The organism is Gordonia sp. C13 (assembly GCF_023218005.1).
Classification (GTDB): Bacteria; Actinomycetota; Actinomycetes; order Mycobacteriales; family Mycobacteriaceae; genus Gordonia; species Gordonia namibiensis.
Genome location: NZ_JALPSY010000004.1, coordinates 173015 through 230685 on the forward strand (window position 1 = coordinate 173015; position 57671 = coordinate 230685).

General features: G+C 66.6%; 47 protein-coding genes, 1 tRNA gene, 2 pseudogenes and 1 riboswitch (2 of these 51 running past the window's edge). Of the genes and pseudogenes, 34 read left to right on the plus strand and 16 right to left on the minus strand.

The features are described from left to right. Positions 1–890 carry the 3' portion of a fused (3R)-hydroxyacyl-ACP dehydratase subunits HadA/HadB gene (locus M1L58_RS05765; RefSeq protein ID WP_248658162.1) on the plus strand. The gene continues 208 nt to the left of window position 1, outside the view, so the window shows 890 of its 1098 coding nt (coding positions 209–1098); its start codon lies beyond the left edge, outside the window; the stop codon is at positions 888–890. A gap of 66 nt (positions 891–956) precedes the next feature. Here M1L58_RS05765 and M1L58_RS05770 read toward each other — a convergent pair whose 3' ends face one another. From M1L58_RS05770 to M1L58_RS05780, 3 genes are all read right to left on the minus strand, one after another. Beyond that, positions 957–2177, minus strand: coding sequence for a cupin domain-containing protein (locus M1L58_RS05770; RefSeq protein WP_248658163.1), 1221 nt, complete (start codon positions 2175–2177; stop codon positions 957–959). Between the two features lie 30 nt (positions 2178–2207). Beyond that, a complete protein-coding gene (locus M1L58_RS05775; protein WP_006865225.1) occupies positions 2208–3029 on the minus strand; it encodes an alpha/beta fold hydrolase in 822 nt (273 codons plus the stop codon). Positions 3030–3147: 118 nt separating this feature from the next. Then, positions 3148–5022 (minus strand): GAF domain-containing sensor histidine kinase, encoded by a 1875-nt coding sequence (locus M1L58_RS05780; RefSeq protein WP_374112663.1) that lies wholly within the window; start codon positions 5020–5022, stop codon positions 3148–3150. Between the two features lie 10 nt (positions 5023–5032). Here M1L58_RS05780 and M1L58_RS05785 point away from each other — a divergent pair, with 10 nt between their 5' ends. Further along, positions 5033–5413, plus strand: a complete 381-nt coding sequence (locus M1L58_RS05785; RefSeq protein WP_248658164.1) for a response regulator transcription factor — start codon at positions 5033–5035, stop codon at positions 5411–5413. An 8-nt stretch (positions 5414–5421) separates the two neighbouring features. Here the strand turns inward: M1L58_RS05785 and M1L58_RS05790 are convergent, their stop codons facing one another. Continuing rightward, positions 5422–6075 (minus strand): response regulator, encoded by a 654-nt coding sequence (locus M1L58_RS05790; RefSeq protein ID WP_248658165.1) that lies wholly within the window; start codon positions 6073–6075, stop codon positions 5422–5424. Positions 6076–6465: 390 nt separating this feature from the next. Between M1L58_RS05790 and M1L58_RS05795 the strand changes: the two genes are divergently transcribed. The 9 genes from M1L58_RS05795 to M1L58_RS05835 all read left to right on the plus strand — a co-directional run bounded on the left by M1L58_RS05795 (position 6466) and on the right by M1L58_RS05835 (position 13509). After that, a tRNA-Trp gene (locus M1L58_RS05795) sits at positions 6466–6538 on the plus strand. A 39-nt stretch (positions 6539–6577) separates the two neighbouring features. After that, complete coding sequence (gene secE, locus M1L58_RS05800; protein WP_006865221.1) at positions 6578–7057, plus strand: preprotein translocase subunit SecE; 480 nt, start codon at positions 6578–6580, stop codon at positions 7055–7057. Positions 7058–7124: 67 nt separating this feature from the next. After that, the gene (gene nusG / locus M1L58_RS05805) at positions 7125–7970 is read left to right on the plus strand and encodes a transcription termination/antitermination protein NusG (RefSeq protein ID WP_248658166.1); all 846 of its coding nucleotides are present in this window, start codon (positions 7125–7127) and stop codon (positions 7968–7970) included. Between the two features lie 159 nt (positions 7971–8129). Further along, positions 8130–8564 (plus strand): 50S ribosomal protein L11, encoded by a 435-nt coding sequence (rplK, locus tag M1L58_RS05810; protein ID WP_154884209.1) that lies wholly within the window; start codon positions 8130–8132, stop codon positions 8562–8564. Between the two features lie 82 nt (positions 8565–8646). After that, entirely contained in the window at positions 8647–9363 is a 717-nt protein-coding gene (gene rplA, locus M1L58_RS05815) for a 50S ribosomal protein L1 (protein WP_248658167.1), read from the plus strand. Between the two features lie 106 nt (positions 9364–9469). After that, a complete protein-coding gene (locus tag M1L58_RS05820; RefSeq protein WP_006865219.1) occupies positions 9470–10369 on the plus strand; it encodes an ABC transporter substrate-binding protein in 900 nt (299 codons plus the stop codon). A gap of 1 nt (position 10370) precedes the next feature. Then, positions 10371–11393, plus strand: a complete 1023-nt coding sequence (locus tag M1L58_RS05825) for a FecCD family ABC transporter permease (RefSeq protein WP_248658168.1) — start codon at positions 10371–10373, stop codon at positions 11391–11393. Then, entirely contained in the window at positions 11390–12181 is a 792-nt protein-coding gene (locus tag M1L58_RS05830) for an ABC transporter ATP-binding protein (RefSeq protein ID WP_006865217.1), read from the plus strand. The genes M1L58_RS05825 and M1L58_RS05830 overlap by 4 nt, the downstream gene beginning before the upstream one ends. Beyond that, on the plus strand, positions 12178–13509 hold the full coding sequence (locus M1L58_RS05835) for a bifunctional adenosylcobinamide kinase/adenosylcobinamide-phosphate guanylyltransferase (RefSeq protein WP_248658169.1): 1332 nt from the start codon (positions 12178–12180) through the stop codon (positions 13507–13509). Before M1L58_RS05830 ends, M1L58_RS05835 begins: the two co-directional genes overlap by 4 nt. A gap of 18 nt (positions 13510–13527) precedes the next feature. Here M1L58_RS05835 and M1L58_RS05840 read toward each other — a convergent pair whose 3' ends face one another. The 4 genes from M1L58_RS05840 to M1L58_RS05855 all read right to left on the minus strand — a co-directional run bounded on the left by M1L58_RS05840 (position 13528) and on the right by M1L58_RS05855 (position 17089). Further along, positions 13528–13980, minus strand: a complete 453-nt coding sequence (locus M1L58_RS05840; RefSeq protein ID WP_248658170.1) for a hypothetical protein — start codon at positions 13978–13980, stop codon at positions 13528–13530. Positions 13981–14151: 171 nt separating this feature from the next. Further along, on the minus strand, positions 14152–15213 hold the full coding sequence (locus M1L58_RS05845) for an ABC transporter substrate-binding protein (RefSeq protein ID WP_248658171.1): 1062 nt from the start codon (positions 15211–15213) through the stop codon (positions 14152–14154). Further along, a complete protein-coding gene (locus M1L58_RS05850) occupies positions 15213–16037 on the minus strand; it encodes an ABC transporter ATP-binding protein (protein WP_248658172.1) in 825 nt (274 codons plus the stop codon). The genes M1L58_RS05845 and M1L58_RS05850 overlap by 1 nt, the downstream gene beginning before the upstream one ends. Next, a complete protein-coding gene (locus M1L58_RS05855; RefSeq protein WP_248658199.1) occupies positions 16037–17089 on the minus strand; it encodes a FecCD family ABC transporter permease in 1053 nt (350 codons plus the stop codon). The genes M1L58_RS05850 and M1L58_RS05855 overlap by 1 nt, the downstream gene beginning before the upstream one ends. Positions 17090–17161: 72 nt before the next feature. Next, a riboswitch (cobalamin riboswitch) is annotated at positions 17162–17344 on the minus strand. Between the two features lie 130 nt (positions 17345–17474). Here M1L58_RS05855 and M1L58_RS05860 point away from each other — a divergent pair. The 5 genes from M1L58_RS05860 to M1L58_RS05880 all read left to right on the plus strand — a co-directional run bounded on the left by M1L58_RS05860 (position 17475) and on the right by M1L58_RS05880 (position 20734). Beyond that, complete coding sequence (locus M1L58_RS05860; protein WP_248658173.1) at positions 17475–18428, plus strand: L-lactate dehydrogenase; 954 nt, start codon at positions 17475–17477, stop codon at positions 18426–18428. 179 nt (positions 18429–18607) lie between these two features. Beyond that, on the plus strand, positions 18608–18880 hold the full coding sequence (locus M1L58_RS05865) for an excalibur calcium-binding domain-containing protein (RefSeq protein ID WP_248658174.1): 273 nt from the start codon (positions 18608–18610) through the stop codon (positions 18878–18880). Positions 18881–18901: 21 nt separating this feature from the next. Further along, on the plus strand, positions 18902–19357 hold the full coding sequence (locus M1L58_RS05870; protein ID WP_248658175.1) for a helix-turn-helix domain-containing protein: 456 nt from the start codon (positions 18902–18904) through the stop codon (positions 19355–19357). After that, positions 19354–19812: a VOC family protein gene (locus tag M1L58_RS05875; RefSeq protein WP_006865208.1), complete on the plus strand. Its 459-nt coding sequence runs from the start codon at positions 19354–19356 to the stop codon at positions 19810–19812. Before M1L58_RS05870 ends, M1L58_RS05875 begins: the two co-directional genes overlap by 4 nt. Before the next feature lie 91 nt (positions 19813–19903). Further along, positions 19904–20734 carry a DUF2786 domain-containing protein gene (locus tag M1L58_RS05880; RefSeq protein ID WP_248658176.1) on the plus strand — a complete coding sequence of 277 codons (831 nt, stop codon included), beginning with the start codon at positions 19904–19906 and terminating at the stop codon, positions 20732–20734. A 20-nt stretch (positions 20735–20754) separates the two neighbouring features. On the opposite strand, the gene M1L58_RS05885 is transcribed toward M1L58_RS05880, so the two are convergent. Beyond that, positions 20755–21657 carry a YhjD/YihY/BrkB family envelope integrity protein gene (locus M1L58_RS05885; RefSeq protein WP_248658177.1) on the minus strand — a complete coding sequence of 301 codons (903 nt, stop codon included), beginning with the start codon at positions 21655–21657 and terminating at the stop codon, positions 20755–20757. 48 nt (positions 21658–21705) lie between these two features. Here M1L58_RS05885 and M1L58_RS05890 point away from each other — a divergent pair, with 48 nt between their 5' ends. After that, positions 21706–22224 (plus strand): TIGR04338 family metallohydrolase, encoded by a 519-nt coding sequence (locus tag M1L58_RS05890; protein ID WP_232715806.1) that lies wholly within the window; start codon positions 21706–21708, stop codon positions 22222–22224. A gap of 21 nt (positions 22225–22245) precedes the next feature. Here the strand turns inward: M1L58_RS05890 and M1L58_RS05895 are convergent. The 4 genes and pseudogenes from M1L58_RS05895 to M1L58_RS05910 form a co-directional block, all read right to left on the minus strand. Beyond that, positions 22246–23519, minus strand: a pseudogene (locus tag M1L58_RS05895) (oxygenase MpaB family protein). 198 nt (positions 23520–23717) lie between these two features. Beyond that, positions 23718–25340, minus strand: coding sequence for a purine-cytosine permease family protein (locus tag M1L58_RS05900; RefSeq protein WP_248658178.1), 1623 nt, complete (start codon positions 25338–25340; stop codon positions 23718–23720). Between the two features lie 127 nt (positions 25341–25467). Further along, positions 25468–27480 carry a hydantoinase B/oxoprolinase family protein gene (locus M1L58_RS05905; protein ID WP_248658179.1) on the minus strand — a complete coding sequence of 671 codons (2013 nt, stop codon included), beginning with the start codon at positions 27478–27480 and terminating at the stop codon, positions 25468–25470. Between the two features lie 34 nt (positions 27481–27514). Beyond that, positions 27515–29563: a hydantoinase/oxoprolinase family protein gene (locus tag M1L58_RS05910; protein WP_248658180.1), complete on the minus strand. Its 2049-nt coding sequence runs from the start codon at positions 29561–29563 to the stop codon at positions 27515–27517. 306 nt (positions 29564–29869) lie between these two features. On the opposite strand from M1L58_RS05910, the gene M1L58_RS05915 reads away from it, so the two are divergent. Further along, complete coding sequence (locus tag M1L58_RS05915) at positions 29870–31384, plus strand: helix-turn-helix domain-containing protein (RefSeq protein ID WP_248658181.1); 1515 nt, start codon at positions 29870–29872, stop codon at positions 31382–31384. Here M1L58_RS05915 and M1L58_RS05920 read toward each other — a convergent pair. From M1L58_RS05920 to M1L58_RS05930, 3 genes are all read right to left on the minus strand, one after another. Next, positions 31349–32455 (minus strand): transporter substrate-binding protein, encoded by a 1107-nt coding sequence (locus M1L58_RS05920; RefSeq protein WP_282578394.1) that lies wholly within the window; start codon positions 32453–32455, stop codon positions 31349–31351. The genes M1L58_RS05915 and M1L58_RS05920 overlap by 36 nt on opposite strands. Before the next feature lie 88 nt (positions 32456–32543). Further along, a complete protein-coding gene (locus M1L58_RS05925) occupies positions 32544–34568 on the minus strand; it encodes a CocE/NonD family hydrolase (RefSeq protein WP_248658183.1) in 2025 nt (674 codons plus the stop codon). Between the two features lie 224 nt (positions 34569–34792). Then, the gene (locus M1L58_RS05930; protein WP_248658184.1) at positions 34793–35980 is read right to left on the minus strand and encodes a glycoside hydrolase family 76 protein; all 1188 of its coding nucleotides are present in this window, start codon (positions 35978–35980) and stop codon (positions 34793–34795) included. Positions 35981–36253: 273 nt separating this feature from the next. Between M1L58_RS05930 and rplJ the strand changes: the two genes are divergently transcribed. From rplJ to M1L58_RS06010, 16 genes and pseudogenes are all read left to right on the plus strand, one after another. Beyond that, the gene (gene rplJ, locus M1L58_RS05935; protein WP_006865201.1) at positions 36254–36778 is read left to right on the plus strand and encodes a 50S ribosomal protein L10; all 525 of its coding nucleotides are present in this window, start codon (positions 36254–36256) and stop codon (positions 36776–36778) included. A gap of 81 nt (positions 36779–36859) precedes the next feature. Beyond that, complete coding sequence (gene rplL / locus M1L58_RS05940; protein WP_006865200.1) at positions 36860–37249, plus strand: 50S ribosomal protein L7/L12; 390 nt, start codon at positions 36860–36862, stop codon at positions 37247–37249. 102 nt (positions 37250–37351) lie between these two features. Further along, positions 37352–37734 (plus strand): annotated as a pseudogene (locus M1L58_RS05945) (hypothetical protein); the annotation flags it as partial. Positions 37735–38118: 384 nt separating this feature from the next. Continuing rightward, complete coding sequence (locus M1L58_RS05950; protein WP_006865198.1) at positions 38119–39357, plus strand: ABC transporter ATP-binding protein; 1239 nt, start codon at positions 38119–38121, stop codon at positions 39355–39357. 2 nt (positions 39358–39359) lie between these two features. Further along, the gene (locus M1L58_RS05955) at positions 39360–40166 is read left to right on the plus strand and encodes an MlaE family ABC transporter permease (RefSeq protein WP_006358237.1); all 807 of its coding nucleotides are present in this window, start codon (positions 39360–39362) and stop codon (positions 40164–40166) included. 2 nt (positions 40167–40168) lie between these two features. Further along, positions 40169–41050 (plus strand): MlaE family ABC transporter permease, encoded by an 882-nt coding sequence (locus M1L58_RS05960; protein WP_006865197.1) that lies wholly within the window; start codon positions 40169–40171, stop codon positions 41048–41050. Between the two features lie 2 nt (positions 41051–41052). Then, complete coding sequence (locus M1L58_RS05965; protein WP_248658185.1) at positions 41053–42384, plus strand: MCE family protein; 1332 nt, start codon at positions 41053–41055, stop codon at positions 42382–42384. Further along, positions 42381–43463, plus strand: coding sequence for an MCE family protein (locus M1L58_RS05970; protein ID WP_248658186.1), 1083 nt, complete (start codon positions 42381–42383; stop codon positions 43461–43463). The genes M1L58_RS05965 and M1L58_RS05970 overlap by 4 nt, the downstream gene beginning before the upstream one ends. A gap of 5 nt (positions 43464–43468) precedes the next feature. Beyond that, positions 43469–44551, plus strand: coding sequence for an MCE family protein (locus tag M1L58_RS05975; protein WP_248658187.1), 1083 nt, complete (start codon positions 43469–43471; stop codon positions 44549–44551). Then, positions 44551–45918: an MCE family protein gene (locus tag M1L58_RS05980; protein WP_248658188.1), complete on the plus strand. Its 1368-nt coding sequence runs from the start codon at positions 44551–44553 to the stop codon at positions 45916–45918. Before M1L58_RS05975 ends, M1L58_RS05980 begins: the two co-directional genes overlap by 1 nt. Beyond that, positions 45918–47246 carry an MCE family protein gene (locus tag M1L58_RS05985; protein ID WP_127963665.1) on the plus strand — a complete coding sequence of 443 codons (1329 nt, stop codon included), beginning with the start codon at positions 45918–45920 and terminating at the stop codon, positions 47244–47246. The genes M1L58_RS05980 and M1L58_RS05985 overlap by 1 nt, the downstream gene beginning before the upstream one ends. Beyond that, positions 47243–48484, plus strand: a complete 1242-nt coding sequence (locus M1L58_RS05990) for an MCE family protein (protein ID WP_248658189.1) — start codon at positions 47243–47245, stop codon at positions 48482–48484. The genes M1L58_RS05985 and M1L58_RS05990 overlap by 4 nt, the downstream gene beginning before the upstream one ends. A 94-nt stretch (positions 48485–48578) precedes the next feature. Continuing rightward, positions 48579–49241: a hypothetical protein gene (locus M1L58_RS05995; protein ID WP_248658190.1), complete on the plus strand. Its 663-nt coding sequence runs from the start codon at positions 48579–48581 to the stop codon at positions 49239–49241. Continuing rightward, complete coding sequence (locus tag M1L58_RS06000; protein WP_248658191.1) at positions 49241–50113, plus strand: ARC6/PARC6 family protein; 873 nt, start codon at positions 49241–49243, stop codon at positions 50111–50113. The genes M1L58_RS05995 and M1L58_RS06000 overlap by 1 nt, the downstream gene beginning before the upstream one ends. Positions 50114–50429: 316 nt before the next feature. Further along, positions 50430–53936: a DNA-directed RNA polymerase subunit beta gene (gene rpoB / locus M1L58_RS06005; protein ID WP_157159129.1), complete on the plus strand. Its 3507-nt coding sequence runs from the start codon at positions 50430–50432 to the stop codon at positions 53934–53936. Positions 53937–53974: 38 nt separating this feature from the next. Further along, positions 53975–57671 carry the 5' portion of a DNA-directed RNA polymerase subunit beta' gene (locus M1L58_RS06010; RefSeq protein WP_248658192.1) on the plus strand. 260 nt of this gene lie beyond the right edge of the window, so the window shows 3697 of its 3957 coding nt (coding positions 1–3697); the start codon lies at positions 53975–53977; its stop codon lies beyond the right edge, outside the window.

Below are 57671 nucleotides of genomic sequence, written 5' to 3' on the forward strand. Positions count from 1 at the left end.
AGAAGGGCGCCCGCGAGTACGGCCACGAGACCCTGATCGCCGCACCCACCTACGTCTCCGTGCTCGGCATCATCGCCCAGCGCAAGCTCTTCGAAGACGTCGTCACCGGCTACGACATGTGGCAGATCATGCAGACCGACCAGCGGCTCGTCTACCACCAGCCGATGAAGGTCGGGGACCGCCTGATCTGCGACGTCTCGCTCGAATCGTTCCGCCACGTCAGCAGCCCCGAGATGATCGACCTCATGGTCACCAAGAACGTCATCTGGAACCAGCACGACGAGCCCGTCATGACCACCTGGACCTCGCTGGCCGCACGCCCCGGCATGGACGTCGACCCCGAGCTCGAGGCCTCCCTCGATCACGTGATGATCAAGATCGACGCCATCGGCGATCCCGGGCACACCGTCGAGGCCAAGGCCGGTCGCTACGACCTGCCCGATCCGACCCAGAGTCCCGGCGCGTACGCCGCGGTGAACTTCGACACCCTGTCCGTCGGGCAGGAACTGTCGCCGAAGCGGTATTTCCTCACGCGCGGCAACCTGTCGAACTATGCCGGCGTCGCCGGCGACCCGAACCCGATCCACTTCTCCGACCACGTGATCAACGCGGCCGGGATGGACAACGTGGTCGCCCACGGCATGCAGACGATGGGCCTCGGCGCGAGCTTCGTGTCGGAGTTCATCGGCGACCCGGCCGCTTTCTGCGAGTACAGCGTCCGCTTCACCAGCCCCGTGTACGTCCCGGCCGACGACAGCGCCGCCGTCGACTTCACCGGCAAGGTCAAGTCGCTCGACCCGGAGACCCGCCGCGGCACCATCGCGATCACCGCGAAGCAGGGCGACCGCCGGATCTTCGGCCGCGCCACCGTGGTCGTCCAGTTCAACTGACGCACCGAACAGACAACGACGGCGACGACCATTGTGGTCGTCGCCGTCGTCGTTCCACCTGTTCCCTCATCGCAGGGAAGTGATCCCCTGCGCACCCCTCGGGAACGTGGCCAGGGTGGCCTCGTCGATGTTGAGGTGCTGCGCCAGCAGCTTCGGCGGGACATGGCTCAGCCACTGGGCCAGTGACACCTCCTCGTACTTGTCGGCGCGGAACACCTCGAGGAACTGCAGCACCTCGTCTCCGGTGTTCTCGACGTAGTGGCCGTAGTTGCGTCGGACGACCCCGACGTCGCCGGCCCGGAAGTCGGTGGTGTTGGCGTGCGGCCCGGTGTTGAACACCGTCATCCGGCCCTGGTCCCGCAGGTAGTACTGCCACTCGTCGGCGTTCGGATGCCAGTGCAGTTCGCGCATGGACCCTGGTTCGATGCTCACCAGTGCGGCCGCGACCGTGTTCGACACCGGGAAGTTGGTGCTGTCGGCGATCTGGATGCTGCCGCCGCTGTTCTCGACGACCGGCTCGGTCCGCGACAACCGGAAGATGACCGGTTCGCTCGCGCCCCACTCGACTCCGGCGGCGTCCTGGTCGGCCGCGAGATCGCCGGGTTCGTCGCCGGGGAAGATCCACAGGTTGTGCAGCGGGATGTCGTCGAAGACTTCTTGCGCGACACCGAAGTTCTTGGCCAGCACCTCCGGTGGGGTGTGTGCGAACCAGTCGGTGAGCAGCAGCGTGTTGCTCTCCGACTGCTCGCCGTCGTCGAAGGCCAGGACGAACTCGCCGCCGTCGGGCCCGAGGCCCTGCAGTGAATGCGGCGTGCCGGCGGGGAAGAACCAGAGGTCGCCTTCCTCGACGTCCTCGACGCTGGGCTTGCCGGACCTGCCGAGGGTCGTGACACGGACCTTGCCGCGGGTCATGACCGCCCACTCGGAGGTCTGGTGCCAGTGCAGTTCGCGGATGCCGCCCGGCTCGAGATACATGTTGACCCCGGCGATCTCGTCGGAGATCGCGAAGTCCTGCTGGGTGAGTTCGCGAGCCCAGCCGCCGGCCTGGATGCGCCGCGACGAGATGTTGAACGACGACCAGAAGAACGGCTGCGTGCTGACATCCGTCGCGGGCGGGTCCATCTGGTCGGGGAACTGGCTGTCGATCGCCGGATTCCGGGGACCGCGCATCTCGGTGCTGCGCGGGTGGTCGACGGTGTTGATGCTGCCCTCCGGTGGCAGGTCCGGATTGCCGACGGTGGGGGTCTCGTGGCCGATGGTCGCGGTGGTGTTGTTCGGCGAGTTCATTGATCTGCTCCCGGGGTGGATGCGGCGGGCTCAGCCGGCGATGAACTTGAGGATGTCGGAGTCGAGCTCGTGCTGATAGTCGCCGTAGATGCCGTGCGGCGCACCGGGGTACACCTTCAGGGTGCCGTCGGCGACCAGCTTGATCGCCTTTTCCGCAGCGGCCGCGATCGGCACGATCTGATCGTCGTCGCCCTGGGCGATGAAGATCGGCACGTCGAGCGCCTTCAGGTCCTCGGTCTGATCGGTCTCGGAGAACGCCTTGACGCAGTCGTAGACGGCGGAGAGGTTGGCCATCATGCCCTGCCGCCAGAAGTCGTCCTTCGCGCCCTGGGACACGTTGGCGCCCTCGCGGTTCGCGCCGTAGAACGGCTCGGCGAGTTCCTTCCAGAACTGGGACCGGTCGGCCAGCACACCGGCGCGGATCTCGTCGAAGGCCTCGATGGGAGTTCCCTCCGGGTTGTCCGGGGTCTGGAGCATCAGCGGCGGGATGGCGCCTGCGGTGATGACCTTGACGACGCGACCCCTGCCGTACTTCGCCGCGTACCGCACCACTTCGCCTCCGCCGGTGGAGTGGCCGACCACCACGAGGTCACGGAGATCGAGCGCCTCGACGAGTTCGGAGAGGTCGCGGGCGTAGGTGTCGATGTCGTGGCCGACAGCGGTCTTCGTCGACCGGCCGTGTCCGCGACGGTCGTGGGCGATCGCCCGGTACCCCGCGTCGGAGAGCAGCTTGAGCTCGACCTGCCAGGCGTCGGACGACAGCGGCCAGCCATGGCTGAGCAGCACGGGCTGCCCGCTGCCCTGCTCCGTGTAGTAGATCTCGGTTCCGTCGGTGGTGGTGATGTACGGCATCGGATTCTCCTGGGTGAGTGCTTGTTTCGGTGATCCCAAGACTCGTCCGATGCGACGCCGATGTCGTCGATGCTGGCGGCCAACCCGGCCGGAGGCTGGCGGGAGGCCCCTCTACCGGCTAGCCGGTAGTCGAGGTCTCGGTGAGCGGGATGCGCGCCCGCACCGTGGTGCCCTCACGCGGCGGGCTGTCGATGACGAGTTCGCCTTCGACCGCCTCCACACGGTCGCGGAGGCCGAGGAGCCCGGAACCCTTGTCCGGTAGGGCGCCGCCGATGCCGTCGTCGGTCACCGACAGTGTCAGGGTGTCATCGGCGACGTGTGCCGAGACGACCACCTCGGACGCCTGGGCATACTTCGCGGTGTTCGTGAGCGATTCGGCCACAACGTAATAAGCGGTCACCTCGACCGTCTTCGACATCCGGCCGAGGTCGGTTGCCTGCAGTGCCACCGGCACCGACGACCGCCTGGCCAAGGTCCTCAATGCCGGCCCGAGTCCGCCGCGGGAGAGGATCGCGGGATGGATTCCCCGGGACAACTCCTGGAGGTCCCGGTGGATGTGTGCAAGGGAGTCGACGACGGTGTCGAGACGCTCCCGCACCTCGGTCTGGTCGTCGGGAACCGTCGCCTGCAGGGCCCGGATGTCGAGTCCGAGGGACACGATGCGTTGTTGCGCACCGTCGTGCAGGTCGCGCTCGATCGTGCGTCGGGCCTGATCGGCGGCGGCGATCACGCGAGCACGGGAGCGGGTCAGCGCGGCACGCGCCTCGCTGTTGTAGATCGCCGTCGCCACCAGGTCCGCGAAATCGCCGAGCCGTAACCGCAACTCGGCAGGCGCGGATCGATGGGTGGTGCCGACGATGACTGCGCCCCAGGGCTGTTCGTCGACGGTGATCGGGGCTCCTATTCCGGTACGGAGACCGCGGGGCTCGAGCCGATCGGCGATCGGACCGGTCGCCGTCGAATAGTCGAGGACCGACATCTCCCCGGTCTCGGCGACCAGGGTCGAGACGTTGGTGCCGCCGAGGGCCAGACGCTCGCCGACGGACAGACCGGAGTCCGTCGAATCATCGCGTGTGGCAAGGACTTCGCAGTCTGCGTCGTCGGTGAATCGCACCACCGTGACGTGTTCGACGCCCAGTTCGTCGGCCAGTTCGGCGGCGACGATCCGGCAGACCTCGCCCGGTTCGGAACGCGAGGCCACCGCCGTCGCGACCCGTCGGAGAGCCACCTGCTGACGCGCGAGTGCGACGGTCCGGTCGTTGAGCGCCTGGCGGTCGAGAGCGGCGGCGAGGAGGGCCTCGAGGCTCGGCACCATGCGTGAGACGCGGCGTCGGTCGGCGGGGTCGAGGTCGGCCGGCACCAGCAGGGAACCGACCGATCGTCCTCGGTCCAGCAGTGCGATGTGCTGCTGGACCGGGCCCGGCGTCGTGCCGGGGTCGGCGAGAACTGCTCCCGGAGCCGGCAGGTCGAGCACCTCGGTGAGACGAATGCTCGCCGCGGTCAACGCCTCCGGCAGGTCCGCGGCTCTCAGCACGGTGCGGGCGAGGTCTGCGGACAGATCCGCCTCGCGACGACGCTGGTCGGATTCGAGTGCGTGCAGGCGTGCCTGGCCGACCAGGGCGTTGGTGAGCAATGCGAGCACGAGGAAGACGACGACCGCGGGGGCGGCACTGTCGGTGCTCTGCCTGGCGTGGAACCACGCATAGGCCGCGGCACTGGCCGCCGAGGTGGCCACCGCGAGGGGGAAGCCCCAGCGGGCGGACACCACCAGGACGCCGAACAGGAAGACGGCACCGAAGGCGTTCTCCGGGAAGATCTCCCTGAGTAGCTGCACCACGACGACCTCGACGGCGATCAGCACGAGCGCGGTCGCCACGCCCCAGTGCCAGCGCGGCGACGTCGGCCGGAGCACCACCGCGACAACCCGGTCCCGGAGTGGGCCGCGGTCGTTCTTCCAGCTAGCGGGAATGCCTCGACCTGCTGCCTCTGACACGCTAGTCAGTATGGAACCCACCCGCCTGCGCTGCCTGATAGTCGACGACAGTGCCGACTTCCGGGCTTCGCTGCGCGGAACGCTTGAAGCCGGCGGGATCACGGTGGTCGGGACGGCCTCGTCGCTCGACGACGCCGTCCGCGAATCGCGAGCGACCCGGCCTGACGTCGCCCTCGTCGACATCGACCTGGGGGAGGAGAACGGCTTCGCCCTCGTCGAGGCACTTCACGATTCGGGGCTCGATCCGGCGCCCGCGGTGGTGCTGGTGTCCACCCACGACGAGGAGGAGTTCGCCGACCTGATCGACCTCAGCGCTGCCGTCGGCTTCGTCCCGAAGTTCGGGTTGTCCGCGGACCGGGTGCGTGAGGTGCTGGGCGCAACTGCTCCCTGAACAGTCAGTCAGGTTGTGGCGTCGAGGAACAGGATCACCGCGCGGACCCGGCGGTGATCGTCGGCGGTCTCGGCGAGGTCGAGTTTGGTCAGGATCGATCGGACGTGTTTCTCGACCGTGCCCTCGGTGATCCACAACCGACGTCCGATGCCCGCGTTGGACAGCCCCTCGGCCATCAGCGTCAGCACCTCGCGTTCGCGTGCGCTGAGCTGTTCGAGCGGGTCGTTGCGACGCCGTGCGGCGACGAGTTCCTGCACCAGCGCGGGGTCCATCACCGACGCGCCGGCGGCGATCCGCTGCGCGGTCTCGACGAACTCGGCGACGTCGGTGACGCGGCTTTTCAGCAGGTAGCCCACGCCGCGGCCGCCATCGAGCAGTTCGAGCGCATGGTCGACGTCGACGTGCGCGGAGAGCAGCAGGATCGCGACGTCGGGGTACTCGCGGCGTATGCGCAGGGCGGCGTCGAGGCCCTCGGCGGTGTGGGTCGGGGGCATCCGGATGTCGACGACCGCGATGTCGGGGCGGTGCTCGGCCACCAGCGCGAGCAACCCGTCGGCGTCGCCCGCCTGCCCGACCACGTCGATGCCTGCGGACGTGAGCAGACTCGCGAGGCCTTCACGGAGCAGGACGTCGTCGTCGGCGATCGTCAGGCGCAGGGGCATGTCGGCACCATGCTTCCGTCTGTGGGGTCGGACGTGAGCCACTCGTGTCGTGCCGATCCGGACACGACAAGGGAACTCTACCGTGACATCCGCGATGTTTTCGCAGGTCGGAGCATGAAGTTGTCCGCTCGATCGGTGAGTGCCGACCGCGGTGAACGCCATCGCGGGCTGTCGTCGGACGCGCAGCGTGTACGGTCGTCGAGGGAGCACGTGGAGCGCGTTTTGGGTCCACAGCCCCGGTGATCTACACTGAAGTGTCTGATTGATTCAGACTTGCGCGCTACCCATAGGGTGGCGCGTTGGTTTTGTCGGCGGTGAAACGCCGGCGCCGGTCGTGAGACCGGGATTCGATGAGATGGCAGCGGAACCACTCCGGTGGGGAAGTCGCAAAGGGGCGTAGCTCAATTGGCAGAGCAGCGGTCTCCAAAACCGCAGGTTGCAGGTTCAAGTCCTGTCGCCCCTGCCCTGGTGAAGGGCACACGTTGACGAGAGGACCGCGAAGTTGAGCAAGCGAGACCGGGCTGCCCGCGCCAAAGAAGCCGCTGAGGGTTCTGCGGCCGATTCGGCTGCGGCTGAGCTCGACGGTCGCGACGAGGCCACCGGCGGTTCGGACGACGAGACGTCGACCGGCGCCGCCAAGGAACTTCGTCCGTCCGGCAAGCGCTCGGCTCGTGGACGTCGCTCGTCAACCGGTGCAACCGGAACCGACGGAGACACCGACTCCGCCACGGGGTCGGCAGTAGCCGTCAAGGAACGCAAGAAGAAGAAAAAGGCCTCTGCTGAGGAGAGCCGGAATCCGTTCGTTCGGATCTGGGTGTTCCTCACGCAGGTCGTCGCCGAGCTGAAGAAGGTCATCTGGCCGACGCGGCGCGAGATGATCACGTACACGATCGTCGTGCTCGTGTTCGTCATCGTGATGACCGCGTTCATCTCCGGCCTCGACCTGGCCTTTGCCAAGGGCGTCCTCTGGTTGTTCGGCTGACCCACGCGGTGGGTGGCCGGGCGAGCGGGAGCCGACCGGAGATGAACCATAAGGAGCGTGGGCTGCAGTGAGCACCCCGGAGAACGAACTCGCATCGACCGACGCCGTCGACGTGGCTGATGCCGACGTCGACGCGGCCGTGACCGACGAGGTCGACGAGGCTGCAGTCGACGAGGCCGGTGACCCCGACGTCGAGGTGGCCGCCGAGGGCGACGAAGCTCCCGCGACCGACGTCGACTCCGAGGACGCCGACGAGACCCCCGCCGAAGAGGCCCCTGAGGAAGAGGTCGACCCGGTGGAGGAGCTGCGCAAGCAGCTGCGTCGCGCACCCGGCGACTGGTACGTGATCCACAGCTACGCCGGCTACGAGAACAAGGTCAAGGCCAATCTCGAGACCCGTGTGCAGAACCTCGATGTCGGTGACTACATCTTCCAGGTCGAGGTTCCGACCGAAGAGGTCACCGAGATCAAGAACGGCCAGCCCAAGAAGGTCAACCGCAAGGTCCTGCCGGGCTACATCCTGGTTCGCATGGAGCTCAACGACGAGTCGTGGGGCGCCGTGCGCAACACCCCGGGTGTCACCGGGTTCGTCGGGATGACCAGCAAGCCGTCGCCGCTGTCGCTCAACGAGGTGCTGCAGTTCCTGATGCCGCGCGCCGAGGCGAAGAAGACCCCCGCCAAGGGTGGTTCGGCCGCCGAGGGGGTCGAGGCCGCAGCTGCCGCGGCGTCGAACGTCATCGAGGTCGACTTCGAGGTCGGCGAATCGGTCACCGTCATGGACGGCCCGTTCGCGACGCTGCCCGCGTCGATCAGCGAGGTCAACGCCGAGCAGCGCAAGGTCAAGGTGCTCGTGTCGATCTTCGGTCGCGAGACGCCGGTCGAGCTCGGGTTCAATCAGGTCGAGAAGATATGACCGACGCGAAGCGGCGCTCGTATCTTCCCCGACCTCTGAACGTCACGGTCGAGAAGATCTGACCGCGACCGCTCGAGTAGCGGTTGCAGATCAGATAAACACAGACTTTCACGTCTCCAGCGGGCGTGAATTCGCAAGGAAACAAGCAAGGACAAAAAGATGCCTCCCAAGAAGAAGAAGCTCGCCGGGATCATCAAGCTCCAGATCCAGGCAGGCGCGGCCAACCCGGCCCCGCCCGTGGGTCCGGCGCTCGGTCAGCACGGCGTGAACATCATGGAGTTCTGCAAGGCGTACAACGCGGCGACCGAGTCGCAGCGCGGCAACGTCATCCCGGTGGAGATCTTCGTGTACGAAGATCGTTCCTTCGACTTCAAGTTGAAGACCCCGCCGGCTGCGAAGCTCCTGCTCAAGGCCGCAGGCCTGCAGAAGGGCTCCGGCGAGCCCCACAGCAAGAAGGTCGGCAAGGTGAGCATGGACCAGGTCCGTGAGATCGCCAAGACCAAGGCCGAAGACCTGAACGCCAACGACATCGACCAGGCCGCGAAGATCATCGCCGGTACTGCTCGGTCCATGGGCATCACGGTCGAGGGTTAGACCCAACCAGTCATCTCGTGGGAGGGCCGGCTCGGCCCGCACCACACACCCCGCCGATTCAGTGCGGAGAAGGAACAGAGCAATGAGCAAGAAGAGCAAGGCCTACGCGGCCGCGGCCGAGAAGGTCGACAAGTCCAAGCTGTACAGCCCGCTGGAGGCTGTGGAGCTGGCGAAGGAAACCTCGTCGAAGAACACCGACGCGACCGTTGAGGTTGCGATGCGGCTGGGCGTCGACCCCCGTAAGGCAGACCAGATGGTTCGAGGCACCGTCAACCTGCCGCACGGCACGGGTAAGACCGCCCGCGTGATCGTGTTCGCCGCCGGCGACAAGGCCGCCGAGGCCACCGCCGCCGGTGCCGACGAGGTCGGCGCCGAGGACCTGATCGAGCGCATCCAGGGCGGTTGGCTGGACTTCGACGCCGCGATCGCCACCCCGGATCAGATGGCCAAGGTCGGCCGCATCGCGCGTGTCCTCGGACCGCGTGGCCTGATGCCGAACCCGAAGACGGGCACCGTGACCACCGATGTCACCAAGGCCGTCAACGACATCAAGGGCGGCAAGATCAACTTCCGCGTCGACAAGGCAGCCAACCTGCACTTCGTCATCGGCAAGGCTTCGTTCGACCCGGCCAAGCTGGCCGAGAACTACGGCGCCGCGTACGACGAGATCATGCGTGCGAAGCCGTCGGCAGCCAAGGGCCGCTACATCAAGAAGGTCACCGTCTCGACCACCACGGGCCCGGGCATCCCGGTCGACCCGCAGGTCAGCCGCAACTTCGCCGAAGCACCCCAGGCCTGATCCTGGCGCTCGCGCGTAACTAGAGACACCCACGAGGGGCCTGGCAGCCGATGCCGGGCCCCTCGTGCTCTGTCTACCCAGTTCTTCCATCGGAGGTCAGTGGCTCGTGGTGAGAATCCGTCTCGGAACCCGTGGTCGTGGTGCAGCGGTCGCCGCCGCCGTGCTGTCGATGCTGCTGGTGGTCGCCGGTTGTGGCGCGGGTGGCAGTCGCGACGATGACGCGAGCCCCTCGGGCACCCCCTCGACGATCGTCTCGATCAGCCCCACGACCACCGAGATGCTCTTCGCCGTCGGCGCGGGTGAACAGGTGGTCGCCGTCGACGACCAGTCCGACTTCCCGGCCGAGGCACCGCGGACCACCTTGTCGGGTTACACCCCGAACCTCGAAGCGATCCTCGCCTACGACCCCGACCTCGTCGTCCTCACCGACGACAACAACGACATCATCGCCGGTCTCGACCGGGTGGGCGTCGAGGTGCTGCAGATCCCGGCCGCGAAGAACCTCGACGAGACCTATGCCCAGATCCAGCAGGTCGGCGGTGCCACCGGCCACGCTCGGGAGGCCGACGAACTCGTCACCTCGATGCGCGCCGAGATCGAGCAGATCGTCCGCACCGTTCCGCTGCGCGAGGTGCCGCTGACCTACTTCCACGAGCTCGACGACACGTATTACACGGTCACCGACGACACCTACCTCGGCCAGATCTACGGCCTGCTGGGTCTGCGATCGATCGCGACCGGCCAGAACGGTTATCCGCAGCTCTCGCCGGAGTACATCCTCGAGCGCGACCCCGAGGTGATCTTCCTCGCCGATTCCCAGTGTTGCGGGGTCACGCCGGAGAAGGTCGCCGCACGTGCCGGCTGGGGTGACCTGCGCGCCGTCAAGGACCGGCAGATCCATGTCCTCGACGAGGACGTCGCGAGCCGTTGGGGCCCACGCGTCGTCGACCTGGTCCGCAACGTCGCGCAGATCGTCTCCGGCGTCGACGGACAGCCCACGAACTGAGATGTCGAGCCGTCACGTCGGGGCCATCTGCGGGGCCGTCGCAGTTCTGCTGGGCGCATGCCTGCTCGCAGTCCTCGTCGGCCCGGCCGGACTGACCCCGAAGGGCGTACTGCTCGACCTCCTCGACCGAATCCCGTTCGTCGACGTCGAGTCCGGGCTCACCCCGCGCCAGCAGACGATTCTGTGGGAAGTACGGATGCCGCGTGTGGCGCTGGGAGCGCTGGTCGGTGCGATGCTCGCGGTCGCGGGTGCCGCCTACCAGGGCGTCTTCCGCAACCCGCTCGCCGATCCGTACCTCCTCGGTGTCTCCAGCGGTGCGGGACTCGGCGCGACGGTCGCGATCGTCGCGGGCGGCGCGGCGGGCACGCTCGGCCTGCCGCCCGCGGCGTTCCTCGGCGGCATCCTGGCCGTCGCCGCGACCTACGCGTTGGGTCGCACCGTCGGCGGTGGCCGCACCGAGGTCGTCATCATCCTCGCCGGTGTCGCGGTCGCCGCGTTCGCCAACGCCATCCAGACCTTCCTCATGCAGCAGCACGACGACACACTGCGCCAGGTCTACAACTGGATGCTCGGCCGCCTGGCCACCGACGGCTGGTCGGAGGTCGTCACCGTGCTGCCGTACGTGCTCGCCTGCGTGGCCGTCATCGTGCTGTTCGGGCGCACACTCGACGTCATGGCGGTCGGCGACATCGAGGCGTCGAGTCTGGGGATTCGACCCGAGCGCGTGCGGTTGCTGCTGGTCTGCGTCGCGACGCTCGGCACTGCGGCCGTGGTCTCGGTGAGCGGTCTGATCGGCTTTGTCGGCATCGTGATCCCGCACGCGGTGCGGCTCCTCGTCGGCCCGGGGCATCGGTTGCTGCTGCCGTTGTCGTTGCTGGTGGGCGCGGCCTTCCTGGTTCTCGCGGACGTCGTGGCGCGGACCGCGATGTCGCCGTCGGAGTTGCCGATCGGCGTGGTCACCGCGGCCATCGGTGCACCCTTCTTCCTCGTCGTCCTCCGACGCAGCGGACGGAGCGTCGCATGACCGCCTCGATCATCTGTCGCGGGGTCTGCGCGTCCCGTGGGGGAGTGGAGGTCCTCCACGACGTCGACCTCGAGATCGGGTCCGGCACCTGGGTTTCGCTCGTCGGGCCGAACGGTTCGGGAAAGACGACGCTCCTGCATGCCCTCGCCGGGCTGGTGGCCTCGACGGGGCAAGTCGATGTCGCGGGCGTCGACCCGGGGCGTGCGCGCCGTCGCGAGATCGCCCGCGCCGTGGCGCTGATGCCGCAGCGGCCGATCGTCCCGGAGGGCACGTCGGTACGCGAGCTCATCGGCCTCGGCCGCACCCCGCACATCACCCGGTTCGGCAGCGAGACCCGCTCGGACCGTGAGGTCGTCGACGATGTCATCGAGCGGCTCGACCTAGAGGAGTTCGCCAACCGTTCCGCGTCGGCTCTGTCGGGTGGTGAGCTGCAGCGGGTGGTGCTCGCCCGTGCGCTGGCCCAACAGCCGCGCGTGTTGCTCCTCGACGAGCCGACCAGCGCCCTCGACATCGGCCATCAGCAGCAGGTGCTCGATCTCGTCGACTCCATGCGTCGGGCCAGCGAACTGACCGTGATCGCTGCGATGCACGACCTGACGTCGGCGGCACAGTACGGACAACGTCTCGTACTGCTCGACCGGGGACGCATCGTCGCCGACGGGCCGCCCGCCGAAGTGCTCACCGCCGAACGACTTCGGGACGTCTACGCCGCGAAGGTCGAGGTGCTCGACCGCCGCGACGGACCGGCCGTGCTGCCGGTGCGTGACCCGGGGCCGGGCGAACGATGAAGGTCACGCTGCTCGGCACCGGAGCCGCCGACGGTTGGCCGAATGCGTTCTGCCGCTGCGGCTCCTGTGCGGAAGCGCGGCGCCAACAGAACTTTCGTGCCCAGACGGCGGCGCTCGTCGACGACGCGTTGATGCTCGACTTCGGGCCGGACGCGCCCGGTGCCGCTGTGCGCCATGGTGTTTCGCTCGCCGATGTGCGGCATGTCCTGATCACCCATGCGCACGCCGACCATCTTGCGCCACAGTCGTTGCTGTTCCGGTCGTGGGTCGACGGGGTCGACGACCTGGAGTTGATCGGTCCGGCCGATGCGCTCGATGCGTGTCGCCCGTGGGTGGGGCCCGACGTCGCGGTGCGGTTCACGCCGGTCGTCGCGGGTGAGTCGTTACGGGTCGGGGAGTACGACGTGCGTGTTCTTCCCGCGCAGCACAAGGTCTTCCGCGACGGTGATGCCGTGCTCTACGACGTCACCGGTCCCGACGGCACACGACTGTTGTGGGCGACGGACACCGGTGTGTGGCCGTCTGATTGGTTTGGTCGGCTCGAGGGAGCGGCGTTCGACGCGGTCTTCCTCGAGGAGACCTTCGGTGATCGCGGAGAGCTGTCCGCCGGCCATCTCGGGCTGGACGGTTTCGGGACGATGGTCGAGGGGATGCGCGGCGTCGGTGCGATCGTCGACGCCACCGAGATCGTCGCTGTTCACCTGGGACACCACAATCCGCCGATCGGTGAACTGCGCCGGCGGCTGCGGGCACTGCGCGCACGGCCGGGACGAGATGGGGAGGTGCTCGCCATGGGCGAGCCGGTCGGGCATCGGATCTTCATCACCGGCGGCGCGAGGTCGGGGAAATCGCGGTACGCCGAAGGCCTCCTGGCCGGAGTCGACGACGTCGTCTATGTCGCCGCGGGCGGTCCGCGAACCGGTGATCCCGACTGGGACCGTCGCGTCGAAGCCCACCGTGACCGTCGCCCCGCGTCGTGGACGACGGTCGAGGACACCGACGTGGCGGGCATTCTGCGTTCGGCGCGCCGGCCGGTCCTCGTCGAATGTCTCGGCACCTGGCTGACCGCCCGGATCGATCACCACAATGCCTGGGAGAACGTCGAACTCGACGCTGTTCGGGCCGAGGTCGACGACCTGCTCGACGCCTGGCGAACATGCACCGTGCCCGCCATCGCCGTGAGCAACGAGGTCGGCAGCGGCGTCGTCCCGGCGACCGCGTCGGGCCGGATGTTCCGGGACGAACTCGGCCGGCTCAACGCCGCGGTCGCCGAACTCGCCGACGAGGTCGTGCTCATGGTCGCCGGGCAGCCACTGGCCGTGCGGTAGCCCGGCACCTACTCGAGGTCATTGGATGACGAACGTCCTGGAATCCCGGGCGCCCATCCCGGACATGTTCTCGTAGGCGGTGATCGTGAAGGTGCCCGGCTTGTTGTAGAAGGGGTCGGTGAACGTGGCGCTGCCCTCGCAGACCGTTGCGTGGTACGTAGGAAGGCTCGTGCCCAGGAAGGTGATGTCGACCCGACAAGGGATGTCCCTACCCTGGCCGCCGAAGACGCGCGCCGACCACTTCACCCTGGGAGCGAACGGTCTGCTGTAACGATTCGGCCCGAGTGCGCTGCCGAGAGAATTCTCCACCGACATGCTGATACTCGGGAGCACCACGCCGAGGCCGGGCGCCGACAGGCTTCCGGAGTCGACGCCGTGCCACGACAATCCGGGGGCGGCGGAAGCGGGCGTCGTGATCATGGTGGCGGCGGCCGCCGCGATCAGTGCGGCTATTCCCAACGTGCGTCTCATTTTCGTACTCCTCCTCGAAGTGCATGGTGCGGCGAAACGCAAGTTGCGGCAGCAATGCCCTCGACCGACTGAAAATCACGGTACGTGGGACGGTGTCCGATTTGCGTCGTCTGGTCGAAGGTATTTCACGTCTGGTAAAGATCTCCGGATCTTCTAGTGGTCGGTGACAGCTCAGTTCAGCCAGTCGTTACCGGCGAGGCCCAGCTGTCGGACATCGAGGGTGGGCGTGACCCCCGACGCAGGAGCGAGGTCATGAGCCTCGAGGACCGACCGCAGTGTCTCGGCCGCGTCGATGTTGAGCGGGCTCGACACCCACATCGCGTAGGGCAGGTTCACGAAGCGGTTCTCGCGCACCGCCTTCAGGTTGCGGCTGGCGGGATTGGTGCGCAATGCGTCGATCTTCTGTTCAACGGAGTGACCGGGGTAGTCGACGAAGACGATCAGATCGGGGTCGGCGGTGGTGATGCGTTCCCAGCTGACCGCGGTCCAGGTGTCCTGGACGTCCTCGGTTGCGTTGCGTGCGCCCGCCGCGTCGATGATGCCCTGTGGGCCACCGAAGGAGCCCGACGAGAAGATCGTGTCGGAGACGCTGTCGAACACGAAGACCGTCGGCTTGGTCGCCGGTTGCGGTGCAGCACGGAGCTTCTCGAGGCGGCCGGATATGTCGTCGGCGACCGCCGCACCCTGCTCGGGATTGCCGGTGATGGTGCCGATGTTCCGCAGGTCGGTGTCGAGCGCGACCCAGGGGTCCATCGTGCCGCGCTGTGCCTGTCCGTCGACCTGACGGCAGGCCTCGGACAGCTGGTAGACGTCGATCCCGTGGGAGGCCAGGATCTCGGGAGTGATCCCGCGGGATTCACTCATGCCGTAGTTGTAGCCGGCGTAGAGCACCTCGGGTTTGGCGCCGACGATGTTCTCGAGCGTCGGCTGTTCGGTGGCGACCTCGTTCAGCGTGTCGACCTGCGGCCCGTATTCGAGCCGGAGGACGTCCTTGTCGCGGGCGAGTGAGCTGACCGCGACCATCTTGTCGCGTGCACCCGTCGCCAGCGCGATCGCGATCATCCCGCCGTCGTTCACGAACAGGCGATCGAGGGGCTGGTCGAAGGTGACCTCGGCGCCGCAGTTGGTGACGGTGACGCTGTCGGTAGCGGCGACGCCGGAGTCGGCGCCGCAACCCGCCGCGGTGCCTAGGACGAGAGCGAGCGCGGCGGATCGGTTGATGGTGTGTCTCATCAATTTTCCTTGGTGGTGTAGGCCTGCGGTGCAGGTGAGGTGGGGGAGTCGAGGAGGAGATGCGCGAGGCCGGTCGCGGGATGCGGCACGACGGTGCCGGACACGTCGAAGACCGACGCCAGCAGATCGGGGGTCAGCACCTCGACCGGCGGGCCGTGTGCGGTGATGCCGCCGTCGGAGACAACCGCGACGGCGTCGAAATGGCGGAGGACGAGGTCGAGGTCGTGCATGGCGGCGATGACCGTCGCCTCGAGGTCGTCGAGGATCTGCATCAGCCGCAGCCGCCAGGCCGCGTCGAGGTGGTTCGTCGGCTCGTCGAGCACGAGAATCGGGGTCTGCTGTGCGATCGCGCGTGCGAGGACGACCCGGTGCCGCTCGCCGCCGGACAGCTGCGTGCACGAGCGGTGCTCCCAGCCGCCCAGTCCCACCTGCGCCAGGGCCGACCGGATGATCTCGTCGTCGTCGGAATTGCGCGTCGCCCATGCAGATCGGTACGGCGTGCGTCCCAGCCCCACGGCTTCTGCGACCGTGAGTTCGGCCGACGGGTGTTCATCCTGGCCGACGACGGCGATCGACAGCGCACGACGCCGCGCCGGTAGTCGACCGAGATCGTCGTCGCCCAACCAGATGTGCCCGCCCGCCGGTTGTTCGAGACCGCACAGGGTCCGGAGCAACGTGGTCTTACCCGCACCGTTGGGGCCGACAATGGCGAGCCGGGTTCCGGCCGGGACGGCGAGATCCACTTCGCGCAGTATCGATCGGCCACCTCGGCGACAGCTGACGGCGTTCGCGCGCAACGACATGGATCGCTTCACGGCGCCCATCAGGAACCGCCGCCGAACACGTACTGGCGTCGTCCCATCAGGAACAGGAAGATCGGTGCGCCGATCAGTCCGGTGACGATGCCCAGCGGCATCTCGCGGGGGGACGCCGCCACTCGTGAGATGACGTCGACCCACACCAGGAACAACGCGCCGCCACAGACCGCGACGGGGATCATCGCCCGGTGCGTCGCACCGACGAGCAGGCGTGCAGCGTGGGGAACGATCAAGCCGACGAACCCGATCCCGCCCGCGACCGCGACCAAGACGCCGACCAGGACACCCTGGACCGCGAACAACGCGTTTCGCATGGCGCGCACCGGAACCCCGAGGGACGTCGCGGTGTCGGTCCCGGCTGCGTAGGCGTCGAGCCAGGAGTGGATCGCGAGCATGCCGAACACCGTGACCACGACGACGACCCCCGCGATCTGCACCTTGGCCCAGGTCGCGCCGGCGACGCTGCCCAGCATCCAGAACATCACGTTGTCGGCGGCATGCGGGTCGGCAGCGGTGAAGACCAGAAGGGAAGACATCGCCATGAACGCCGACGACAACACCACTCCGGAGAGGATCAGGCGCAGGGCGGTCAGTCCGCCCTGCGCCCGGGCTACGGCGTAGACCGTGACCGAGGCCGCGAGCGCGCCGATCAGCGCGCCGCCGGACAGCGCCCAGACACCCAGCGCAGCAAACGATCCGAGAGTGATGACCGCCGTCGCGCCGACCGCGGCGCCGGCCGACACGCCCAGCAGGTACGGCTCGGCGAGTGGGTTGCGGACCAGGGCCTGCATGACGGCGCCGGCGAGGGCCAGACCGGCGCCGACGATGGCCGCGAGAATCGAACGCGGCAAACGGAGATCCCAGATGATCACCGAGTGCGCGGCGTCGAGCTCATCGCCGTGTAGGCGGCCGGCGACGGTTCGCCAGACGTCGCCGATGGGGATGGTCTCGGCGCCGAAAGCGGTGGCGATCGCGATGCTCACCAGGGTGAGTGCGAGAAGGATCAGGGCAAGAGGCAACGACGGAAGTCGCCGTACCGACATGGCGGTGGCGAGCATCGTCGTGCCGTCGGGAGGACGGGACACGTGTGGAACTACCTTTGGTCTGGGCATCTGTGCGCGAGACGCCGGGTGGACTCGACGAGAACGGCAGGTATTCGGACTCGGGTTCGTCCGAACCCGACGCCTTCCCGGGTTGCCCCAGTGGCCTGATGTCGGGTCCGTCCCCCATACCGCTGCGCGCCAGTCCTGGATTCGCACCAGGTTCCCTGGCACCCGCGTTGTGCAGGTGCGACCGCTCTCATCGGTGTGAGGTTAGCAATTCGGGCACCGATGACCACCGTCCCGTGCGCGCATCGTCGCGCGAGGGGTGCCCGGAGGTCTTAGGCTGGGCGCTGACAGGCAACGGACAGGTGCGAATCGAACCGAGGCGGACGGTGATCCGATGGACGGACGACCCACGAAACTGGCCATCATCGGGGCGGGCGCGGTCGGTACCGCGATCGCCTATTCGGCGCTGATCCGCGGAGTCGCGCGCACCGTCGCGTTGCTGGACATCAAGGCTGCCAAGGTGACCGCCGAGGTGCTCGACCTCTCCCACGGACTGGAGTTCGTGCCGCGCGCCGACGTCATCGGCTCCGACGACGTGTCGGTGTGCGCCGACGCCGACGTCGTCGTCTTCACCGCCGGAGCGAAACAGAAGCCGGGGCAGTCCCGACTCGAATTGGCCGAGGCCACAATCGGTTTGACCCGCACCATCCTGCCGAGCGTGCTCGAGGTGGCACCGAACGCGATCTACCTGATGGTCACCAACCCGGTCGACATCGTCACCCGCGCGGCCCAGAAGATCACCGGCCTGCCCTCGAATCAGCTGTTCGGATCGGGAACCGTGCTCGACTCGTCGCGGCTACGGTTCCTTGTCGCGCAGCACTGCGGGGTCGCGGTGCAGAGTGTCCACTCGTATGTCGTCGGGGAGCACGGCGACAGTGAGATCCCGCTGTGGTCGTCGGCGACGATCGGCGGGGTGCCCCTGACGTCGTGGAAGCCGCTGCCGGGGCGGTCGGAGATGGATGCGGTTGCGCGCGAACGTATCCGGCATGAAGTCGTGCATGCCGCGTACGCCGTCATCGAGGGCAAGGGTGCCACGAACTACGCCATCGGACTCGCCGCCACCCGCATCGTCGAAGCCGTTCTGAACGACGAACATCGGGTGCTCCCGGTGTCGACAGTCGCCCCCGGATTCCCCGGGCTCGACGACGTGTGCCTATCCCTGCCGACCGTCGTCGACCGAGGTGGTGCGCAGACGCGCCTCGAGGTGCCGCTGTCGCCGGAGGAGGAAGCCGGCCTGCTCGCCTCGGCCGAGACGCTCCGCCGGATGCAGGCGCGGTTCGGGTTGTGAGGCACGATCGCCGCTTTCGTGGAAGATTCGCCGGTTTCGAGCCAGTGCCTCTTCCCGGAGGTGGCGATTCTGGTCGGGTCCTGTCCACCGAGCGGACCAATTTCTCTCCTCGGTGCGGGTGCCGACGCCCCGCCGGGGTAGTTTCACCTGGTCACATCGGTGTGGGAGAAGGTTCGACGATGAGTGGTTCGCGCAAGATGGTTCTCGGGTTTGTCGCTGCGGCGTCGATGGCTATCGCGCCGCTGATGGTGGCGGCACCTGCGACGGCTGCGACCGACTACGCCAACTGCAAGGCACTCAACGCCGACTACCCGCACGGTGTCGGCCAGCCCGGCGCCGTCGACTCGACCTCGGGCACCCCGGTCACCAACTTCACCGTCGACCAGGCCCTCTACGACGCCAACACCAAGAGCGACCGTGACGGCGACGGCATCGCCTGCGAGAAGCACTGACGGCGAGTCACACTGGGTGACGTGTTCACCCCGCGCGAGGACGAGAATCGTCGACTCCTACGTGCCCGCGACCTGATCGACCGGTCGTACGCCGAGCCGCTGGACACCGCGGCCCTCGCCCGCGTCGCCCACATGTCGCCGTCGCACTTCATCCGGCGATTCCGCGCCGTCTTCGGGGAGACGCCGCGTCACTACCTGCAACGACGCCGCGTCGAACGTGCCTGCGCGTTGCTGCGCATTACGACGACGCCGGTCACCGACATCGCGCGCGGCGTCGGGTACGAGAGCCTGGGCACCTTCGGGCGCACCTTCACCGCAATCATCGGCTGCAGCCCGACGGCCTACCGTCAGCGCGTTGCCCCGGTGCCCGTACCGGGATGCTTCGTGCGCCGCTGGACGAGGCCGATCGGGGTGGCCACCTTGAGCAGTTTCGGAGAAGCGCGGGCCACCGCCGCAGTCGTATCGTCGGGCTCATGATCACCGGCATCGGCATCCACTCCGTGTATGTCCTCGACCAGGACGCCGCGCTCGACTTCTACGTCGGCAAGCTCGGCTTCACCGTCGACACCGACGTCGACATGGGTTTCATGCGGTGGCTCACCGTCGCCCCGCCCGGACAACCCGACCGTCTCATCCTCCTCGAGAAGCCCGGACCTCCAGCGCTTTCCGAGGAGGCCGCGGCCAAGGTTCGCGACCTGGTGACCCAGGGCGCAATGCCGGTCACGATCTTCGCGACCGACGACTGTCGCGGAACGCATGCCGCTCTCGTCGCGAAGGGCGTCGAGTTCAGCCAGGACCCCGAGGAACAGCCGTACGGCATCGACTGTGCCTTCCGCGACCCGTTCGGCAACAACCTCCGGATGACGCAGCGCGCCGCACAGGAGCGGCCGGTCGACGCCGACGACATCGCCCGCTGGGCGCCCGAGAGCTGATTCGTCCGCGGGTTGAGTTGCTCCGACCTGCGTTTTCCGGCTGACCTGCGGTTCGATGGAACCGATCGGGCGCGCCGATAGTCTGAACTACATGCGCGACGACAAGCTGCTCACCCGGATCTCCGCCCTCCTGCGCCAGGCGGAGAACACCGACAACGAGCATGAGGCCGAGACATTCATGCAGGCTGCCCAGCGCTTGGCGACGGCGTCGTCGATCGATCTCGCCGTGGCGCGCGCACATGATCCGGCTGCGCGTAAGAAGGTCACCCCGATCTCGCGGCAGATCAAGATCGGCGAGCCGGGCAAGCGTGGCCTGCGCACCTACGTGCAGTTGTTCGTGGCGATCACCGTGGCCAACGATGTGACCGTCGACGTCGCGAGCAACTCGACCTTCGTCCTCGCCTACGGATACGAGGCCGACATCGACGCCTGCGAGGCGCTCTACACGTCGCTGATCATCCAGATGGTCGCCGCGAGCGACGCCTATCTCCGGTCGGGGGCGTACAAGGGCGAGACGTTCGCGCGGGTCGTCACGAAGGGCAGCGGCTGGCGGGCGCGGCGGGTGATCGAGGAGAAGCCGCTGTCGCCGATCACCGCGCGACTCAACTTCCAGTCCGCCTTCGCCGAACGCATCGGCAAGCGTCTCGCCGAGGCCCGCGACGCCGCTCGTGAAGAAGCGCTCGCCGCCGAACGGAAGTCGGGGGAACCGGAACGCTCGACGGCGCTCGCGCTGCGCAACAAGGAACTCGAGGTCACCGACTTCTACAAGACCGAGTCCACCGCGCGCGGCACATGGCGGGCGTCGAGCGCGTCGGCCGGCTACTCGGAGGCCGCCCGCAAGGCGGGGGACCGGGCGGGGCGTCGGGCCAAGATCGGCACCGACCGTGAATTCGGCGGTGCCCGAGGCGCTCTCGAGGCCTGACCAGCGGTCGGTCGCTGGACTCAGTCGGTCCGGTCGTACCAGGCGACCGACGGGGACGGGATGAACGGGGTCGGGGCCCCCGCCCACCGTCGAACCCGGGTGCCGACACGTCCGGGGTCGGTGGCCACACCGTGCACGACGATGGCCGTGACCACCAGGATCGCGGCGAACACGAACAGCCAGCTGATCGCGACGAACACGATGCCGAGCGTGCCGAAATAACGGATCGTTCCCGACGCCAGCGTGGGCAGTGCAATCCGGCTGCCTGCCAGCAGTGCGGTGATCAGCAGGCCCGTGACCACCCCGTTCAACGCGAGGAGTCGCAGCGGGACCTGGGTGGACACCAGCAGCCGGGGGATCGCGGTGAAGGTCGCCGACCAGATCGTGACGGTCACGAGAAAGACCAGCACGATCCCGAGGAGACCACTGCCGCCGAGGTAGATGCCGAACAGCGTCTCGGCGCGCAGCCCGGTCGACAACCCCTGCGCGGTGACCGCGGCCGGGATGAGGAACAGCACGATCAGCCAGCGCCAGAAGGCTCGCCACGGCAGTTTGGTGACGCCCCAGATCGCGACATACATTCGGCCCAGAGCACGTGACAGGGAGGTGGCGCCGGCGATGGTCATGAGTGCGCCGATGATCCCGAAGGTGGCGAACGACTGTGGGTTGTCGACCGAGTTGTGGTCGAGCTTGCTCACCGGGATGCCGAGCCCGCTCAGGGCGTCGTCGACGACGTCGCTGCCCGGGAGCGTGAGCAGCAGGATGACGATGGGCAGGATCGAGGTGAAGGCCTGCGCGGCGAGGGTCATCGCACGGTCGGTGATGTCACCGCGCGCGATGTCGGTGAGGATGCGCAGGCTCAGCGTGGCGCCGGGCAGTCGCAGCATGCGTTGGCCGAACGCGTGCAGGTCGGGACGGCGCATGAAGACTCCCATCGGCTACAGCGGACCCTCATCATCATTGGTGATGCCGTGAGTCCGCGTGACACCGGGCGTGCGCGGTACTACGACGCCGAGCGTCTCGTCTTCCGGCTCTTCGACACCGCGTCCTCCTCGCGCACCGTGCAGCTGGCCGGGACCGAGCTCACGCTGCCCGCCGAGGCCCGGTTCGCCTCGATCGACGCGGTGCGTGACTACGTGGGAAGGGTGCTGGAGCTGCCGAGCGTGCGGTCGAGGTTCCCGCGCGCAGCCGAGCCGGTGTCGGTGCGGGAGCGACGCGGCCAGAGTTCGGCGCACTACGCGCGGTCCACGACCGCCGCCGGCGACAGGTTGCTCAGCGCGGAGATCGCGATCCCGTCGTCGGCAGAGGGACGGTGGGCGCTTCGAGAACTTGTGGTCCTGCACGAACTCGCCCACCACCTCGACGACTCCAAGGGGCCGGGTCACGGACGCGGCTTCGTGCTCACCCTCATCGAACTCGTGGGTCTCGTCCTCGGACCCGAGGCCGCATTCGTCTTCCGCGTGGTGCTGGCCGATTCCGGGATCGGGTGAAACCTTCCTGGAACGCAGAACTCAGTGCCCGGTGATCTTCTTCGCCGAGTGCCCGATCGTGGCCTCGCCGCCGGTCATGATCCTCATGAACTCGCGTTGTTCGGCGGCGCCGCGGAGCGCCGCGCGTTCGCGCCCGCCCGGGCGTTGCGCCTGAATCGATCGGACGATGTTCACCGGGAACCGGATCACCAGATACCAGGGTGGGACGAAGGGCAGGCCCAGTGTGCGCATCGCGGCCGGGCCCAGGAATCCGCTGGTGACCGAGAGGTGTTGTGCGCGAGCGATCTTGCGACGCACCTTCGGGAACCTCGAGTAGTTCCACTGCAACGGATCGTCGGCCATGGGTACCGAGAGCTGCCTGGTCGTCTCGTCGGGCGTGGAGAGGACGTAGGAGGTCTGGAGCAGCACGCGGATCGCGTCGCGGAAGCTCGTGGGCAGGAACTCGTCCCGCACCCCGAGCAGCCATCCGGCGTACCGGGTGAGGTGCGCGACGGCGTCGTATTCGCTGGGGCGGTTGACGAGTCCCATCATGACGACGCCCAGGCTCGGGGAGACCAGTGCTCCGACGAGCGTGGCGGCCATGTCGGTCTGGTTGATGGGGAGTCCCCAGGCGTCGGCCTCCCAGTCGGGCAGAGCGGCGACGTGGCGTCGGACCATTGCGTGGATGAGGCGCACACGCAGCGTCGACTGGTAGCCGATGCCCTGTGGGCGCAAACCGTTTTCGGTGATGACGTCGGTGGCCCACTGGGTGGTCTCGGCGAACCGGGTGTTCGACCCCTTCTCGAGGGCGCCGGTGCGCAGCAACGTCTGGTTGAAACCGGCGAACTGGTAACCGCCGAGCAGGGCAACGTCGCGCGCCACGTACAGGCCGTCGGCGCCACCGCTGCGCACGACCCGCGCGCCCTTCTCGATCAGGTCGGGGTCGACCCAGTCGGGGACGGTCTCCACCTCTGTGAAGAACTCGCGGAGCGGGGCCGGGGCGTCGTCGATCGAGTCGATGCCGTCGACGAGGGCACGCTCGAACAACGGGCGCGCCCGGGACATCCCGGCGGTGTGCATCCACTCGACGAGGCGGTCCGCCGGTTCGTCACCGACCGTCAGCAGTTCGCCGAGGGACGAAAGAGTTCGCGGCCGGGTTTGCGCAGTCCCAGTAGGGGCGCGACGAGTCGCAGGCCGATCGGGATCGTGCACGGACCATCCGGGTGGCGCGACGGGATCTTCGGCGCGGAGGCCTGCGTCGGCGCTCCCGGGGTCGTCGTCCGCAGCGCTGCGGACGCGATCGGTGAGATGGTCATCGACGGGCACTCCTGGTCGCTGAGTTTGGACACATGCGTTACCAAAAACGCTAGGCCGACGGGCCCTCAGTGTCAATGAGACGAATGTAATCTATCGTCCCAAACTGCTGTTCATCGGGCCGGCGATCGGTCCATGGGTCAATGACACAGCCGTCCCGGGTGGATCACCCGGGACGGCTGTCGATACGACCGAAAGTGTCAGCTCAGTCGGTGCGCGGCGGCCTCGCGGTCGGCGGCACGCTGGAACTCCAGGTCGTCGGAAGCGCACGCCAGGCAGATCGGTGCGTGATCGGCGGACGGGTCACGGTCCATCTCGTAGGCGATGTAGCTGTCCTCGCAGCGATGGCAGCGAATCCGGGCCTCCCACATGTCGTCGACCTCGGTACGCGGGTCATGGGGACGCTCCATGGTGAACCATCCGTCGCGGTAGAAGGCGAGAGCCACTGCATAGATCGCGCCGGCCACGAGGAAGGCGACCGGTGGCGCCCACAGGGAACCGGTGCTGCCGCCGAAGAGGACGAGTGCGATACCGAGGACCGAGGACGTCGCCCACGCGAAGACACCGGCCGGGTTGACCGCCGGCACGCGGCCCGGTCGGAACTCGAGCGAATCGGCCGGCATCTTGCGGAGCCGCATCCAGCCAATGTGCGTCAGTGCGATGGCGACCCAGCCGACGATAAGCACGCCCTGGTACTGCAGCGATGTGGTGATCCAGGACAGCACGTTGGTGAGCATCATGAGGTACACGATCACGGCGACCACGCCCACCCAGAAGGTGCGGGGCATCGAGAACTTCACGGTGCGTGCGAAAAAGTTCTGGAAGTTGGTAGAGGCCAGGTAAAAGTTGCCGCTGTTGACGCGTGTCTGACTCACCAGGACCCAGAGCAGGCCCCAGATACCCATCATGCCCACGACGCCGAGGATGGCCGACTCCTCCGAGAGCGGACCGGCGATCGTGATGGTCTGCGCCAGGAACATGCCGACCGCCGCGTTGATGAGCAGTGTGACGATGTAGAACGGCGTACCGAAGGACACGCGGGCGTTGAACGTCGCGTCCTGTGGACGGCCGAAACGCGCGTAGTCCCAAGCCATCATCGTGACGACCCAGACACCCATGTAGATGACGAACGAGAACCACCAGCCCGGGACCCCGAGGTCGGCGGAGGCCTCCGGCTCATAGGTCAGCCAGTCGTTGCTGTAGCCGTACTCGGCGATGGCCCACACGACGGAGCCGACGAGGCCGAGGACATACAGGGGCAGCAGAACTCCGTTGAGTCGGTCGAGCCAGGTTGCGATGCCGCGCCAGGCGAGCGGTGCCTGGTACGCAACGACGACGAAGGCCCAGAACGCCATGGGGAGGCTGCCGAAGTACGCGTGGAGTGCAGACGCGACGATCGCACCCTCGGCCACCACGTAGTAGGCGATCGTGATTCCGAAAAGCGCTGCGGCGAATGCGGAACCGGCACGTCCGAAGACCACGCGCGAGAACAGTGAGACGCTCGTACCGGTCTGATTGGCAAACTTGGCCGCGACCGAGTTGATGGCGCCGTAGGCGAGTACCGAGAGTCCGATGCCGATGAGGGCGTCGGTCGCACCGACCGAGAGCGACACTGTCGCGCCGACCACGACGAAGAACATGGCGCTCATCAGTCCGAACCAGGCCATCGACACCGACGATCGCGATGTCCGCCACGACGGCGGCACGATGTGCATCGAATAGTCCTCGGCGGCCGCTCGTGCGAGCACCTGGGGGTCATCGGTGTAGCTCACCTCGAGTGCGGGCACACCGCCCGGCTTCGAAGAGGAGATCTCCAGAGTCATGTTGTCTTCCTTGTCAGGATCGATGGGGAGTGAGCACAACAGCGGCGGGTGAGTGGCACCGTTGCCACCACCCGCCGCTGGGTGTTGTTGTGTCGAAAGGGGTTTGTCGCGGAACTGTCGGTCGGTTCTAGACCGTGGCCGGCTCCGAGACGGTCAGGGTGCCGGGTACGAAGTCGATGGACGGATCATCGGTCCAGTGGACGACGGTGCGTCGCTGCAACATCTTCCGGAACTGTGCCGTGGTGTTCTCGAGGACTTCGCCGCTGCCCCAATCGAGGATCACGCCGAACTGTCGCACACAGTCCATCTCGTTGATCAGTCCCGAGCGGTACTCCTCGGAGACCTCCTGAGGTTCCCGTTCGATCCATGCATGACGGTTCGTGCGGATGAACTCGCGCGAAGCCAGGGTGGCCTCGAGATCCACCTCGTAGAGGAAGATCTCGGGGTCGATTGTCTTGATGACGACGCCGTAGTCCTTCTCGGCTCGCGCGATGGTGACGTAGCCGTCGATCACGTCTTCGAGCACTGCGTCGACATCGCGTTGCAGGGGGTCGCCGAGGCCGCCGCCGCCGGCCGACGGCCGGGTGAACTCGTCGCCAGACTTGATCGGCTCTGCGGCGAAGATCGAACCCAGGTACCGCTCGTTCTCGGTGCCCTTGTTGAGCCAGACGCCGTGGGGGATTGACGGGAGGCCGCCCCAGAGTCCCCAGGTCACCGATCGTTCCCGGTCGCAGCAGTAGGACATGACGGTGTTGTCACTCGCCCAGAGCTTTCCGCCCTTCTCGGCACCGAGTCCACCGCGGAACTTACCCGGCCCGCCGGAGTCGGGGACGAGGTCATGGCAGGAGGTCAGCACCGGAGCCAGGCGCTCCTGGCCCTCGAAAGACTGTGTGCCGTACTGGACTCCGAAGACGGCGGCGGAGGCGTTGTAACCGTCGGCGCCGTTCCGGGCGCCCCAGCCACCCATCATCCAGTCGTACCACATGAAATTTGGGTTGCCGTCGCCTCGTTGATCGCGGCCGCCCACCAAGAGGTACTCGAGATTGAAGGTGCACGCCATCGCGCGTTTGGGCTGGATGTCGGACCAGATCTCGAAGACCGAGCTCATGATCTTCTCGAACGGGCCCGAGCAGAAACCGGCACACGGCGACGGCCAGTCGGCGTTGACCACCGAGCCGAGCGGTCCCAGGTCGGCCGTCACCACCCGATAGAAGCCGGAGTTCAACGGGATGTCGGGGAACTGCATCTTGGTGCCTGCGACGATGCCGGCGAACGAACCCCCGAATCCGGCGTTCAACATCGAGGAAATCGATGCGTGCGACTCGCTGAGGTCGTAGTGAACAGTGTCCCCGGAGATCGTCATGCGGGTCTTGATCGGGATGAGTCCCTCGCCTCGTGCCGGGTCCTGATCAATGTAATCCTCTGTGTACCAAACACCGTCGGGCAGAGCGGCGATCTTGGCGCGGGTCAGATCCTCGACGTAGTCCTGGACCTCGGCCATGGCGGTCTTGATGGTCTCGACGCCGTACTTGTCGCACAACCGCTGGATCTCGCGCTCGGCGACACGGGTCGCCTCGGCCTGGGCCTGCATGTCGCCGATGATGTCGCGGGGATTGCGTGTGTTCTTCGCGATCAGGTAGGCGACGTCCTCGAGGAATTCGTCTTTGCTCCACAGACGGGTCGGGGGGATTCGCAGCCCCTCACCCATGTGGTCGAGCGCCTTGACGTTGAAGGAACCGGGGGTCGCGCCGCCCACATCTGCCCAGTGTCCGTTGGCTTGTGCATAGCCGAGCAGCTCGCCGTCGTAGTAGATGGGACGGATGATCCGGGTGTCGTTGAAGTGGCTGCCGCCTTCGTAGACGTCGTTGATGACGAAGACGTCGCCGGGGTGGATGTCCCCTTCGAACTGCCGGATGACGGCCTTGGCCGTGTAGTGGAGGGTTCCGACATGCGCGGCGATGTCGCCGGTTCCCTGCATGACGGTGTTGCCTTCCGTGTCACACAGAGCCGAGGAGAAGTCGCGCGAGTAGATAACGAACGAGTAGCAGGTGCGGAGGATCTGCTCGGCCATCTGATCTACGGTGTTGATGAAGGCGTTCTTCAACACTTCGAAGGTGACCGGGTCCAGAGTCGTTGCCATGTCTGGTTTTTCCTTGTCTGTCAGATGTGGGTGATCACGCGGTCGTGAGGAGGAGGTTGCCCCACTCGTCGACCCGGGCAGATGTCTGCGGTGGGACCACGGTGGTGGAATCGAGCTGGTCGACGATGCAGGGGCCGGCCAGTGCCGCTCCCGGCGGCAGGGCCGCGCGGTCGTATACGGGGGTCGCAAGCCGTGCGACCTCGTCGGGGAACAGCACCTGCCGGACCTCCAACGGCTCGGGCTCGAAGGTCGCCGGATCGATAAGCTCGGCGGGGCTGACGTCCATCCGGGGAGTCAGACCGACGGCGCGCAAGGAGATCCGGTAGATCTCGACGCCGGTGTCCTCGGCGGCGAAGTTGTGCTCCTTGAGGTGGGTCGCATGGAAGGTCGCGACGACTTCGTCGAGACTCGTCAGAGGCATGGACACGGGCACCGCGATGGCTCGCCACTGACCCTCGTACCGCATGTCGAGGTAGTACTCGAAGAGCATGTCCTCGGGGTCGACGTGCTCGGCGGCCAGGCGAGCGCGGCCCTCTTCCTGCAGCTCGGCGAAGGTGGCCGTCAGATGATTGAGATCGGCGCCGGCGGCGTCGGCGAGGTACATCCGGGTTATGTCGTGCTGGATGTCGACCAGCATGCAGCCCATGGCGGAGGTGACGCCCGGGTGCGGCGGGATGATGACCGTCGGGATACCCAGATCCTTGGCGAGGTACGCGGCATGCAGGGGACCGGCGCCGCCGAAACCGACCAGGGCAAAGTCGCGGGGGTCGTGTCCCTTGCGGATGGAGATCAGACGGATCGCGTCGGCCATGTTCGCGTTGGCGACCTTGATGATCGACTGGGCGGCGGTGTCGACGTCGAGTCCGAGCGGTTCGGCGACTTTCTCCAGCGCGAATCGGGCCTGCGCCTCGTCGAGCTCCTTCACTCCGCCGGCCAGCTTCTTGCCGACCGTGCCGAGGATCAGGTTCGCGTCGGTGTTGGTCGCGAGTTCACCGTTGCCGCCGTAGCAGGCCGGGCCCGGGTCGGAGCCCGCGGACTGCGGGCCGTTGCGCAGCGAACCGGCGTCGTCCAGCCATGCGATCGAGCCCCCGCCGGCGCCGATGGTGAGTACCTCGATGCTGGGGAAGCAGATGGGATGGCCGAAGGCCACGCTCCACATGTTGGTGGTCGCCAGTACCCCGTTGTCGGTCAGCGACACGTCGGTGGACGTGCCACCCATGTCGAAACCGATCGAGTTCTCGAAACCGCAGGTACGGGCGATGTGCCGGCTGGCGATCGCGCCGGCGGCGATACCGGAGGCGGCGAGACGCGCGCCGTACTTCTCGGCCATCGCCGGGGTCATGACGCCACCACCCGAATGGAGCAGCAGGACATCGTTCTCGTAGCCGGCCTCCGCGAGGCGGTCTTCGAGCGTCCGGGCGTAAGGGCCAATGATCGGGACGAGGGCCGCGTTCGCGACCGTCGTGGAGAATCGTTCGTACTCGAAGATTTCGGGCAGGACGTCACTCGACGTCGTGATCGACACGCCGGGAAGCTCTTCGGCGAGGATCTCGGCCATACGGTTTTCGTGGGCGGGGTTGGTGAACGAGTTGACGAAACACACAGCGACGGTTTCGATCCCGCGACGCCGCAGGATGCGGGCGACGTCACGCGCGCCTTCCTCGTCAAGCGGCTCGAGAACCGTGCCGTCGTAACCGATCCGCTCCTTGACGGTCAGCCGATGACGCCGCGACACCACCGGTGGTGCGACCTCCTCGTACGGATCCCAGGACTCCCGGTCGCCACGACGGATCTCGATGACGTCGCGGAATCCCTCGGTCGTGACCAGCGCGACCTTCGGGAACTTGCGGGTGATGAGGGCGTTCGTTGCGATTGTCGTTCCGTGCGAGAAGAACTCGACGTCCTCCCAGCTCACCCCGGCCTGTTCCATGCCCGCCAGGACACCTTCGATCGGATTGCTCTGCGTCGGGTACTTCGCGGTGACGATCGTTCCGTCCGATTGCTGGATGAAGACGTCGGTGAACGTGCCACCGATGTCGACGGCAGTCCGTACCTTGTCGGTGCGGCTGATGGCTTCGGTCATGAGAGATTCCTCGTGCGTCGGCGGTATGGGGACGCCTACAACGAAACTCGTGACCGAACCGCCGGACAATTGGCTCAACAGCCAGGGGAGCCGTGGAGTTCACTGGACAAACACACGCCTCGTCCGGCCCCGACCATGCGTCACCTGCGAAAACTCTCGACGAACGGTGGTAACGCACTTGTATCGGACATCGGTCGGAAACGTTCTGTCACACAAAGGAAACGTGGGCATCGACGGTCCTCGGGTGGTGAGAACCGCTGCGAGCGCTGATAATCGAGGGGCATCACGACAGATGAGGGAGGCCCGATGGCGACGGTTGGTGACGTCGCCGATCGTCTTGGCCTGCTGACGCTGACACCTGCTCCGGCAGAACGGACTCTACGGCTCCAGGTTTCGCGTGCCGTCGAGCTCGGAGACGTGCCGCTGACGGCAGTTGCGGCCACTGATGTCGTCTGCGTGGCCGGGGTGGGATGGACAGCAGTGGGCGAACCGGATTCGTTCGCGGCTGCCATTCGCGAATGCGGTGTTCCGGCGATCGTCGTGGACACCGACGACGACCGCCTGTCGGCCGAGTTCGTGTCGTCCTGTGTTCAGCACGGCGTCCCGATCTACATGCTCCCGCGCGAGCGCACGTTCGCCGACCTGATCGGCTGTTTCGTACCGCAGACACCGGTGGCCGGTAAGGCCGACAGTGACGCGGGGCAGGTGTCCGTGATCACCGATGTGCTCGCGGACTTCTACCGCAAGTCCGGAATCATCGGTGCAGTCGTACTTCGGGGCGCCGTCATCGCCGCCTCGCCGTCCTCGGTCGATCTCGACCTGGTCTCGAAGACGATCGCACTGGCACCAGTCCCGATGCACACGATCCCGGGTACCGCGGCCGCGTTGCATGTCGCACTCCCCAATTCGGGGGCCGCGCTGGCTCTCTCAAATCCCAACCGGAGGCCGTTCGAGCCGACGCGCGTCCGCAAGCTCGCCAATGACACCGACCGGGCCGTGCAGATCTTGGCTGCGCAACGGGCGATGCGCAGGACGCTCGAGGAGGCGCTGCTCCGCGAATTGATCGACGCGCGGATCCCCGCCGCCGCTATGGATCCCTGGGTCGAGTCGTTCGGGTACGTTGCCGGTGACCGAGTACGTGCGGTCGCGGTAATCGTCGGTCCCCAGAGTGACACGACTCCGACGGAAGTGGTCGAGGCGCTCCATGATCTCGGGGTGTGCAGTGGAATGGCGACAGTGGCCGCGGCACGCGACTCCGAGGTGTTCGCGTTGATCAAGACCGGGACGGAGAAGGAACCGAACCCGCTGGCCCGCAGCGACTTCGATGCGCAACTGGCCACCTTCGAGCGAATGTTCGTGGCCCGGTACGCCGGTCTCGCGATGGGCGGCAGCTCGTACGTCATCCGCAGCAGTGATGACCTCATGAGGGGACTGATTAACGCGCGTCAGATGGCTGAGAGACAGTCCCGTGCGCAGGACCCGGAAGGGGGGTCGGCGATCACGCTGTCGGTGCCGCTGGCGGCGACCTTGCTGGCAGGGGTACCGGAGCGTGCAAAGACCCTGCACGATTCGGTGCTCGGGCCGGTACTTGCCTACGACCAGGGCAAGGACACAAGTTACCTGTCGACACTGACGACGTTCTTCGCGCTGGACTGCCACTCGGGTGCGACGGCGAACGAACTCGGTATCCACATCAACACGCTCCGGTACCGGCTGTCCCGGATCGAGAAGCTCACCGGCCGAAGCCTCGCGTCGACGGCGGACCGAACCGACTACTACCTGGCGCTATGCGTCGGCGAGGCGATCGGGGACCGGCGGTAGCGCATTGCCCGACCACCAGGGATCGGGCAGTCGGGCGTCGAAGGTGTTGATGACCTCGTAGCGTCCGCCGGCGGCACGTCCGACATATGACGGGTGCGCGCTGTAGTGGTTCGCGCGGAAGTAGAAGGGCGACCCTTCTGGGTTGGACTCGAATCGAATCCCGATCAGGGCGCGTGCGAGATCATCGACGCCCACCGACCGCGACTGTTCGGCGGCCAGGGCGAGCGCATGAACGGCGTTGTAGGCCCCGACCTGTGCCGCGTGGCTCCAGCGCTGCCCACGGGCTTCGAGGAGCTCACGGCGATATGACGCGTTGAGCGGGGATGAGAGGTCGCAGAAGTACGTCGCGACCATGTAGTGGCCGTCGCTCACCTCCGCCGGCATGTGGGCGAGGTCGAGTTCGGTGGTGACGGTCGCGGCGATCGGCGTCGAATCCGACGTGAAGCCGGCCAGGTGGAACTGTGTGTAGAAAGCCGTTGTCGAGTCTGCGCCGACCAGATTGCAGATCACCACCGACGGCTGCTGCTCACGGATGTCGTCGATGACGGATTCGAACTTGGTCTCGCCAAGCGGCGTGTACCGATCGCCGACGATCTCGATGCCGACCTGCCCGGATAGTCTCCGAATCGCTTCGGCCAGCACTCGAGGATAAATGTAATCCGACCCCACCACGTACACCCGACGACCCAACGTCTCCGCGACCCAGGTCAGATAATCGGCGATGTACTGGTTGGGGGCCGCGCCGCAGTAGAAGATCCGGGAGTCGGTCTCCTCGCCTTCGAAGTAAGTGGGATACATGAGCAGCGAGGCGTTTTCATGGATGGCGGGGGTCAACGCGAGCCGTGCGGCGGAGGTGTACCCGCCGACGATCGCATCCACGTTCTCGACGCGACACAGATGTTCGACACCCCGGGCCGTCGACGACACCTCGGAGAGGTCGTCGAAGACGGCTACCTCGACTTCGGACCCGAGAACGCCTCCGCGCGCATTGATCTGGTCAACCGCCAGCATCGCACCGTCGAGGATCGATTGCTCCATCTCGGCCTGGGCGCCCGACAGCGAGAAGAGCATGCCGAGTTTCACGTCGGTTCCCGATCGGTGTGCATGACTGTCACTATGCCAGCTACCGCGCGCCTCGGCTCGCGGGAGAAGCAGGGACTCAGCGCAGTCCCTCGCCCGCGAGCAGCGTGAGGTAGCTCGGATGGTCGGGGTCAAGGACAAGGCGCTGTTTACGGCCGCGGGCCTTGATCAGATCGGGCACCACGGTGAGGTAGCGGGGGAGGCTCGCCGCGTAGACGTCGACGCGCAGGCGGTGGCCCGGCTGCAGGACCGCGTCGGTCGGGACCAGGTCGACGTCGATGCGAACGGGCTCGTCGGCGGGCACGGGGAGCTTGCGCTTGCGGGACAGGTAGTGATGCGCCGAGAGCAGGCTGCCGTCGGACGCGTAGGTCGACTTGCTGCGGTCCAGCGCACGATTCGACGCCGAGAGGGCGCCGTTGGTGAGCACCGTCGACGCGCCGTCGGGCGCGACGTCGTTCACGGTCACCGCCCAGATCGCCTCATGGGCGGTGGTGGCCACGTTGAGTCGCAGGTTCATCGCGCCGCTGATCGGCGTGGCCTCGGTGACCGGTGCGGTGGTGAACGACAGTGCGCCACGCTCCTGGAAGCGTGCGTCCTTCGCGTAGTCGGCGCCGAGGATCATGGTGGCGCCGGCGGTCACCTGGGTCATGTCGCGGGATCGGAGTCCGCGGGTGTCGGGTCGGACGTGGAGGGACGAGACTCCCTGTGCGGGAGTTGAACCCAACGTCCCGTCGTGTACGGCGTGGTCTGCGGTCGCCGACGTGTCGGGCGTCAGGTACAGCCGCTTCGGCGCGACGCCCGGGCGCGGGAAGTTCTGTCCGGCGGTCCAGGCACCGCCCTGCTGCAGCATGGTGACCGGCCCGTAGAACTCGATGCCGTTGCGGTGTCCCTTGAGCCAGCGGTCGAACCAGGCGCGTTCGAGGACGTCGAGACGCGGCGGCGCGAACTTGCCGCCATACCCCGAACCGACGTCGAGGTGATAGCCGTCACCGACGATCATCTGCTTGCGGCCGGGTTCCATGTTCAACCGCTCGTATACGCCGGTTGCGCTGCGGCCGAACAGATCATGCCAGGCGCCGACGGTGAACGTGGGAGCCTCGATACGGTCGACGATCGGGTCGCGCTCGTCGAAGTACGGGTCGTCGAAGATGCGTGGATCGCGGGCGGTGAGGAAACCCCAGAGGAGCGAGGGGATCTCGGTGGCCGGCGACTTCACCCGGTCGACGGCCCATTTCAGTGCGTGACCTCTGGCGATGTCCCGAATGATGTTGGCGGGGTTGGGAACCCATTTGAGCACGTTCACCGCCGACAGCCATACGGGGATGAACGCCGACGGCATGCCGCCGGTGATGTAGATGTCGCGCACAATGTCGTCGCAACCCTCCACGGCGAACACGGCTTTGAGTTGCGGCGGGCGCTTGTCGGCGGCCTGCAGCGAGTTGATCGCCGAGTACGACCAGCCGGCCAGGCCGACGGTACCGTCGCACCATTCCTGCTCACTGACCCAGTCGATGATCTCGACCGAGTCCTCCTGCTCGCGCGGGCCGAGAATCTGCCACTTGCCGTGGCTCGCACCGGTACCGCGGACGTCGACGACCACCTGGACGTAGCCGCTGCGTACGAGATTGCGGTTGATGCCGAAGACGTCGAAGACGCCGCCCGACAGCGTCTGGGTGAGGGTGGTGAGGCCCTCGAGTGCGGTGCCGGTCGCATCGATCGACGCCGACGCGGTGTGCAGCGCCTTGCCGAGCACGGGCGCGTGCAGCGCCTGGTCGATGAAGTCGATGGCCGCCCGGTTGTACGGGTTGATGTTGACGATCGCGGGGTAGGGGGTGAGGACCGTCTGCCCGAACCGGTTGGCGGGGCGGATCACGGTGGCGCGCAGAATCACCCCGTCGCTCATGGTGATCGAGACGTCGCGGTCGATGGCCACACGCGGGTACAGCTGCTTGCCGTCGACCTGCTCGCGCCAGCGGATGCCGTCGGCACCTCCGGTCGGGTCGCCGAGGGGGAGGGTGCCGAAATGGGGTGCTTCCGTGGGGCGTCGCGACGGTGAAGGAACCGGCCGCGCACGGCGTTCCGCGGGATCCAGCTGATACGTCATGGTGCACCACCCTGCCTGGGGTGAGAGGTGTCGCACCGGGAGTGCTGCTGGTCGAGATGGCCGGGTGGACACCGACACCCCTTCGTGTCGGTCGTGAGCGCCGGGCCGGCTCCGCTGGCGGCGGAAATCGGTGTGTTCCAGGTCACCTCACGCGTTCGCTGAAGAATAGCTCAGCTCCGGTATCGGATGGCTAACCAGGTGGCCTCGGTTTGGCCATCGGAGGTCTACGGCCGGTCACATTCCGGTAGCGACAGGTCGATCGCGGCGGCCGCCTCGAGGACCATCCACGCCGACAGTTGCACCGACAGGTCGCGTTCGGGGACCTCTGAGGGCATCACCGCACCCGCTACGAACTGGGCTTTCTTGCCTGTGGCGGTGGGTACGACGGCCTGGCTGCGCCAGTCGCTGGGAAATACGACGCGGCCGCGGACCTCGGTGCGGTTCGACCACGCCGCATCGGCGCTCGAGATCACGATCCGGGCTGCCCGGGCACGCAGTTCATCCGAACCGTCGACATCCGGCAGGTCGGTGGCGATGAGCCCGAGATAACGGGCGAGCACCCCGTGGAACAGGCCGCCGTCGCCACCACCTCCGCCGTGGATCACCCCGTCGGTGCACGAATGCTTCTCGACGGCACCGAGCAGACGGGCCAGACGGTCCAGATGTCGCTGGTCACCGGTTGCGCGGAAGGCTTCCAGCTCGGCGCCGAGAACGACGCCCTGACAGTAGGTATAGGTACCGGTTTCGGCCTTCAGTGAACCGTCGGGCTGCTTCTTCAGGCCGTCGATGACCAGGTGCGTCTTCGGGTCGATGAGGTTGGCGTCCATCCAATCGCACATCGCCACAGCACGTTCGACGTGACCGGTACGGGCGACCAGGATCGCGGCGGGGCCGTTCGCCGGGGCGTTGAAGAACTGGTCGGTCGTACGCCAGGGGATGCCGCCGCCGTCCTCGGGGACCCACGCGTCGAGCATTCGTCGCGTCAGGATCTCCAGGCCCCGCCGGTGGTCGAGGTCGAGGTGACGGTCGGCGCGTTCGACCGCCAACCCCAACCAGGCCATGTCGTCGTAGTAGTTGTTCGTCCACCGTCCGAGGTTGCGGACCTTGATCCCGCGCAACACCCGATTCGCGTCGTCGGCGACATCGGGATCGAAGGAACGGTCGCCGTACCCCGAGCCCTCGGGTCGGTGGATCGCGGCGTCGACGAGCAGGTCGACGAGATGCGCATGCCACCAGTAATGCCAGGATCCGAGATGCGCCGCGACGAACCCGATCGGCCACGCGACCGCCGCCGTGCGCGTCGCCGGCAACCAGAAGGCCCGCTGCAGGTGCCGCGCCGTGACCGCGTCCATGGCGGCCTGCGCCCGCTCGTTGGGGTCGTGCACGTCGGTCGATTTGGTTTGTTCCCCCACAGGGACGTAGCCTAGTCGTCGGTGTGATGCACAACCGTGCGTCGTATCGGTTCAACCAGAGACCGTTGGTCGTCGGGAACTCCCGAACGAAGGCGCGACAGAGTCGCCGGCCCACGCAGGATGAACGAGGAATGTGGTCCCACACATCAGTGTGCGTCTTCACGCCCCGTGCCTGCGTGCCGGGGCGTTTGTCATTTCCGCCGTCGATCGCCTCCACGGCCCGTCGCTCAGTTGAACCCGACCAACTCAAGTGACGAGGAGAGGAGGCGAAGTATGGCCAAGTCCGAAAAGGTCGCCGCTGTTGCGGAGATCGCAGAGCAGTTCAAGGGCTCCACGGCGGCAGTGGTCACGGAATACCGTGGACTCACCGTCACCCAGATCTCCCAGCTGCGACGTTCCCTCGGTGAGGGTGCAACCTACTCCGTCGCCAAGAACACCCTGGTGAAGCGTGCCGCAGCTGATGCGGGCGTGGAAGGGCTCGACGAGCTGTTCACCGGTCCGACCGCCATCGCCTTCATCGAAGGTGAGCCGGTTGTGGCCGCGAAGGCGATCAAGACGTTCGCCAAGGACAACAAGGCTCTGGTCATCAAGGGCGGGTACATGGACGGCCGCGCGCTGTCCGTTGCCGAGATCGAGCAGATCGCCGACCTTGAGACCCGTGAGGTCTTGCTGGCCAAGCTCGCCGGCGCCATGAAGGGCAACTTGGCTAAGGCAGCCGGTCTGTTCAACCAGCCGGCATCGCAGGTCGCGCGTCTCGCAGCGGCCCTGCAGGAGAAGAAGAACGAAGCCGGCGAATAACTCGCCGCACCAAAGCCAGTCCCCGGACCGTACGGGGATGCACACCAACCCCGTACGGGGACTTACAGGAAGGACGCCACCATGGCGAAGCTCACCGCTGACGAGCTCATCGAGCAGTTCAAGGAACTGACCCTGCTGGAGCTCAGCGATTTCGTGAAGAAGTTCGAAGAGGTCTTCGAGGTCACCGCGGCCGCTCCGGTCGCCGTTGCCGCTGCAGGCGCACCGGCTGCCGGTGGCGCCGAGGCTGCTGCCGAGCAGGACGAGTTCGACGTCATCCTCGAGGGTGCCGGCGACAAGAAGATCCAGGTCATCAAGGTCGTCCGCGAGGTCGTCTCGGGTCTGGGCCTGAAGGAAGCCAAGGACCTCGTCGAGGGTGCTCCGAAGGCTCTCCTGGAGAAGGTCGACAAGGAGGCCGCCGAGGCTGCCAAGGCCAAGCTCGAAGAGGCCGGCGCCAAGGTTTCCGTCAAGTAAGACTCTCTTACTCGACTCCACGAGCCCGGGACAGCGTTTGCTGTCCCGGGTTCGTTGTCGTTCGGGGATCTGGATTGATGTCGCACGAGCGGGGCGAACATGGGTACCGCTCGTCGCGCTCTCACCTTCGCCGACGCCCGGTCGGAGAGCGTCGGGGAATCGTGGAGTGGTGCGCAGATGATCGCGGCCGGGCTGCCGCTGCCTCGTGTCCAGCACACGTTCCAGATCCCCGATGGGGAAGCGAGGTCGGACTTCGACGGGGACGGCCGAGTCGTCGGTGAGTTCGACGGCCTGCAGAAGTATGGTCGGCTGCTGCGCCCGGGGAGACGGCGGCCGCAGCGTTGATCCGCGAGAAGAAGCGAGAGGACGCGCTCCGGGCGCAAGGAATCATGGCGATCCGCTGGACCTGGTCCACTCTGGAACGCGGAGAGTTGGTCGAATCGATTCGGCCTTGGTTGGTGCCTGCCGGACTGCTGGCGGCCTGACCGGACCGTACTCCGGGGGATGGTTGGTGCGCTTCGTGGACGTCCGTCTCCCGACGGGAAGTCGCGTGCGACTCCATTCCGGCCGAACGACTTCGGTCGATGTCGCACAGTCGAAACGGCGTCCACCGGAGTGACCTGCGACTCTGCGTCGGGCGTCACAGGGGGTGGTTATGTCCGACTTCCCTCACTTCGTTCCATCCGCTAATGTCATCGACGCGGCGGGGGTTACCGGTTGGTAGCTTCCTCGTCGTCAACGCTGAGTAGCTCCGGTCGCGTTGTGGGTGGACTCTGGTCGGTTACAGTGACCCCAACCACAAATGCCACCGGCTGGTGTGCGGCCACACCGTGGCCGCTCTCGGGGGCAGCGAACGTCTGGAGGAAGTTGTGGGTGTAGAGGTCAGTGTCGAGGGGCTCACCAAGTCGTTCGGATCTCAGAACATTTGGCGTGATGTCACTCTGACCCTTCCGGAGGGAGAGGTCTCCGCACTGCTCGGACCGTCGGGTACGGGTAAGTCGGTGTTCCTGAAGACCTTGATCGGTCTGCTGCATCCCGAGCAGGGCTCGGTGATCATCGACGGCACCGACATCACGCAGTGCTCGGCGAAGGAGCTCTACGAGATCCGCAAGCTGTTCGGCGTCCTGTTCCAGGACGGTGCGTTGTTCGGTTCGATGAGCCTGTTCGACAACATCGCGTTCCCCCTTCGTGAGCACACGAAGAAGAAGGAGAACGAGGTCCGCGACATCGTCATGGAGAAGATCGACCTGGTCGGTCTGACCGGTGCCGAGGACAAGCTCCCCGGCGAGATCTCCGGCGGTATGCGCAAGCGCGCCGGCCTGGCCCGCGCCCTCGTTCTCGATCCCCAGATCATCCTGTGCGACGAGCCGGACTCGGGTCTGGATCCGGTTCGTACCGCCTACATCTCGCAGCTGTTGATCGACATCAACGCGCAGATCGACGCGACGATCCTGATCGTGACGCACAACATCAACATCGCTCGAACGATCCCGGACAACATCGGCATGCTGTTCCGCAAGGAGCTGGTGATGTTCGGTCCGCGCGAGCAGCTGCTGACCTCGGAGCAGCCGGTGGTCAAGCAGTTCCTCTCCGGCGACCGTTTCGGTCCGATCGGCATGTCGGAGGAGAAGGACGAGGCCGTCCAGAAGCAGGAAGAGGCCATGCAGGCCGCGGGTATCTCCGGTGGTGGCACCAAGGAGGACTTCACCGAGATCATCCCGCAGGTCCAGCCCAATCCCGGTATGCCCGAGCGCAAGGCCGTCGCCCGTCACCGTGAGCGCGTCCACGCGATGCTGCCCGACCTGCCGAAAAATGCGCAGGAGGCGATCCTGCGCAGCCAGGAGCAGGAAGACCAGATCCGCGCCGAGAGCCGCGCGCACGCCGAGGGCATGGCCAACGAGGGCGGCGGGCGCCACGGCAATTCGGGCGACAACGAATGGACCAAGGCCTCGGACGGGAACGTGGCCGTCGCCGACCCCAAGACCGACGTCATCGACTACGGCGGCAGCGATGCGCCGACCGAGCAGTGGCAGACGCCCGGTGGCGGCGACGCACTGACCAAGCCCAGTCATCGTGCTGCTGACGGGAACGAAGGGCGGACCATCTAGGGATGACGAATGCCACCACGCGTGGCGTCGACCGAATCGCGCAGGCCGGAACAGGTGCACTCGCCCAGACCGGCAATATTGTTCAGCTCTTCGTCGATGTTGCACGCCAGACCTTTGTGCGGCCGTTCCAGTGGCGGGAGTTCATCCAGCAGGCGTGGTTCATCGCCAGTGTGACGATCCTGCCCACCGCCCTGATCGCGATTCCCTTCGGCGCCATCGTCTCCTTGCAGACGGGCTCGCTGATCAAACAGCTCGGTGCCGAGTCGTACACCGGTGCGGCCAGCGTGCTGGTCGTCATCCAGCAGGGTTCGCCACTGGTGACCTCGCTGCTCATCGCGGGTGCGGCCGGATCGGCGGTCGCCGCCGACCTCGGTTCGCGCACCATCCGTGAGGAGATCGACGCCATGGAGGTGCTGGGCATCAACCCGATCCAGCGTCTCGTGGTCCCGCGTGTGCTGGCCATGGTCCTGGTCGCGATGCTGCTCAACGGCCTCGTCGCCGTCATCGGCATCGGTGGTGGTTACTTCTTCAACGTGGTGGTGCAGGGTGGCACCCCGGGCGCCTACCTGGCGTCGTTCGGTGCCCTCGCCCAATTGCCCGACCTTTACGTCTCGACGCTGAAGGCAGCCATCTTCGGTGTGCTGGCGGGCGTCGTCGCCTCCTACAAGGGGCTCAACCCCAAGGGCGGGCCGAAGGGTGTGGGTGACGCCGTCAACCAGAGCGTCGTCATCACCTTCCTGCTGCTGTTCCTCGCCAACCTGATCATCACTGCGGTCTACCTGCAGATCGTTCCGCCGAAGGGGAGCTAGACGTGACCGATGGTGGCGGTGGCGTGACGATCGCCAAGAGCAGGCCCGAGTACTACATGTACGAGGCCCGCAAACAGCTGGGCAAACCACTCAAGGTGCTCGACGGTGCCGGCGAGCAGATGTCGTTCTACGGCCGCACCCTCGCGTGGATGCCGAAGACGCTGGTGCACTACACCCGTGAGGTCATGCGTCTGCTCGCCGAAGTCGCCTTCGGCTCGGGCGGACTCGCGGTCATCGGCGGCACCATCGGCGTGATGGTGCTGATGTCAGGTTTCACCGGCGTCGTCGTCGGCCTGCAGGGCTACGCCGCGCTCGACCAGATCGGGTCGCAGGCCCTGACCGGCTTCCTCTCGGCCTACGTGAACACCCGTGAGGTGGCGCCCCTCGTGGCCGGCCTCGCCCTGTCCGCGACCGTCGGCTGTGGCTTCACCGCGCAGCTCGGCGCCATGCGCATCTCCGAGGAGATCGACGCCCTCGAGACGATGGCCGTGCCGTCGATCCCATTCCTGGTGTCGACCCGCGTGATCGCCGGCTTCATCGCCGTCATCCCGCTGTACGTGCTGGGTCTGCTGTCGGCGTATCTCGCGTCGCGAGTGGTGACGACTGTCTTCAACGGGCAGTCCGGCGGCTCGTATGACCACTACTTCAACCTGTTCCTGCCACCGGCCGACGTGCTCTGGTCGTTCGGCAAGGTGCTGGTCTTCGCCTTCGTGATCATCCTGGTGCACTGCTACTACGGCTACTACGCATCCGGTGGTCCGGCAGGTGTGGGCGTGGCCGTCGGTCACGCGGTCCGAGCGGCGTTGGTCCTCATCGCGGTCCTCGACTTCTTTCTGGGACTCGCCATCTGGGGCACCACCACGACGGTCAGAGTGGGAGGTTAGGCGTGTCGACCCTGCGTAAGAGGCTGCTCGGCCTGGTCTTCTTCATCGTGGTCGCACTGTTCCTGACCGCGACCATCACCAAGTTCAACAAGACGTTCCAGGACTTCACCGACGTCACCCTGCTGACCGACTCCACCGGCAACGCGCTCCCCGCGAACGCCGACGTGAAGGCGCGCGGCATGATCGTCGGCGAGGTCCGTGCGGTCAAGCCCGCCCCCGACGGCTCGGTGGAGGTCATCCTCGGCCTCGATCCGACCAAGGCCTCGGAGCTGTCCGACAAGACCACCGCGCGCATCCTGCCGAAGACGCTCTTCGGCGAGCGGTACGTGGCGCTCCAGGTTCCCGAGGACAACACGGGACCGACGCTGACCAACGGCGCGACGATCGAGACCGATAGCAGCGGCAACGCCCTCGAGGTCCAGCAGTTGTTCGACAAGTTGCTGCCGGTGCTCGAGGCGATCCCGCCGCAGGACCTCAACGCGACACTCACCTCGTTGTCCAAGGCGTTGTCGGGACGCGGTGAGCAGCTCGGCACGACGCTCGAGGAGCTCGACCAGATCTTCGTCGCGGTCAACCGGAACCTGCCCGACCTCGAGGGCACCCTCGAGGGACTGGCGTCCTTCTCGCAGACCTACTCGCAGGCGCTGCCCGACGTCGTCGATGCGCTGGACTCGTTCCGCACCACGTCGAACACCATCGTCGAACGGCAGAGCGATCTGCGGACACTGATCGCGACCCTCGGTGTGGCGTCCGACGACCTCACCGGATGGCTGCGCCAGAACCGGACCGACCTGATCGACCTGTTCGTCGACTCCGAGCAACTGCTCGTCGGGTTGGCCAAGCAGTCCCCGACGTTCGTCTGCACCTTCCGCAACTTCGCCGGCCTGATCCCCGAGTCACGCAACATCGTGGGCGAGGGCACCAAGAACCCCGGTGTGCGCGTGAACCTGCAGTTCGTCAACCCCCGTGGCCGTTACCTACCGAACCAGGACGAACCCCGCTTCATGGATCTCGACCCGCCCGCCGTGTGCTACGAGCCCGCCAAAAACGGTCGCCCGTTCCCGCAGTACCCGGGTGGCGGCCTCGCCGACGGCAGCTACCAGCCGCCGTCACGCAACGCGGGCCCGCGGACCGTCAAGCAACTCCCGCAGCCGCAGTTCAGCGGGATCCCCGCGGGAACGGTGAAGCCCAACCCGTTCGACGACCCGGACTATCGCAAGCAGCTGCAGGTGATCTACGGCGCGACCACCGGTGAGTCGCCGGAGTCGGTGCCGACCTGGGTCACCATGATCGCCGGCGGCGCCCTCCAGGGAGCGAAGGTCGACATCAAATGAGGTCGATCGTCGCGCCCCTGGTCAAGCTGATCATCTTCGCGGTGGTCACCGTGGTCACCACCAGCCTGCTCGCGCTCACCATCGCGAACGCCGGCGGTGACGGCGGCGCCGAGTTCAAGGCCGTCTTCTCCGACGCCACGCTGCTGAACGCCGGAGACGACGTCCGCATCGCCGGCGTCCGGGTGGGACAGGTGGAGAAGGTCGAGGTCTACGACCGCAACCGGGCGATGGTCTCGTTCAACGTCGACCGCGACCGGCTGCCGGACGGCACGCAGCTCTACATCCGCTACCGGAACCTCACCGGTCTGCGATACCTCGGCCTCGAGCGGGGAGCGGGTGACCCGTCGCAGACCGTGCCTCAGGGCCATACCTTCGGTCTGGAACCCGGCAGCACCGACACGCATCCGCCGGTGAACCTCACCGAACTGTTCAACGGGTTCCGCCCGCTGTTCCAGCAGCTGTCGGCCGAGGACGTCAACAAGCTGACCGAGCAGATCATCGCGATCTTCGACGGTCAGGGCGGCTCGATCACGCGCCTGGTCAGCGACACCGCGGACCTGACGAACGCGATCGCGGACAAGGACAAGGTGATCGGTGAACTGATCGGGAACCTCACCAAGGTCCTCGACACCGTCAACCGCAACGACAAGCAGTTCACCAGCCTCCTCGACAACACCGAGAAGCTCGTGACCGGCCTTGCGGGGCAGCGCGGTTCGGTGGGGTCGGCGATCACGTCGGTGTCGAACCTGACCTCGGTCACCGCGAACATCCTCGGCGCGACGCGGCCGTCCATCCAGGGCGACATCGCCGGTCTGAAGTCGCTCGCCGACCAGATCAACAAGCGTGACGCGGACATCGAGGAGACGCTCACCAACCTGCCGATCAAGGCGCAGAAGATCGGCCGGGCCGCGACCTTCGGCTCCTGGTTCCAGTTCTATCTGTGCGGCATCGACGTGGTGGCCGGCAACGGCAAGTCGACACTGCTGACCCAGCCGGTGGTTCCGCTGCCCGACATCAATCACGTGCTCTACACCAGTGCGGCAACCCGCTGCTGGGCCGACGAGAAGCCAGGGGGGTGACCACGATGGCAGACCAGTACGACAACCAGGACGACGCAGCCAGGGCGGATGCGCCGAAGCAGCACCCGCATCGCCGGTTCGGTGGTCGACGCAGCCCGGTGAGCATCGGTGCCATCGGCATCCTGATCCTGATGATGCTCGGACTCAGCGCGTTCTACCTGACCGACGTCCCGCTGCTGGGCGCCGGCGCCCGCTACACCGCGAAGTTCAGCGAGGCCGCCGGGCTCAAGCCCGGCAACGAGGTGCGTGTCGCCGGCGTGAAGGTCGGCGAGGTCGACGACGTGAAGCTCAACGGAGACCGCGTGGACGTCACCTTCAAGGTGGAGAACACCTGGATCGGTAACCAGACGCAGGCCTCGATCCAGATCAAGACGATCCTGGGTCAGAAGTTCCTGTCGCTGAACCCGCGCGGCAGCGAGCCCGCCGATCCCGACGTCCCGCTGACCGACACGGTCGCGCCCTACGACGTCATCGAGGCGTTCTCGGCGGCGACGAATCAGATCGAGGACTTCGACAACGATCAGCTGGCCGAGTCGATGCGCGTGCTGTCCGACGCCTTCTCGGGCACCGCCGGCACCACCGGCCCGGCCCTCGACGGCCTGGCGCGTCTGTCCAACACGATCGCCAGCCGTGACCAGGAGGTGCAGAAGCTCCTCTCCGCGACCAAGGACACGTCAAAGCTGCTGGCCGATCGCAACGAGGAGTTCGTGCGCCTGATCGCCGGTGCGGGACAGCTGCTCGACGAGCTGAACAACCGGCAGCGGTCCATCTCCGCGCTGCTGGCCAGCACGACGAGCCTCGGCGACTCGCTCACCGGCATCGTCCGTGACAACGAGGAACAGATCGGACCGGCGCTCGACGCGCTGAAGGGCGTCAACGAGCTGCTGCAGCGCCAGAACCAGAACATCCGCGACTCGATCAAGTACATGGCGCCGTTCTATCGGCTCTACGCCAACGTGCTCGGTAACGGTCGCTGGTTCGAGTCGTCCGTGGTGAACCTGCTGCCGCCGGCGCTGCCGCAGCAGAACACGACGCGTCCGCCGAACAAGACGCTGGACCAGAACAACGGCGGAACGGAGGCAGGCTGATGACCGCGCCAGACCTGACACAGACCTCCGGCCCCGGCCGGTGGTTCACACCCCGTCACATCGTGGCGCTCGTCCTCGGCCTGATCATCGCGCTGGTCGTCGCCGGTGCGCTGTGGTGGGTGTTCTCGTCGATCGGGACCACCAAGATCACCGCGACGTTCAAGCGTTCGGTCGGCATCTACTCCGGTTCCGACGTGCGCATCCTCGGCGTGGCAGTGGGCAAGGTTGACTCGGTGACGCCGCAGGGCGACACCGTGAGGGTGACGATGACCGTCGACCGCGGCATCACCCTGCCCGAGGACGTCCGCGCCGTGCAGGTGATCCCGTCGGTGGTCGCCGACCGCTACGTGCAGCTGACCCCGGCCTACACCGGTGGGCCGAAGGCCTCGCGTGACATCACCCTCGACGTGAACCAGACGATGGTCCCGGTGGAGGTCGACGAGCTCTACCGCAGCGTCAAGGAACTGTCCGACGCTCTCGGTCCCGACGGTGCCAACAAGACCGACGGCACCGGACGTCAGGGCGCGGTGAGCGAACTCGTCGCGACCGGCGCCGCGAACCTCGAGGGCAACGGCGAGAAGCTCGGCGCGGCCATCGAGAACCTGTCGAAGGCCACCACGACCCTCAGCGACTCGCGCGGCAACCTCTTCGACACGGTCAAGAACCTCAACACCTTCGTCGGCGCGCTGCGCGAGAACGACGCCCAGGTGCGGCAGTTCAACACGCAGATGGCCTCGTTCAACCAGTTCCTGGCAGGCGAACGCGACCAGCTCGCGTCGGCGCTGAACAAGCTGTCGATCGCCCTCGGCGACGTGGCACGCTTTCTCGACGAGAACCGTGAGCAGATCGGCGAGACCGTCAAGGATCTCCAGCCGACCACTCAGGCGCTGCTCGACCAGAAGACCAACCTCAAAGAGATCCTCACCGTTCTGCCGGTCACGATCAGCAACCTGATCAACGCCTACGACGCGGAGTCGGGAACCCTGGCGATGCGTCTGACGATCCCGGATCTGCAGGACCTGATCGGCGCCCAGTGCCGGCTGCTCGATCTCGGTCAGCTGCTTCCGGGCAACCCGCAGGCCACGCAGTTCAGCAACACGCTCCGGCCGCTGATCAGCCAGTGTGAGGCCCTGGGCAAGCAGATCACCGACGGCGTGCTCGAGCCGCTTCTGCCGGTGCTCCCCTTCGGCATCATGAGCAACAACAAGCTGCAGAGGGCGCCGGTCCCCGGCACGGTCCCGGGTAACCCCGATCCCGAGCTCGGCACCCCGTCATCGTCGCGGGCACCCGCGCCGCCGGCCGCACGTGCACCCGCATCGTCGTCGACCACCAAGTCCACCACCCCGCGACCCCGGGGAGGCAACTGATGAACCCGCGTTCCATGCGTGCGGCACTGGCCGGTGCGGTCCTGTCGCTGACGGTGCTCGTGTCGGGCTGCATGTCCAACGGCATCCAGTCGCTGCCGCTGCCAGGTGGCGTCGACACCGGCGGCGACCCGCGCACCTACAAGATCCAGTTCGACGACGTGCTCGACCTCGTACCCCAGTCGATGGTCAAACGTGACGGCATCCCCGTCGGCCGAGTGACCAAGGTCGAGGTGCCGAAGGATCAATGGTTTGCGCAGGTCACGGTCGAGGTGAAGAACGACGTCGACCTGTCCGACGAATCCGAGGCGAGCGTCCAGCAGACCTCGCTGCTCGGTGAGAAGTTCGTCGCGCTGAGCGAACCCGACGGCAGCGCCGACGCGCCGCGCCAGAACCCGGCGGAGCCGATCCCGACGTCGCGGACGCGCACCGCCACCGACATCGAGCAGGTCCTCGGCGCGCTCGCGCTGCTGCTCACCGGCGGCGGCATCAACCAGATCCAGCCGATCGTCACCGAGCTGAACAAGACGCTCGACGGCCGGACCGACAAGGTCCGCGACCTCATCGATCAGTCCGAGAAGCTGATCGCCGGTCTCAACCGCCAGCGTGACGACATCATCGGCGCCATCGACGGTCTCGCCGAGCTGTCGGCGCGTACCGAGAAGCAGACCGCGCAGATCGACCGCATCCTCAAGCAGCTGCCGGAGGGCATCGAGGTGCTCGAGGAACAGCGCCCGCAGTTCGTCGAACTGCTGACCAAGCTCGACCAGCTCGGTCAGGTCGGCACCGACGTGCTCGGCAAGTCGCGCAAGGCCCTGATCAACGACCTGAAGGCGCTGCGCCCGGTGCTCACCCAGCTCGCCGCGGCCGCCCCGGACCTGATCACCGCCGCACCGCTAATGCTGACCCATCCGTTCCCGGACTGGCTGCTGCCTGGTGTGAAGGGCGACGCGACCAACCTCTTCATGACGCTGGACCTGCGCATCCTCAACCAGATCGAGGCTCTCGGCGTGGGGCAGGGGACACCGAAGTACTCGCCGCCGGCCCGCGTGAAGGTGCCCGTCGACAAGCGGAACCCGTACTACGGCGGTAACGGACCTCGCTACGGCTGGCCGACCATCACGCTGTTGCCGCCCGGCCCGAACTGGCGGCCGGGACCGAACACGCCGCCGTCCGGCGGGCGTTACCCGGCGGCATCGTTCTCACGATCGGCCGAGGGCGCCGGCCCGATGCCCGCACCTGCGAAGCCGGGACAGGGCATTCTCGACGGCCCGCTCGCGGCGTTGGGTATCGCACCCAAGTCGCAGGCACCTACAGGAGCAGGACGATGACCAGCAGACTCGTCAAGATCCAGCTGATCGTGTTCGTCGTCGTCGGCCTGATCGCGCTGGTGTATGTCGGTGCCAAATATGCGCGGCTCGACAAGCTCGCCGGTGTCGGCATGTACACGGTCACCGCGGAGCTGCCCGATTCCGGCGGCATCTTCACCAACGCCGAGGTCTCGTACCAGGGTGTCCCGGTCGGTCGTGTCGGTGGACTCACGCTGACCAAGACCGGCGTCGACGTCGCCCTGGACATCGACTCGGGCGGCCCGGACATCCCGGCGTCGGCGACCGCGGTCGTCGCGTCTCGTTCGGCGATCGGTGAGCAGTACGTCGACCTCCAGCCGACCTCCGCGGAGGGGCCGTACCTCAAGGGCGGCGATGTCATCACGAAGTACAAGCTGCCCGAGCCGCTCGAGGACGTCGTGAAGTCGGCGATCGACTTCACCTCGTCGATCCCGGTCGACGACCTGCACACCGTGATCACCGAGCTCGGCAAGGCGTTCAACGGTCAGAGCGAGAACCTGACCCGCCTCGTCGACTCGCTGGGCAAGCTGTCGCGCGCAGGTGTCGACAACCTGCCCCAGGTCGTGTCCCTCATCCAGGACTCGAACGTCGTGCTCGCGACACAGGCCGACCAGTCGGACGCGATCCTCACGTGGTCGCGGAACCTCGACCTGGTCACCGCGACCCTCGCGTCATCAGACCCGGACCTGCGGCGTCTGCTGACCACCGGCACCCTGTCGGCGACGCAGATCTCCGAGCTCATCCAGAAGAACGGCAACGACATCTCCAAGGTCGTGAAGGACCTCTCCGAGGTGGCCCGGACCATCGAGCCGGCCACCTACACCACGTCGATGACCTTCGCGATGCTGTCCGCGTTGTCGGCAGGCAGCCACTCGCCGGCCCCCGGCGACGGCCAGATCCACTTCGGCGTCGTCCTCGAGACCAACAACCCGGCCGCATGTACCCGGGGCTACGAGAGCACCGACGCGGTCATGGCCGAGATGCGACGCAAGAACCCGAACTTCGACAAGCACTACGACGAATTCCCGTTCAACACCGAGGCCAAGTGCACCGTGCCGCTCGGCAATCCGACGGGTGTGCGCGGTGCGGATCGTGCGCAGTACGCGAATCCCGCGTACCCGCAGCCGTGGGACTCCACGCCGAAGAAGGACCCCGACAAGCTGAACCTCAACCCGTTGGCCCAGCAGCTCGCAGCGCTGCTCGGCGTGCGGCCCAAGTAGACGAACGCAGGCCGTCCAGGGCCCGGACTCCGCCCCCCGGCGGACTCTCGGCCTTGGCCTGCGCTCAGGAGCGATCTATACAGTGTCTTCTGCTATGACCGGCACCCCCGAACCCTCACACTCAGCACACTCGGACACTGATCCGACCGAGAAGAGCACCCGACCCGCGTGGACGCGGATCGCCGGTGTCGCGCCGCTCGCCCTGGCGATCATCGCGGTGATCGCGGCGACGGTCTGCGTGGTCGTGTTCGGAGTGCGCGCCTACGACGTCTACGCGAACCAGTACCCCGCGCAGCAGACGCGTGACGACGCCACCCAGGCGGCCGAGCAGGCCGTACTGAACGTCACCACGATCGATCCCACCGATCTCGACGGCTTCAAGAAGCGTGCCGAGGCCTCCCTGACCGGCAAGGCCAAGGAAGAGGTGCTCGGCGGCAAGGACGGCAGCGTGCTCGACATGCTGTCGCAGGCGGGACCCGAGGCCGCCAAGCTCAGCGCGCGCCTGGTGCGCAGCGCACCGACCGAGGTCAACCCCGACGAGAAGAAGGCCAAGGCCCTGGTCTACGTCGTCACGACCCTCGAGCGGCCCGGCCAGCCCGGCGTCGACGAGACGCGCGGATTCGACGTGAGCATGGTCAAGGACGGCGACCTCTGGAAGGCCGAGAACCTCCTCGGCCTGGAAGGCATCGCCTACGCAGACGCGGGTCAGGCCGGAAACGGTCAGGCGCCCGCGCCGGCACCGGGAGGCGGAAACTGATGGCCCAGAACCCGAGGAAGCCCGCAGGAAAGCGTCGCCCGACGCCGAAGGTCGCCGGACACACCCGTCCCGTCCGTCCGGAATCCGATGAGGTCACCGCCGACACCGGTGTCACCCCGTCGACGTCCGACGAGGCGACCACCGACGCCGGCGTCTCCATGTCGAAGTCCGACGAGGTCACCACCGTCGCCGAGTCGCCCGCCACGCCGGACCTCACCGAGTCCGATTCCAGCAAGCCCGACCTGACCAAGCCGAAGAGGCCGGTCTCCCGGGTCTCGACCCTGCGTCCCAGCTCGACCGACCCGACTGCGGCGGACGCGGCGGCCGACACCTCAGGGGACGCCCCTCGAGGCCGGCGGGGGAGCGGTGTGGGCGAGAAGGTGCGGTCGACCCCGCTCGCGGCGATCCTCGCCGCGGTCGCGGTGGTCCTCGGCATCGCCGCCCTGGTCCTGGCCTTCCACCCCGGTGCGAGCATCGGCCCGAACAAGGCCTTCATCGAGCGTGAGGCCACCTCGGAACTGACCGGGCAAGCGCAGCAACGGATCTGCGCGGTGTTCGGTTACGAGCACACCGAGCTCGACGACTGGCAGAAACGCGCACAGGATGCCCTGACGGGGCAGGCGCGCGAGGAGTTCGACAAGACCTTCAAGGCGCAGAAGGACCTGATCACGCAGACCAAGACCGGTGCCGAGTGCCGGGTCGATGCCCTGGGCGTCAAGGACCTGGCCGGCGACCGTGCGACCGTGATCGCCAACCTGATCATCAGCGAGACGCAGAACAGCATGGCCACCAACAGCGGTGCACCGCGCGCGCAGTTCGCCATGGTCAGGGAGGGCGACACGTGGCGGATCCAGGGCGTCGAGCCCTTCTGATCGCCAGGTCACCGGGTGAGTCCCGGGACAAGTTCGCCAAATTGGCGCGTACCGCTTGACGTTTGGGCGTTGTCGGGCCAGGCTGTGACCAGCGATTGAGTGCAGGCAGCCACCCGTGCGAAATCGTTTCTTGACGGGCTTGACAAAGTGCGTCTATTTTCTGCTACAGTTGGACGTTGCGCTGGCTGCCTCCTGTCCATCAATCGATCCTTCTACGGCCACTCTTAGTTGTGTGTGCTGCGGTGATCGCCGATCTCAGGGTGTCACCAGCGAACGGCCCATCAAGCCACCGCACATCTAGGTTGTGAATAACGTCGTGTTGGAAGGACGCATCTTGGCAGTCAACCGCCAGTCCACCTCAACAATCCCCGGCGCGCCGCATCGCGCGTCGTTTGCAAAGATCAGCGAGCCGCTGGAGGTCCCCGGCCTCCTCGACCTCCAACTCGATTCCTTCGAATGGCTCGTCGGGTCCCCGGAGTGGCGCGCCAAGGCGATCGCCCGCGGAGAAGAGAACCCGACGGGCGGGCTGGAGGACATCCTCCACGAGCTGTCCCCGATCGAGGACTTCTCCGGGTCGATGTCCCTGTCGTTCTCCGAGCCGCACTTCGACGAGGTCAAGGCCTCCGTCGAGGAGTGCAAGGACAAGGACATGACCTACGCGGCTCCGCTGTTCGTCACCGCTGAGTTCATCAACAACAACACCGGTGAGATCAAGTCGCAGACCGTCTTCATGGGCGACTTCCCGATCATGACCGACAAGGGCAGCTTCATCATCAACGGCACCGAGCGTGTCGTGGTGAGCCAGCTGGTCCGCAGCCCCGGCGTGTACTTCGACGCGTCGATCGACAAGGCCACCGAGAAGACCCTGCACACCGTCAAGGTGATCCCGGGTCGCGGTGCGTGGCTGGAGTTCGACGTCGACAAGCGCGACACCGTGGGTGTGCGTATCGACCGCAAGCGCCGTCAGCCGGTCACCGTGCTGCTCAAGGCCCTCGGTTTCACCACCGAGGAGATCACCGAGCGCTTCGGCTTCTCCGAGATCATGATGTCGACCCTGGAGAAGGACAACACCGCCAACCAGGACGAGGCGCTGCTCGAGGTCTACCGCAAGCTGCGTCCGGGTGAGCCGCCGACCAAGGAGTCCGCGGAGAACCTCCTGGAGAACCTGTTCTTCAAGGACAAGCGCTACGACCTCGCCCGCGTGGGCCGCTACAAGGTCAACAAGAAGCTGGGCCTGACGGACAACCCGATGTTCGGCGAGTCGACCCTGACCCGCGAGGACATCATCGCGACCGTCGAGTACCTGGTGCGTCTGCACGAGGCCGACCCGCACACGACCACCTACATGACCGTGCCCGGTGGTGTGGAGGTTCCCGTCGAGGTCGACGACATCGATCACTTCGGCAACCGTCGTCTGCGTACCGTCGGCGAGCTGATCCAGAACCAGATCCGCGTGGGCCTCTCGCGTATGGAGCGTGTCGTGCGTGAGCGCATGACCACCCAGGACGTCGAGGCGATCACCCCGCAGACCCTGATCAACATCCGTCCCGTCGTGGCGGCGATCAAGGAGTTCTTCGGAACCAGCCAGCTGTCGCAGTTCATGGACCAGAACAACCCGCTGTCGGGTCTGACCCACAAGCGTCGTCTGTCGGCGCTGGGCCCGGGCGGTCTGAGCCGTGAGCGTGCCGGCCTCGAGGTGCGCGACGTCCACCCGTCGCACTACGGCCGTATGTGCCCGATCGAGACCCCTGAGGGTCCGAACATCGGTCTGATCGGTTCGCTCTCGGTGTACGCGCGGGTCAACCCGTTCGGCTTCATCGAGACCCCGTACCGCAAGGTCGTCGACGGTGTCGTCACCGACGAGATCCAGTACATGACCGCCGACGAGGAGGATCGCTTCCTCATCGGTCAGGCCAACACCAACTTCGACGGCAGCGGCCGTATCACCGACGAGCGTGTGCTGGTGCGCAAGAAGGGCTCCGAGGTGGAGTTCGTGGGCGCCACCGATGTCGAGTACCTCGACGTCTCGCCGCGCCAGATGGTGTCGGTCGCGACCGCGATGATCCCGTTCCTCGAGCACGACGACGCGAACCGCGCCCTGATGGGTGCGAACATGCAGCGTCAGGCCGTGCCGTTGGTGCGCAACGAGTCGCCGCTGGTCGGTACCGGCATGGAGCTCCGTGCCGCCGTCGACGCCGGTGACGTCATCGTGTCGTCCAAGACCGGTGTGGTGGAAGAGGTCTCGGCCGACTACATCACCGTCATGTCCGACGAGGGCACCCGTGACACCTACCGGATGCGCAAGTTCGCGCGTTCGAACCACGGCACCTGCGCCAACCAGCGTCCGATCGTGGACGAGGGCCAGCGCGTGGAGGCCGGTCAGGTCCTCGCCGACGGCCCCTGCACCGAGAACGGTGAGATGGCGCTCGGCAAGAACCTGCTCGTGGCGATCATGCCGTGGGAGGGCCACAACTACGAGGACGCGATCATCCTGTCGCAGCGCCTCGTGGAAGAGGACGTCCTCACCTCGATCCACATCGAGGAGCACGAGATCGACGCCCGCGACACCAAGCTCGGTGCCGAGGAGATCACCCGGGACATCCCGAACGTCTCCGACGAGGTCCTCGCCGACCTCGACGAGCGCGGCATCGTGCGCATCGGTGCCGAGGTCCGCGACGGCGACATCCTGGTCGGCAAGGTCACCCCGAAGGGCGAGACCGAGCTGACCCCGGAAGAGCGTCTGCTGCGTGCCATCTTCGGTGAGAAGGCCCGTGAGGTCCGCGACACCTCGCTGAAGGTGCCCCACGGCGAGACCGGCAAGGTCATCGGCGTGCGCGTGTTCAGCCGCGACGACGACGACGATCTCGCGCCCGGCGTCAACGAGCTGGTCCGCGTCTACGTGGCCCAGAAGCGCAAGATCCAGGACGGCGACAAGCTCGCCGGTCGCCACGGCAACAAGGGCGTCATCGGCAAGATCCTCCCGCAGGAGGACATGCCGTTCCTGCCCGACGGCACCCCGGTCGACATCATCCTGAACACCCACGGTGTCCCGCGTCGTATGAACATCGGTCAGATCCTGGAGACCCACCTCGGGTGGATCGCCAAGGCCGGCTGGAACATCGACGTCGCCAACGGTGTTCCGGAGTGGGCCGAGAACCTGCCCGAGGACATGTACTCGGCGGAGCCCGACACCAACACCGCCACCCCGGTGTTCGACGGTGCGCGCGAGGAGGAGCTGACCGGACTGCTGTCCTCGACGCTGCCCAACCGCGACGGCGAGGTCATGGTCAACGGCGACGGCAAGGCGACGCTGTTCGACGGTCGTTCCGGCGAGCCGTTCCCGTACCCCGTGGCGGTCGGCTACATGTACATCATCAAGCTGCACCACCTGGTCGACGACAAGATCCACGCTCGCTCGACCGGTCCGTACTCGATGATCACCCAGCAGCCGCTCGGTGGTAAGGCGCAGTTCGGTGGTCAGCGCTTCGGTGAGATGGAGTGCTGGGCGATGCAGGCGTACGGCGCCGCATACACCCTGCAGGAGCTGCTCACCATCAAGTCGGACGACGTGGTGGGCCGCGTGAAGGTCTACGAGGCGATCGTCAAGGGCGAGAACATCCCGGAACCGGGCATCCCCGAGTCGTTCAAGGTGCTTCTGAAGGAACTTCAGTCGCTCTGCCTGAACGTCGAGGTGCTCAGCTCCGACGGTGCCGCCATCGAGATGCACGACACCGACGACGAGGATCTGGAGCGCGCTGCTGCCAACCTCGGAATCAACCTGTCGCGCAACGAGTCGGCGACCGTCGACGACCTCGCCAACTGATCCTCACCACTGACAACAGAGCTCTGGAAAGGTAACAAGTGCTCGACGTCAACTTTTTCGACGAACTGAAGATCGGCCTGGCCACGGCCGACGACATCCACAACTGGTCATACGGTGAGGTCAAGAAGCCGGAGACGATCAACTACCGCACGCTCAAGCCCGAGAAGGACGGCCTGTTCTGCGAGAAGATCTTCGGACCCACCCGCGACTGGGAGTGCTACTGCGGTAAGTACAAGCGCGTCCGCTTCAAGGGCATCATCTGTGAGCGCTGCGGCGTCGAGGTGACCAAGGCCAAGGTGCGCCGTGAGCGCATGGGCCACATTGAGCTGGCCGCACCGGTCACGCACATCTGGTACTTCAAGGGTGTGCCGAGCCGGCTGGGCTACCTGCTCGACCTGGCGCCGAAGGATCTCGAGAAGATCATCTACTTCGCCGCCTACGTGATCACCGCTGTCGACGACGAACTGCGTCACAACGAGCTCTCGACCCTCGAGGCCGAGATGGAGGTCGAGAAGAAGGCCGTCGCCGATCAGCGCGACGCCGACCTGAACGAGCGTCAGCAGAAGCTCGAGCAGGATCTCGCCGAGCTCGAGGCCGAGGGTGCCAAGGCCGACGTGCGCCGCAAGGTGCGCGACGGTGCCGAGCGCGAGATGCGTCGTATGCGCGACTCCGCTCAGCGTGAGCTCGACGGTCTCGAGGAGATCTGGGACAAATTCGTCAAGCTCGCCCCGGGCGACCTCATCATCGACGAGAAGCTGTACCGCCAGCTCGAAGAGCGCTACGGCGAGTACTTCCAGGGTTCGATGGGTGCCGAGGCGATCAAGAAGCTCCTCGAGAACTTCGACATCGACGCCGAGGCCGAGTCGCTGCGCGAGACCATCCGCAGCGGCAAGGGCCAGAAGAAGCTCCGTGCTCTCAAGCGCCTGAAGGTCGTCGCCGCGTTCCAGCAGTCGGGCAACTCGCCGCTGGGCATGGTCCTCGACGCCGTGCCGGTGATCCCGCCGGAGCTGCGTCCGATGGTTCAGCTCGACGGTGGCCGCTTCGCGACCTCCGACCTGAACGACCTGTACCGCCGCGTCATCAACCGCAACAACCGCCTCAAGCGTCTGATCGACCTCGGTGCTCCCGAGATCATCGTGAACAACGAGAAGCGGATGCTGCAGGAGTCGGTCGACGCCCTGTTCGACAACGGCCGTCGTGGTCGTCCGGTCACCGGACCGGGCAACCGCCCGCTGAAGTCCCTGAGCGATCTGCTCAAGGGCAAGCAGGGTCGTTTCCGTCAGAACCTGCTCGGTAAGCGCGTCGACTACTCGGGCCGTTCGGTCATCGTCGTCGGCCCGCAGCTGAAGCTGCACCAGTGTGGTCTGCCGAAGCTGATGGCTCTCGAGCTGTTCAAGCCGTTCGTGATGAAGCGTCTGGTCGACCTGAACCAGGCCCAGAACATCAAGTCGGCCAAGCGCATGGTCGAGCGTCAGCGCCCCGCGGTGTGGGACGTCCTCGAAGAGGTCATCTCCGAGCACCCGGTTCTGCTGAACCGTGCGCCCACGCTGCACCGCCTCGGCATCCAGGCCTTCGAGCCGCAGCTGGTGGAGGGCAAGGCCATCCAGCTGCACCCGCTGGTGTGTGAGGCCTTCAACGCCGACTTCGACGGTGACCAGATGGCCGTGCACCTCCCGCTGTCCGCGGAGGCGCAGGCCGAGGCACGCATCCTGATGCTGTCGTCGAACAACATCCTGTCGCCGGCATCGGGCCGCCCGCTCGCCATGCCGCGTCTGGACATGGTGACCGGTCTGTACTTCCTGACCACCCTCAAGGAGGGTGCCGCAGGCGAGTACACCCCGGCGTCCGGCGAGGACATCGAGCGCGGTGTCTACTCGAGCCCGGCCGAGGCCATCATGGCCGTCGACCGCGGTCAGCTCACTGTGCAGTCGCGCATCAAGGTGCGTCTGACCGGTCAGCGTCCGCCGGCCGAGATCGAGGCCGAGCTGTTCCCAGAGGGATGGCGTTTCGGTCAGCCGTGGACCACCATCACCACGCTGGGCCGCGTGCTATTCAACGAGCTGCTGCCGATCGAGTACCCGTTCGTCGACGAGCAGATGCCGAAGAAGCGTCAGGCCGCGATCATCAACGATCTCGCCGAGCGCTACCCGATGATCGTGGTCGCGCAGACCGTCGACAAGCTCAAGGACGTCGGCTTCTACTGGGCCACCCGTTCGGGCGTCACCGTGTCGATGGCCGACGTGCTCGTGCCGCCGCAGAAGGCAGAGATCCTCGACCGCTACGAGGAGCGTGCCGACGGTCTGGAGCGCAAGTTCCAGCGCGGTGCTCTCACGCCGGACGAGCGTCGCGACGCACTGGTGGAGATCTGGAAGCAGGCCACCGAAGAAGTCGGTAAGGCCATGGAGGAGTTCTACCCCGAGGACAACCCCATCATCATGATCCCGAAGTCGGGTGCCACCGGTAACCTGACGCAGGTTCGTAACCTGTCGGGCATGAAGGGTCTGGTGACCAACCCGAAGGGTGAGTTCATCCCGCGTCCGATCAAGTCCTCGTTCCGCGAGGGTCTGACCGTCGCCGAGTACTTCATCAACACGCACGGTGCCCGTAAGGGTCTGGCGGACACGGCTCTCCGTACCGCCGACTCGGGTTACCTGACCCGTCGTCTGGTCGACGTGTCGCAGGACGTCATCGTTCGCGAGACCGACTGCGGCACCGAGCGCGGCATCAACGTGCCGCTGGGTGAGAAGCAGCCCGACGGCTCGATCATCCGCGACGCGCATGTCGAGACCTCGGCGTACGCACGCACCCTGGCCGCCGACGCGGTCGACGCCGACGGCAACGTCATCGTCGAGCGCGGCCACGACCTCGGCGACCCGGCCATCGAGGCTCTCCTCGCTGCCGGTATCGCACAGGTCAAGGTTCGTTCGGTCCTCACCTGTGCCACCGGCACCGGTGTGTGTGCGCACTGCTACGGCCGTTCGATGGCCACCGGCAAGCTCGTCGATATCGGCGAGGCCGTGGGTATCATCGCGGCCCAGTCGATCGGTGAGCCCGGTACCCAGCTGACGATGCGTACGTTCCACCAGGGTGGCGTCGGTGACGACATCACCGGTGGTCTGCCGCGTGTCCAGGAGCTCTTCGAGGCCCGCGTCCCCAAGGGCGTCGCGCCGATCGCAGAGGTCTCCGGCCGGATTCGCCTCGAGGACGACGACCGCTTCTACAAGATCACGATCATCCCGGACGACGGTTCCGAAGAGGTCGTCATCGACAAGATCCCGAAGCGTCAGCGTCTGCGCGTGTTCAAGCACGACGACGGAACCGAGCGGCTCCTCGCCGACGGTGACCACGTCGAGGTCGGCCAGCAGCTCATGGAGGGCTCGGCCAACCCGCACGAGGTCCTGCGCGTCATGGGTCCCCGTCAGGTGCAGATCCACCTGGTCAACGAGGTCCAGGAGGTCTACCGCAGCCAGGGTGTGTCGATCCACGACAAGCACATCGAGACGATCGTCCGTCAGATGCTGCGTCGCGTGACGATCATCGATCACGGTGCGACCGAGTTCCTGCCCGGTTCGCTCGTCGAGCGTGCCGAGTTCGAGGCGGCCAACCGTCAGGTGGTCACCGAGGGCGGCGAGCCCGCAGCCGGACGTCCGGTGCTCATGGGTATCACCAAGGCCTCGCTCGCGACCGAGTCGTGGCTGTCGGCGGCGTCGTTCCAGGAGACCACGCGTGTCCTGA

Excerpts from the sequence above, each read along its gene's own strand:
- M1L58_RS05770 (WP_248658163.1), bottom strand. The coding sequence starts at position 2,177 with ATGAACTCGCCGAACAACACCACCGCGACCATCGGCCACGAGACCCCC.
- M1L58_RS05775 (WP_006865225.1), bottom strand. The coding sequence starts at position 3,029 with ATGCCGTACATCACCACCACCGACGGAACCGAGATCTACTACACGGAG.
- M1L58_RS05785 (WP_248658164.1), top strand. The coding sequence starts at position 5,033 with ATGGAACCCACCCGCCTGCGCTGCCTGATAGTCGACGACAGTGCCGAC.
- M1L58_RS05790 (WP_248658165.1), bottom strand. The coding sequence starts at position 6,075 with ATGCCCCTGCGCCTGACGATCGCCGACGACGACGTCCTGCTCCGTGAA.
- rplK (WP_154884209.1), top strand. The coding sequence starts at position 8,130 with ATGCCTCCCAAGAAGAAGAAGCTCGCCGGGATCATCAAGCTCCAGATC.
- rplA (WP_248658167.1), top strand. The coding sequence starts at position 8,647 with ATGAGCAAGAAGAGCAAGGCCTACGCGGCCGCGGCCGAGAAGGTCGAC.
- M1L58_RS05825 (WP_248658168.1), top strand. The coding sequence starts at position 10,371 with ATGTCGAGCCGTCACGTCGGGGCCATCTGCGGGGCCGTCGCAGTTCTG.
- M1L58_RS05830 (WP_006865217.1), top strand. The coding sequence starts at position 11,390 with ATGACCGCCTCGATCATCTGTCGCGGGGTCTGCGCGTCCCGTGGGGGA.
- M1L58_RS05835 (WP_248658169.1), top strand. The coding sequence starts at position 12,178 with ATGAAGGTCACGCTGCTCGGCACCGGAGCCGCCGACGGTTGGCCGAAT.
- M1L58_RS05840 (WP_248658170.1), bottom strand. The coding sequence starts at position 13,980 with ATGAGACGCACGTTGGGAATAGCCGCACTGATCGCGGCGGCCGCCGCC.
- M1L58_RS05845 (WP_248658171.1), bottom strand. The coding sequence starts at position 15,213 with ATGAGACACACCATCAACCGATCCGCCGCGCTCGCTCTCGTCCTAGGC.
- M1L58_RS05850 (WP_248658172.1), bottom strand. The coding sequence starts at position 16,037 with ATGGGCGCCGTGAAGCGATCCATGTCGTTGCGCGCGAACGCCGTCAGC.
- M1L58_RS05855 (WP_248658199.1), bottom strand. The coding sequence starts at position 17,089 with ATGCTCGCCACCGCCATGTCGGTACGGCGACTTCCGTCGTTGCCTCTT.
- M1L58_RS05860 (WP_248658173.1), top strand. The coding sequence starts at position 17,475 with ATGGACGGACGACCCACGAAACTGGCCATCATCGGGGCGGGCGCGGTC.
- M1L58_RS05865 (WP_248658174.1), top strand. The coding sequence starts at position 18,608 with ATGAGTGGTTCGCGCAAGATGGTTCTCGGGTTTGTCGCTGCGGCGTCG.
- M1L58_RS05875 (WP_006865208.1), top strand. The coding sequence starts at position 19,354 with ATGATCACCGGCATCGGCATCCACTCCGTGTATGTCCTCGACCAGGAC.
- M1L58_RS05880 (WP_248658176.1), top strand. The coding sequence starts at position 19,904 with ATGCGCGACGACAAGCTGCTCACCCGGATCTCCGCCCTCCTGCGCCAG.
- M1L58_RS05885 (WP_248658177.1), bottom strand. The coding sequence starts at position 21,657 with ATGCGCCGTCCCGACCTGCACGCGTTCGGCCAACGCATGCTGCGACTG.
- M1L58_RS05900 (WP_248658178.1), bottom strand. The coding sequence starts at position 25,340 with ATGACTCTGGAGATCTCCTCTTCGAAGCCGGGCGGTGTGCCCGCACTC.
- M1L58_RS05905 (WP_248658179.1), bottom strand. The coding sequence starts at position 27,480 with ATGGCAACGACTCTGGACCCGGTCACCTTCGAAGTGTTGAAGAACGCC.
- M1L58_RS05910 (WP_248658180.1), bottom strand. The coding sequence starts at position 29,563 with ATGACCGAAGCCATCAGCCGCACCGACAAGGTACGGACTGCCGTCGAC.
- M1L58_RS05915 (WP_248658181.1), top strand. The coding sequence starts at position 29,870 with ATGGCGACGGTTGGTGACGTCGCCGATCGTCTTGGCCTGCTGACGCTG.
- M1L58_RS05920 (WP_282578394.1), bottom strand. The coding sequence starts at position 32,455 with ATGCTCTTCTCGCTGTCGGGCGCCCAGGCCGAGATGGAGCAATCGATC.
- M1L58_RS05925 (WP_248658183.1), bottom strand. The coding sequence starts at position 34,568 with ATGACGTATCAGCTGGATCCCGCGGAACGCCGTGCGCGGCCGGTTCCT.
- rplJ (WP_006865201.1), top strand. The coding sequence starts at position 36,254 with ATGGCCAAGTCCGAAAAGGTCGCCGCTGTTGCGGAGATCGCAGAGCAG.
- rplL (WP_006865200.1), top strand. The coding sequence starts at position 36,860 with ATGGCGAAGCTCACCGCTGACGAGCTCATCGAGCAGTTCAAGGAACTG.
- M1L58_RS05955 (WP_006358237.1), top strand. The coding sequence starts at position 39,360 with ATGACGAATGCCACCACGCGTGGCGTCGACCGAATCGCGCAGGCCGGA.
- M1L58_RS05970 (WP_248658186.1), top strand. The coding sequence starts at position 42,381 with ATGAGGTCGATCGTCGCGCCCCTGGTCAAGCTGATCATCTTCGCGGTG.
- M1L58_RS05975 (WP_248658187.1), top strand. The coding sequence starts at position 43,469 with ATGGCAGACCAGTACGACAACCAGGACGACGCAGCCAGGGCGGATGCG.
- M1L58_RS05980 (WP_248658188.1), top strand. The coding sequence starts at position 44,551 with ATGACCGCGCCAGACCTGACACAGACCTCCGGCCCCGGCCGGTGGTTC.
- M1L58_RS05985 (WP_127963665.1), top strand. The coding sequence starts at position 45,918 with ATGAACCCGCGTTCCATGCGTGCGGCACTGGCCGGTGCGGTCCTGTCG.
- M1L58_RS05990 (WP_248658189.1), top strand. The coding sequence starts at position 47,243 with ATGACCAGCAGACTCGTCAAGATCCAGCTGATCGTGTTCGTCGTCGTC.
- M1L58_RS05995 (WP_248658190.1), top strand. The coding sequence starts at position 48,579 with ATGACCGGCACCCCCGAACCCTCACACTCAGCACACTCGGACACTGAT.
- M1L58_RS06000 (WP_248658191.1), top strand. The coding sequence starts at position 49,241 with ATGGCCCAGAACCCGAGGAAGCCCGCAGGAAAGCGTCGCCCGACGCCG.